Source organism: Nocardia sp. XZ_19_369 (assembly GCF_015355715.1).
GTDB lineage: Bacteria > Actinomycetota > Actinomycetes > Mycobacteriales > Mycobacteriaceae > Nocardia.
On the sequence record NZ_JACVED010000002.1, the window covers coordinates 288,358 to 344,340 of the forward strand.

The 55,983-nt window shown below is 67.9% G+C and carries 53 protein-coding genes (2 of these 53 cut by a window edge); 20 read left to right on the forward strand and 33 right to left on the reverse strand.

All coding sequences use genetic code 11. The features are described 5' to 3' along the window. From IBX18_RS43045 to IBX18_RS07560, 4 genes are all read left to right on the forward strand, one after another. On the forward strand, positions 1–165 hold the 3' portion of the coding sequence (locus IBX18_RS43045) for a LysR family transcriptional regulator (protein ID WP_194833691.1). 717 nt of this gene lie to the left of the window's left edge; 165 of the gene's 882 nt are visible here — the last part of the coding sequence; its start codon lies beyond the left edge, outside the window; the stop codon is at positions 163–165. Between the two features lie 30 nt (positions 166–195). Continuing rightward, entirely contained in the window at positions 196–1,098 is a 903-nt protein-coding gene (locus IBX18_RS07550) for a serine hydrolase (RefSeq protein WP_194833011.1), read from the forward strand. A 71-nt stretch (positions 1,099–1,169) separates the two neighbouring features. Continuing rightward, the gene (locus IBX18_RS07555) at positions 1,170–1,799 is read left to right on the forward strand and encodes a LysE family translocator (protein ID WP_194833012.1); all 630 of its coding nucleotides are present in this window, start codon (positions 1,170–1,172) and stop codon (positions 1,797–1,799) included. 122 nt (positions 1,800–1,921) lie between these two features. After that, entirely contained in the window at positions 1,922–3,139 is a 1,218-nt protein-coding gene (locus IBX18_RS07560) for a metallophosphoesterase (protein WP_194833013.1), read from the forward strand. Positions 3,140–3,147: 8 nt separating this feature from the next. On the opposite strand, the gene IBX18_RS07565 is transcribed toward IBX18_RS07560, so the two are convergent. From IBX18_RS07565 to IBX18_RS07590, 6 genes are all read right to left on the reverse strand, one after another. Beyond that, positions 3,148–4,761: an NAD(P)/FAD-dependent oxidoreductase gene (locus IBX18_RS07565; protein ID WP_306796185.1), complete on the reverse strand. Its 1,614-nt coding sequence runs from the start codon at positions 4,759–4,761 to the stop codon at positions 3,148–3,150. Next, entirely contained in the window at positions 4,758–5,807 is a 1,050-nt protein-coding gene (locus tag IBX18_RS07570) for a methyltransferase (RefSeq protein ID WP_194833014.1), read from the reverse strand. Before IBX18_RS07570 ends, IBX18_RS07565 begins: the two co-directional genes overlap by 4 nt. Next, complete coding sequence (locus tag IBX18_RS07575) at positions 5,804–6,934, reverse strand: aminotransferase class V-fold PLP-dependent enzyme (RefSeq protein ID WP_194833015.1); 1,131 nt, start codon at positions 6,932–6,934, stop codon at positions 5,804–5,806. Before IBX18_RS07575 ends, IBX18_RS07570 begins: the two co-directional genes overlap by 4 nt. Continuing rightward, positions 6,931–7,725: a tryptophan 2,3-dioxygenase family protein gene (locus IBX18_RS07580; protein ID WP_194833693.1), complete on the reverse strand. Its 795-nt coding sequence runs from the start codon at positions 7,723–7,725 to the stop codon at positions 6,931–6,933. Before IBX18_RS07580 ends, IBX18_RS07575 begins: the two co-directional genes overlap by 4 nt. Before the next feature lie 157 nt (positions 7,726–7,882). Beyond that, on the reverse strand, positions 7,883–8,311 hold the full coding sequence (locus IBX18_RS07585; RefSeq protein WP_194833016.1) for a thioesterase family protein: 429 nt from the start codon (positions 8,309–8,311) through the stop codon (positions 7,883–7,885). A gap of 44 nt (positions 8,312–8,355) precedes the next feature. Beyond that, on the reverse strand, positions 8,356–10,197 hold the full coding sequence (locus tag IBX18_RS07590; protein ID WP_194833017.1) for a long-chain fatty acid--CoA ligase: 1,842 nt from the start codon (positions 10,195–10,197) through the stop codon (positions 8,356–8,358). Positions 10,198–10,300: 103 nt separating this feature from the next. On the opposite strand from IBX18_RS07590, the gene IBX18_RS07595 reads away from it, so the two are divergent. Further along, positions 10,301–11,161: a helix-turn-helix transcriptional regulator gene (locus tag IBX18_RS07595; protein ID WP_306796186.1), complete on the forward strand. Its 861-nt coding sequence runs from the start codon at positions 10,301–10,303 to the stop codon at positions 11,159–11,161. Positions 11,162–11,457: 296 nt separating this feature from the next. Then, entirely contained in the window at positions 11,458–12,771 is a 1,314-nt protein-coding gene (locus tag IBX18_RS07600) for an APC family permease (RefSeq protein ID WP_194833019.1), read from the forward strand. 97 nt (positions 12,772–12,868) lie between these two features. On the opposite strand, the gene IBX18_RS07605 is transcribed toward IBX18_RS07600, so the two are convergent. Genes IBX18_RS07605 through IBX18_RS07615 form a run of 3 tightly spaced genes read right to left on the reverse strand, consistent with a single transcriptional unit; the run spans position 12,869 to position 14,742 of the window. Beyond that, the gene (locus IBX18_RS07605) at positions 12,869–13,078 is read right to left on the reverse strand and encodes a CDGSH iron-sulfur domain-containing protein (RefSeq protein ID WP_194833020.1); all 210 of its coding nucleotides are present in this window, start codon (positions 13,076–13,078) and stop codon (positions 12,869–12,871) included. Then, positions 13,056–13,709, reverse strand: a complete 654-nt coding sequence (locus tag IBX18_RS07610) for a HemK2/MTQ2 family protein methyltransferase (protein ID WP_194833021.1) — start codon at positions 13,707–13,709, stop codon at positions 13,056–13,058. Before IBX18_RS07610 ends, IBX18_RS07605 begins: the two co-directional genes overlap by 23 nt. A gap of 31 nt (positions 13,710–13,740) precedes the next feature. Continuing rightward, positions 13,741–14,742 carry an iron-containing redox enzyme family protein gene (locus tag IBX18_RS07615; protein WP_194833022.1) on the reverse strand — a complete coding sequence of 334 codons (1,002 nt, stop codon included), beginning with the start codon at positions 14,740–14,742 and terminating at the stop codon, positions 13,741–13,743. 266 nt (positions 14,743–15,008) lie between these two features. Here IBX18_RS07615 and IBX18_RS07620 point away from each other — a divergent pair, with 266 nt between their 5' ends. Then, positions 15,009–15,224, forward strand: coding sequence for a hypothetical protein (locus IBX18_RS07620; RefSeq protein ID WP_194833023.1), 216 nt, complete (start codon positions 15,009–15,011; stop codon positions 15,222–15,224). On the opposite strand, the gene IBX18_RS07625 is transcribed toward IBX18_RS07620, so the two are convergent. Continuing rightward, positions 15,190–15,744, reverse strand: coding sequence for a DUF4142 domain-containing protein (locus tag IBX18_RS07625; protein ID WP_194833024.1), 555 nt, complete (start codon positions 15,742–15,744; stop codon positions 15,190–15,192). The two genes, IBX18_RS07620 and IBX18_RS07625, sit on opposite strands and share 35 nt — an antisense overlap. A 353-nt stretch (positions 15,745–16,097) precedes the next feature. On the opposite strand from IBX18_RS07625, the gene IBX18_RS07630 reads away from it, so the two are divergent. The 3 genes from IBX18_RS07630 to IBX18_RS07640 are packed head-to-tail and all read left to right on the forward strand — an operon-like array spanning position 16,098 to position 18,267. Continuing rightward, positions 16,098–16,616 carry a hypothetical protein gene (locus IBX18_RS07630; RefSeq protein WP_107657033.1) on the forward strand — a complete coding sequence of 173 codons (519 nt, stop codon included), beginning with the start codon at positions 16,098–16,100 and terminating at the stop codon, positions 16,614–16,616. A 14-nt stretch (positions 16,617–16,630) separates the two neighbouring features. Beyond that, complete coding sequence (locus tag IBX18_RS07635; RefSeq protein ID WP_194833025.1) at positions 16,631–17,800, forward strand: zinc-dependent alcohol dehydrogenase; 1,170 nt, start codon at positions 16,631–16,633, stop codon at positions 17,798–17,800. Continuing rightward, on the forward strand, positions 17,797–18,267 hold the full coding sequence (locus IBX18_RS07640) for a DUF1360 domain-containing protein (RefSeq protein ID WP_194833026.1): 471 nt from the start codon (positions 17,797–17,799) through the stop codon (positions 18,265–18,267). The genes IBX18_RS07635 and IBX18_RS07640 overlap by 4 nt, the downstream gene beginning before the upstream one ends. Positions 18,268–18,407: 140 nt before the next feature. Here the strand turns inward: IBX18_RS07640 and IBX18_RS07645 are convergent, their stop codons facing one another. Both IBX18_RS07645 and IBX18_RS07650 read right to left on the reverse strand, forming a co-directional pair. Beyond that, positions 18,408–20,579 carry a catalase gene (locus IBX18_RS07645; protein WP_194833027.1) on the reverse strand — a complete coding sequence of 724 codons (2,172 nt, stop codon included), beginning with the start codon at positions 20,577–20,579 and terminating at the stop codon, positions 18,408–18,410. Positions 20,580–20,685: 106 nt separating this feature from the next. After that, entirely contained in the window at positions 20,686–21,666 is a 981-nt protein-coding gene (locus IBX18_RS07650; protein ID WP_194833028.1) for an alpha/beta hydrolase, read from the reverse strand. Positions 21,667–21,945: 279 nt separating this feature from the next. On the opposite strand from IBX18_RS07650, the gene IBX18_RS07655 reads away from it, so the two are divergent. Both IBX18_RS07655 and IBX18_RS07660 read left to right on the forward strand, forming a co-directional pair. Beyond that, complete coding sequence (locus IBX18_RS07655; protein ID WP_194833029.1) at positions 21,946–22,764, forward strand: CoA ester lyase; 819 nt, start codon at positions 21,946–21,948, stop codon at positions 22,762–22,764. 88 nt (positions 22,765–22,852) lie between these two features. Continuing rightward, a complete protein-coding gene (locus tag IBX18_RS07660) occupies positions 22,853–23,524 on the forward strand; it encodes a hypothetical protein (RefSeq protein ID WP_194833030.1) in 672 nt (223 codons plus the stop codon). Here the strand turns inward: IBX18_RS07660 and IBX18_RS07665 are convergent. From IBX18_RS07665 to IBX18_RS07700, 8 genes are read right to left on the reverse strand one after another with little or no spacing between them, the layout of a single operon-like run. Beyond that, a complete protein-coding gene (locus tag IBX18_RS07665; RefSeq protein WP_194833031.1) occupies positions 23,507–24,250 on the reverse strand; it encodes an arylmalonate decarboxylase in 744 nt (247 codons plus the stop codon). The two genes, IBX18_RS07660 and IBX18_RS07665, sit on opposite strands and share 18 nt — an antisense overlap. Positions 24,251–24,283: 33 nt before the next feature. Then, positions 24,284–25,069 carry an SDR family oxidoreductase gene (locus IBX18_RS07670; protein WP_194833032.1) on the reverse strand — a complete coding sequence of 262 codons (786 nt, stop codon included), beginning with the start codon at positions 25,067–25,069 and terminating at the stop codon, positions 24,284–24,286. After that, the gene (locus tag IBX18_RS07675) at positions 25,066–25,983 is read right to left on the reverse strand and encodes a hypothetical protein (protein ID WP_194833033.1); all 918 of its coding nucleotides are present in this window, start codon (positions 25,981–25,983) and stop codon (positions 25,066–25,068) included. Before IBX18_RS07675 ends, IBX18_RS07670 begins: the two co-directional genes overlap by 4 nt. Further along, positions 25,980–26,669: a hypothetical protein gene (locus IBX18_RS07680; RefSeq protein WP_194833034.1), complete on the reverse strand. Its 690-nt coding sequence runs from the start codon at positions 26,667–26,669 to the stop codon at positions 25,980–25,982. Before IBX18_RS07680 ends, IBX18_RS07675 begins: the two co-directional genes overlap by 4 nt. After that, entirely contained in the window at positions 26,666–27,787 is a 1,122-nt protein-coding gene (locus IBX18_RS07685) for an aromatic ring-hydroxylating dioxygenase subunit alpha (RefSeq protein ID WP_194833035.1), read from the reverse strand. Before IBX18_RS07685 ends, IBX18_RS07680 begins: the two co-directional genes overlap by 4 nt. Then, positions 27,781–28,746 carry an alpha/beta hydrolase gene (locus tag IBX18_RS07690; RefSeq protein ID WP_194833036.1) on the reverse strand — a complete coding sequence of 322 codons (966 nt, stop codon included), beginning with the start codon at positions 28,744–28,746 and terminating at the stop codon, positions 27,781–27,783. Before IBX18_RS07690 ends, IBX18_RS07685 begins: the two co-directional genes overlap by 7 nt. Further along, positions 28,743–29,585, reverse strand: a complete 843-nt coding sequence (locus IBX18_RS07695; protein ID WP_194833037.1) for an oxidoreductase — start codon at positions 29,583–29,585, stop codon at positions 28,743–28,745. The genes IBX18_RS07690 and IBX18_RS07695 overlap by 4 nt, the downstream gene beginning before the upstream one ends. 20 nt (positions 29,586–29,605) lie before the next feature. Then, positions 29,606–31,219, reverse strand: a complete 1,614-nt coding sequence (locus IBX18_RS07700) for a carbon-nitrogen hydrolase family protein (RefSeq protein WP_194833038.1) — start codon at positions 31,217–31,219, stop codon at positions 29,606–29,608. A 193-nt stretch (positions 31,220–31,412) separates the two neighbouring features. Here IBX18_RS07700 and IBX18_RS07705 point away from each other — a divergent pair, with 193 nt between their 5' ends. The 3 genes from IBX18_RS07705 to IBX18_RS07715 are packed head-to-tail and all read left to right on the forward strand — an operon-like array spanning position 31,413 to position 33,818. Then, the gene (locus IBX18_RS07705) at positions 31,413–32,600 is read left to right on the forward strand and encodes a hypothetical protein (protein ID WP_194833039.1); all 1,188 of its coding nucleotides are present in this window, start codon (positions 31,413–31,415) and stop codon (positions 32,598–32,600) included. Next, entirely contained in the window at positions 32,597–33,187 is a 591-nt protein-coding gene (locus IBX18_RS07710) for a GPS-CTERM domain-containing protein (RefSeq protein ID WP_194833040.1), read from the forward strand. Before IBX18_RS07705 ends, IBX18_RS07710 begins: the two co-directional genes overlap by 4 nt. A gap of 19 nt (positions 33,188–33,206) precedes the next feature. Beyond that, entirely contained in the window at positions 33,207–33,818 is a 612-nt protein-coding gene (locus IBX18_RS07715; protein WP_194833041.1) for a neocarzinostatin apoprotein domain-containing protein, read from the forward strand. Between the two features lie 261 nt (positions 33,819–34,079). On the opposite strand, the gene IBX18_RS07720 is transcribed toward IBX18_RS07715, so the two are convergent. Genes IBX18_RS07720 through IBX18_RS07735 form a run of 4 tightly spaced genes read right to left on the reverse strand, consistent with a single transcriptional unit; the run spans position 34,080 to position 39,308 of the window. After that, positions 34,080–35,510, reverse strand: coding sequence for an aldehyde dehydrogenase family protein (locus IBX18_RS07720; protein WP_194833042.1), 1,431 nt, complete (start codon positions 35,508–35,510; stop codon positions 34,080–34,082). Then, positions 35,507–36,652, reverse strand: coding sequence for an NAD(P)/FAD-dependent oxidoreductase (locus IBX18_RS07725; protein WP_194833043.1), 1,146 nt, complete (start codon positions 36,650–36,652; stop codon positions 35,507–35,509). Before IBX18_RS07725 ends, IBX18_RS07720 begins: the two co-directional genes overlap by 4 nt. After that, positions 36,649–38,037, reverse strand: a complete 1,389-nt coding sequence (locus IBX18_RS07730; protein WP_194833044.1) for an aldehyde dehydrogenase family protein — start codon at positions 38,035–38,037, stop codon at positions 36,649–36,651. Before IBX18_RS07730 ends, IBX18_RS07725 begins: the two co-directional genes overlap by 4 nt. Next, positions 38,034–39,308, reverse strand: a complete 1,275-nt coding sequence (locus tag IBX18_RS07735; RefSeq protein ID WP_228540591.1) for an acyl-CoA dehydrogenase family protein — start codon at positions 39,306–39,308, stop codon at positions 38,034–38,036. Before IBX18_RS07735 ends, IBX18_RS07730 begins: the two co-directional genes overlap by 4 nt. 142 nt (positions 39,309–39,450) lie before the next feature. On the opposite strand from IBX18_RS07735, the gene IBX18_RS07740 reads away from it, so the two are divergent. Next, the gene (locus IBX18_RS07740) at positions 39,451–40,236 is read left to right on the forward strand and encodes an IclR family transcriptional regulator (protein ID WP_306796187.1); all 786 of its coding nucleotides are present in this window, start codon (positions 39,451–39,453) and stop codon (positions 40,234–40,236) included. 7 nt (positions 40,237–40,243) lie between these two features. Here the strand turns inward: IBX18_RS07740 and IBX18_RS07745 are convergent, their stop codons facing one another. The 3 genes from IBX18_RS07745 to IBX18_RS07755 are packed head-to-tail and all read right to left on the reverse strand — an operon-like array spanning position 40,244 to position 42,865. Continuing rightward, a complete protein-coding gene (locus tag IBX18_RS07745; RefSeq protein WP_194833046.1) occupies positions 40,244–40,951 on the reverse strand; it encodes a hypothetical protein in 708 nt (235 codons plus the stop codon). Between the two features lie 17 nt (positions 40,952–40,968). Further along, entirely contained in the window at positions 40,969–41,640 is a 672-nt protein-coding gene (locus tag IBX18_RS07750) for an isochorismatase family protein (protein WP_306796188.1), read from the reverse strand. 10 nt (positions 41,641–41,650) lie between these two features. After that, positions 41,651–42,865: a CaiB/BaiF CoA-transferase family protein gene (locus IBX18_RS07755; RefSeq protein ID WP_194833048.1), complete on the reverse strand. Its 1,215-nt coding sequence runs from the start codon at positions 42,863–42,865 to the stop codon at positions 41,651–41,653. 94 nt (positions 42,866–42,959) lie between these two features. On the opposite strand from IBX18_RS07755, the gene IBX18_RS07760 reads away from it, so the two are divergent. After that, complete coding sequence (locus IBX18_RS07760) at positions 42,960–43,868, forward strand: hydroxymethylglutaryl-CoA lyase (protein WP_306796189.1); 909 nt, start codon at positions 42,960–42,962, stop codon at positions 43,866–43,868. On the opposite strand, the gene IBX18_RS07765 is transcribed toward IBX18_RS07760, so the two are convergent. Genes IBX18_RS07765 through IBX18_RS07775 form a run of 3 tightly spaced genes read right to left on the reverse strand, consistent with a single transcriptional unit; the run spans position 43,851 to position 47,283 of the window. Further along, positions 43,851–45,257: an MmgE/PrpD family protein gene (locus IBX18_RS07765; protein ID WP_194833050.1), complete on the reverse strand. Its 1,407-nt coding sequence runs from the start codon at positions 45,255–45,257 to the stop codon at positions 43,851–43,853. The genes IBX18_RS07760 and IBX18_RS07765 overlap by 18 nt on opposite strands. Next, positions 45,254–46,099 carry a cyclase family protein gene (locus IBX18_RS07770; RefSeq protein ID WP_194833051.1) on the reverse strand — a complete coding sequence of 282 codons (846 nt, stop codon included), beginning with the start codon at positions 46,097–46,099 and terminating at the stop codon, positions 45,254–45,256. The genes IBX18_RS07765 and IBX18_RS07770 overlap by 4 nt, the downstream gene beginning before the upstream one ends. Then, complete coding sequence (locus tag IBX18_RS07775; RefSeq protein ID WP_194833052.1) at positions 46,096–47,283, reverse strand: CaiB/BaiF CoA-transferase family protein; 1,188 nt, start codon at positions 47,281–47,283, stop codon at positions 46,096–46,098. Before IBX18_RS07775 ends, IBX18_RS07770 begins: the two co-directional genes overlap by 4 nt. Before the next feature lie 139 nt (positions 47,284–47,422). Here IBX18_RS07775 and IBX18_RS07780 point away from each other — a divergent pair, with 139 nt between their 5' ends. Then, a complete protein-coding gene (locus tag IBX18_RS07780) occupies positions 47,423–48,925 on the forward strand; it encodes a dihydroorotase family protein (protein ID WP_194833053.1) in 1,503 nt (500 codons plus the stop codon). A 1,411-nt stretch (positions 48,926–50,336) separates the two neighbouring features. Here IBX18_RS07780 and IBX18_RS07785 read toward each other — a convergent pair. Beyond that, the gene (locus tag IBX18_RS07785; protein WP_194833054.1) at positions 50,337–51,230 is read right to left on the reverse strand and encodes a DUF4437 domain-containing protein; all 894 of its coding nucleotides are present in this window, start codon (positions 51,228–51,230) and stop codon (positions 50,337–50,339) included. Between the two features lie 81 nt (positions 51,231–51,311). Between IBX18_RS07785 and IBX18_RS07790 the strand changes: the two genes are divergently transcribed. Together IBX18_RS07790 and IBX18_RS07795 are read left to right on the forward strand one after the other, a co-directional pair. Continuing rightward, positions 51,312–51,881 (forward strand): TetR/AcrR family transcriptional regulator C-terminal ligand-binding domain-containing protein, encoded by a 570-nt coding sequence (locus tag IBX18_RS07790; protein ID WP_194833055.1) that lies wholly within the window; start codon positions 51,312–51,314, stop codon positions 51,879–51,881. Between the two features lie 31 nt (positions 51,882–51,912). Next, positions 51,913–52,656, forward strand: a complete 744-nt coding sequence (locus tag IBX18_RS07795; RefSeq protein WP_194833056.1) for an arylmalonate decarboxylase — start codon at positions 51,913–51,915, stop codon at positions 52,654–52,656. Between the two features lie 260 nt (positions 52,657–52,916). Here the strand turns inward: IBX18_RS07795 and IBX18_RS07800 are convergent, their stop codons facing one another. Together IBX18_RS07800 and katG are read right to left on the reverse strand one after the other, a co-directional pair. Further along, entirely contained in the window at positions 52,917–53,642 is a 726-nt protein-coding gene (locus IBX18_RS07800; RefSeq protein WP_194833057.1) for a phosphoribosyltransferase, read from the reverse strand. A 384-nt stretch (positions 53,643–54,026) separates the two neighbouring features. Then, positions 54,027–55,983 carry the 3' portion of a catalase/peroxidase HPI gene (katG, locus tag IBX18_RS07805; RefSeq protein WP_194833058.1) on the reverse strand. It continues 266 nt past the right edge of the window, so the window shows 1,957 of its 2,223 coding nt (coding positions 267–2,223); the start codon falls outside the window, past its right edge — the gene reads right to left on this strand; the stop codon is at positions 54,027–54,029.

Consider the following 55,983-nt stretch of genomic DNA (forward strand, 5'->3'; position numbering starts at 1 on the left):
CAAGCCGGTGAGCTGGGCCTGCAGTGGCTGCCGATCGGCGAACTGGCACAGCTGGCTCGGGGCTACCGGCTCGTCACCGGGCTGAGCGAGGACACGCAGCGAACACAGTTGCTGCCCGCCGCCGAGATCGGTCACTGCCTCGGCCAACCGGACACCGATGGCTGATGCTGTTGATCCAACAGACAGGATGTGTACGTGGGAGTGGCTGAGATTCTGCGGGCGGCGCGCGACGACTTGCACAGCGCGGGGTTACGCGGTTCCTTCTTGGTGCGCGACCTCGACACCGGCGACGAACTCGGTATCGACCCGGACACGGAGTACCCGTCCGCATCCCTGGTCAAAGTGCCACTCGCGGTCGCCACACTCGAACGCGTCGCCCGCGGCGAACTCGATCCGACGACGCCGATCGTGGTGCAGCCGGGCCGCGTGACGGCGCCCGGCCCGGTCGGGATCACCAAATTTTGGCATCCCGCCACCATCGCACTGGCAGACCTGCTCTACCTCACCCTGTCGATCAGCGACAACGCCGCCGCCGACGCACTGTTCGGTCTCACGCCACCCGAGGCCGTGACCGCCGAGCTGGATCGGCTCGGCATCGAGGGCATCTCCGTGCGGCACCTACTGCACGAACTCACCCGCACGCCCACCGAAATGCTCGACCCCGCCCACGCCCACCTCGCCCACACCCTCGCGATCACCGCCACCACGGCCGGCCACGGACACCCGGTCCCGCAACTGGACATCAGCCGAGCCAACACCGGCTCAGCCCGCGCCTTCGTCGAACTGCTACAGAAGATCTGGCGCCCCAGCAGCATCCGTCCCGAGGCCGCAGCACAGATCCGCCGACTGATGGGCGAGAACATGCTGCGCAACCGACTGGCCCCCGACTTCGGCTCCGACGCGTCCCGATGGTCGTCCAAGACCGGCACCTTGATCAACCTCCGCCACGAGATCGGCGTCGTCGAACACGCCGACGGCCAAACCTTCGCCGTAGCCGCCCTCACCGAGTCCACCGTCCCCGCCACCACCCAACCGGGTGCAGAAGCGGTGATGGCCGCCGTCGCCAGGCTGCTCCGCGACGAGCTACGACGGATGTAGCCCTCGCTGAACGCTCGGTAGCGGCGGTGAGAAGTGGGACGTCCGTAAGAGTTTCGTGCGATGCTCGGATCATGACGTGGTCGGTTCTCGGTGGTTTCGTACTTGCGGTGGCACTTGCAGCGATGGTGCCCGGTCCCACTACCGCGCTGGTGATTCGGCGCAGCGCGCTGGGTGGCGCGCGGGCTGCGGTGCCGATCATCGGCGGCATGCAGGTCGGGTTGTATGCGTGGATCGCGGCTTCGGCGTTCGGGCTTTCCACGCTGGTGGCCGCCAGTGATGTGGCGTATGTGGTGATTCGGGTCGTCGGTGCGGCCGTGCTGATCTATCTCGGTGTGCAGGCTTGGCGGGCGGCGCGCAATCCGTCCGGCGAGGCGCTGGTCGACGAGGATGCGGTGGGGGCGAAACCCTGGCGGGCCGCCGGAATCGGCATGGTGACCAACCTGACCAACCCCAAGGTGGCCGTGTTCGCCTTCGCGTTCTACCCGCAATTCGTTGCGCCGGAGGCGAATATCCTCGCAACAACCCTGCTCCTCGGCCTGCTCCACCTCGTCATCGACGCCACCTGGTTCATCACGGTCGCCCTGTTCGTGGGCCGCGCCCGCGCGTTCTTCGCCGAAACCCGAGTGCGCCAGTGGCTGGAGCGCATCACCGGCACCGTGCTGGTCGCCCTCGGCGTCCGCCTCGCCGTCAGCGAGGTCTAGCCGTCGCTCAACTGCCGCACCTTCTCTCGGGATCCGCACCGACTTCGGTGGCCCGTAATGGGTGCGGATCCCGAGAGAAGGTGCGGGGATGTGGGGGTGGGGGCTCCGCATAGAGTAATGCGGTGGTTGTTGTTGTGGGAGTGGTCGTCGTGCTGGGGGTTTTCGGCGGGCTGCACTGGTATCTGTGGCGGCGGCTCGTGCGGGATACGACGGTGCGCGGATCGATCGCACGCCGGGTGGGCACCGGGCTGATCATCGCGGGGCCGGTGCTGCTGATCGGTGCGTTCGTGGCGGAATCGGCGGGGATTCCGTTCCTGCTCATCCAGATCATCGCCTGGCCCGGGTACATGTGGGGCGCGCTGTTCATCTATCTCGTGTTATGGCTGCTGGTGGGTGAACTGGCCCGGCCGTTGGTCCGGCGCTGGATCACCCGCTCGGACAAAGCGCCGGAGGATGTGCTGATCCCCGCGGCCGGGGGAGCGGACACCGCACCGCGCGATGAACCGGAAGCGCCGGTTTCGCGGCGGCTGTTCGTTTCTCGCGCAGTGGGCGGTGCGGCGGCGTTGGCGGCGGTGAGCACGGTCGGTTACGGCACGCACAGCGTGTTGTCCGGTCCGCAGGTGAAACGCCTGACGATCCCGCTCGCGAATCTGCCCCGCGCCGCGCACGGCTTCCGGATAGCGGTGGTCAGCGATATCCACCTCGGACCGATTCTCGGCCGCGGGTTCGCGGAGCGGGTGGTCGAGACGATCAACGGCACCCAGTCGGATCTCATTGCCATCGTGGGTGATCTGGTCGACGGCAGCGTCGAACATCTGCGCTCTGCGGTCGAACCCCTGGCCCGGTTACGTGCGCGGAACGGCGCCTATTTCGTCACCGGGAACCACGAATACTTCTCCGGCGCGGAGCAGTGGATGGAGCACGTGCAGGAACTCGGCCTGCATCTCTTGGCGAACAGTCGCACCGAGCTGCCGTACTTCGACCTCGCCGGTGTCAACGACATTCAGGGCAAGCGCATCGGGCAGGGCCCGGATTTCACTGCGGCACTGGGCAATCGCGATCTCGCGCGCACCGCGGTGCTGCTCGCGCATCAGCCGGTGCAGATCCACGACGCCGTCGAGTTCGGCGTCGATCTGCAACTGTCCGGCCACACCCACGGCGGGCAGGTCTGGCCGGGCAATTACCTTGCGGAACTGGCCAATCCGACGGTCGCCGGACTGGAGCGCTACGGCGACACGCAGCTCTACGTCACCCGTGGGGCGGGCGCGTGGGGACCGCCGGTCCGGGTGGGCGCACCCTCCGATATCACCGTCTTGGAGCTCGCCTCGAAACAGGCGTGACTCCGGCGTCAGGAGTCGAGCAGATACTGGGCGACGATGTAACCGGAGTTTCCGGAAACGCCCGCACCGGGCCAGGTCCCAGCGCCGAGCACGTACAGATTGGGCACGAAGGTGCGATGGCCCGGCGCCGCCGCGATGGGCCGCAGGGCGAAGCTCTGCGCGAGATCCTGGGCACCGCCGTAGGGGTCGCCGGGGCCGCTGTTCGGGTTGAACGCGGCCAGGGTGGCCGGGGTGACCACCGTCCGGGTGACGATCGTTGCGGTCAGTCCCGGGATGTGGCGTTCGACCACCTCCAGCACCCGGTCGGCGTAGCGGTTCACCACCTCGTCGTTCCAAGTGCCGTCGGTGGTGATCAGCCCCGCCGCGTCACCGCGCGGACGGGTCGGCACATCGGTCACCTGGATGCGCAGCACGCTGGTACCCGCGGGCGCCCGCGTCGCATCATGCGCGGTCGGCGAGTCGATGGTCATCGTCGGCCACGCCGGCAGCAGCCCGGCCCGCGCCTGGGCGACGTGCAACGACAGTCCGTCGAGGGAATCGGTGAGGAACGGCTGCCCGATACGCTCGAAACGCTTGTCCGCCCAGGGAATCGGCGCGGAGGTTGCCAGGTGCAGCTGGAAAAGGCCGGTGCCGTACCGGTATCGCCGGGCCTGCGCCAGAATGTGCTCGGGCACTTGGGTTTCCGCCAGCAGCCATTCGTAGAGCTGGTCCGGGTTCACCGAGGCGACGACGCTGTTCCTGGCCCGATACGCGCTGCCGTCGGACAATTGGACCCCCACCGCGCGCCCGTCGGCCACCCGGATCCGGGTGACGGTGGCGCCGGTCTGGATGACACCGCCGTGCTCGCTGACGATGCCGGCGAGCGCCTCGGCCAGTTTGCCGATGCCCCCCTGCGGAATCGGCATGCCGCCACCGGTGAAGCCGAGCGGGAAGATGGTGGTCCAGAACGCGCCGCCCGCATCGTCGGGACCGTGGCTCACGTGCGCGGGCCATGAGCCGAAAAGGCTGCGCATGGCAGGAGATTCGATCTCCGATACCGCCGAGCGCGCACTGTCCAGCGCCAGTTCGGCCACCTCGGACCAGCCTTTGCCGTCGCTCACCAACTGGGCCAGCGTGGCGCGGGCCGCGTCGGAGGTCAGATCCTGACCCATCAGACCGAATGCCGCACCCGTCGACGGTCCCAGGGCCGAGATGATTTCGGCGACCGCCGAACTGTCGCCCGGGTGCAGCCGGTCGGCCTCCTCGGCCAGCGCCACGGGATCGCGCGGGAAGACCGCGGTGGTGCCGTCCTCCAGCGAAACCCCGGTCGGAAACTCGGGTTGCAGGATCTCCAGACCTTGCTTCTGCAAGTCCGGGCCGAGGTCGCGCCACGCGGGACCACTCGTGAACAGGGGCACCGCGGACGAGAACGGGTCGTAGATCACGCCCGGTGCCAATTCGGCGCTGCGAACAAATCCACCGACCCGATCGTTGCGATCGATGACGAGGACCTCGTGTCCGGCTCGGCTCAGATAGGCCGCCGCGACCAGCGCGTTGTGGCCGCCGCCGACGAAAATGTGGTCGAAATTCTGCATGCGGTCAGTCGACCAGCCCACCGCGGCGGCGTCGATATCTCTTGTCACTGAACGGACCGGGACTTTCCGGTACCGACGGGTGGCTTGGTGGCGACCACGATCTCGAACGGTCCGGGCAGCACCTCGACGTCGCGGAAACCGATCTCGCCGAGCATGCTGCGGTAGTCGGCCACCTCGCGCAGCATGCTGGTGCAGCTGTCCACGCCGATCAGGAAGTAGGACCAGAAGAACTGCCGGGCAAGCCGCTCGGCATCGCGGAATTCCTCGCAGATGAGCACCCGCCCGCCCGGCGGGAGCGTTTGATACGCCTTCGCCAAGAGTGCACGCGCCTGCGGTCGCTGCCAGTCGTGTAGCACCCGGACGAAGGACAGGATGTCGTATCCGCTGGGCAGCGGTTCGGCGAGGAAGTCGCCGCCGACGAACCCGAGACGGTCGTCGCAGTCCGACTCCGCGCGCGTCCGGTCTACCAGGGTGCGCAGCGCAGGTAGGTTGTAGACATCTGCCCGCAGGGTCGGGTTGTCCCGCAGCAGGCACGCGGCCAGTGTGCCGTCACCGCCGCCGACATCCAGCAAACGCATTCCGTCACTCCACAATTCGGCATGCATTCGAAATGTCTCCGCGATGGGGCCGATCCCGGCCGCCATGCTGTGTTCGAAGCCCGCGATCTGCTCGGCGCTGCTGAGGGGCCAGCTGAAGGCGTCCGGCGGCACGCTGAGCTCACCGCGGAGCACGTCGGGGAGTTTGCCGTAGAGCGTGCGCCACGGGTAACTGTCCCGGTCCTGTTCGAGCGAGTCCGGGCCGAGCACATCGGATACCGCGTCGCGTGCACCTTCGACGGCGCGATACTCGGTGTCGCGCAGTACATCCGACGAAATCCGCGTGACGAGGCCGAGGCATTCGAGACAGTCGAGCAATTTGTACAGGCGCACCGGCACCAACCCGAATCGGTCGCTCAGGTCGCCCAAGCGGACAGGCCCGGCGTCCAGCGCGTCGAGGATGCCCATTTCCCACGCGGTCCGCACCGCATCGATGGCTTTGTCGCCGTTGAACAGCAGACTCATCAACGCGCGGGGCGAGAAGGCGATCTCGCTCATCCGCGCAAGGCCTTTCGTTCGGCGATGAGCGCATCCATGAACGCGTCCACCTCGTCGATGGTGTTGTAGATGTGCGGTGCCACCCGCAGGCCCTCGCGCCAGCTGCACACCATGCCGCGCTCGGCCAGCCGCTTCTTCACCGTCTCGTCGCCGGGAAAGGGCAGGCAGACAACTCCACCGCGCTGATCGGTCGGGTAGGGCGTGCGCACCGGGATACCCGCGTCCACCGCCCGCGCCATGATGCGATCGGTACACCGCAGCGAATGCGCGCGGATCGCCGACACACCCACCTCCGCCAGCAGATCGAGGCCGACCCGAGACATCATGGCGGTCAACGGGATCGGCGTACCGCCAGCGAGCCGCCGCGCGTCCGGAGCCCAGTCTTCGGCAGGCCGGAAGGTCAGCGGATCGCGACCGGCGAACCAACCGGTGGCCGCCGGACGCAGTGTCGGCAGCAGGTCCTCTCGCGCGTAGAGAAATGCCGTGTGCGCCCCGCACAGCCATTTGCCCGCACCACCGAGGACGAAATCTATCTCGAGCGCCCGCAGGTTCAGCGGAACCACCCCCACTGTCTGAAAGATGTCCGCGATGACGAGCGTGCCCATCCGACGTGCTTGCGCGACAACACGTTCGAGATCGAGGATAGCCCCGGTGGTGTAGCTGCCGTGCGCAACACAGACCAGCAAAGTCCGCTCGTCGATCGCCGACACGACCGCATCGGTGTCGAAATCGACCACCACCCGTTCGGCGCCGTACCGGGCGAAGCCCTGCCACAGGAACGGCACGGTGGGGAATTCCCGGTCGGTGGTGACCACCCGGTTGCGTTCGCCGCGGAAGTCGAAACAGGTGGCGAGCCTGCCGAGCAGTGTGGTCAGGTTCGTGTCGGTGACCACTGTTCCCGTTGGGGCGCCGAGGAATTCGGTCAGGGCGCGCAGATAGCCATCCAATTCGTCCAGCCAGCCACCCCATGCGTCGTCGCGCCAGGTGCGCATCGTCTCCCAGTAGCGGCCGAGCACCTGCTCCACGCCGCGTGGCTGCGCCCCGGTCGAGTTGCTGTTCAGGTAGACGCAGGTCTCGAGCACCGGGAACTCGGCACGCAGCGTGGCGATCCGCGATTCCTCGTTCATCGGGCCGTCGACCTCCGCGCCGCGCCCGGCGCGTAACCACCCTCGCGCCGCCAGTTTTCGGTCAGCTCACCCCTGACCTGCCACAGCGCGCGGAACAGCGGTTTGGTCATCCGGCCTGTCAGCACCCTGGTCGGCACGCCATCCAGGGCATTGACCCCTTGTCCGACGCCGATCGTCCGGCGCACCAGCATGAAGTGGGAGACGAGCCACAGCTGGAAACGCTCATCGAAGTCGACCAGCAACTCGCAGAGGCGTTTGAGATCGGGCTGCGACTCGGCGGCATACACCTCCGCGAGCTCGACGCCGCGACGACCCAGCAGCCGATCCAACACTGCCGCAACATGTTCGGCTGCAGTGAGCACCGCGTTGTAACCGGGTGACTCCTGGCCGCTGCCCTTACCGAGGCTGCGCCGGATGACCTGATAGGTATCGGGCGTCATTGTTTCGAGCACCCGTATCTCCCGCGCAAGGCATTCGGCGATTCGATTCGCTCGGTCCAGCCGCGCGGCCGCCGCCCACAGCGCGTCCCGGTCCACCTCGTCGACGACACCGGCGAGCTCGTGCGACAACAGCTTGAGCCAGACCTCTTGGGCCTGGTGCACGATCTGGAACATGAGCTCGTCGGAATCGGTGAGCTCGTCGACGGCCGTCTGCAACGACAACAACTCGGGCGTGCGGAGATAGACCTCGTAGTCGGTGGTGCCATCGCCGACCCAGGCCTTCAGGACCGTATTGAAGATCGGCTTGGACAGCGTTTCGCGCAGCTGGTCGGCCGCGGTGTTTCCCTGCATCGTGGACAAGGCGTTGCCTCCTGGCGACTAATCGCCGTTGATTGTTCGCAACGGTTGTCACCCCAACGCCGGTAGCCGGCGACCGCCAACCGAAATAGTCGGGGCCACCGTGGCATACCGGCGTCGGCGGAAGCATCGTTTCGGTCCGGCCAGCGGATCAGCTGAGACCGAGCAGTTCGGGCTTGCTGGCACGAGTGCGCAAGCTCGCGGCCGGGTCGTCGACCAGGCGCCGGGTGCGCAGGTCGAGCAGCGCGCTGACACTGCTGATCTCGGCGACGAGCGTCCCGTCCGGCTTGCGCAGGACATGCTCGACACGGTGCGTCTTGCCCGTGCCCCAGACAAACGCACACGACACGTCGACCTCGTCGTCGCCGCGCAGTTCGTGGTGATACCGCAGGGTGGTTTCGAGATTGATCGGGCCGAGCCCGTCGGCGAGCAGCTTGTCGGGGGAGAGCCCGGCCGCCTGCGCGCAGGCGAAGCGGGATTGATCCGCGTACTGCATGTAAACGGTGTGCGCGACATGGTGCTGAGTGTCGAGTTCGTAACTGCGGACAGCGAATCGGATGGTGAACGGTTCGGTGGTCATGGGTGCCTCCTCGGCATTGCGATGGGTAGGGACTGGTGCTGTGGTCAAGCGGCGTACATGGCGGCGATGAGCTCGGCCTGCTCGGCGTGCACGACCGGACGTTTGACCTTGCCGGTCGACGTCAGCTCTCCGCTCTGGTCGGTCCACGGCGTCGGCAGCACCCGCCACGCCTTGACCTGCTGGAATGCGGCGAGCCGGGCGTTGGCCGCCGCGACCGCCGACCGCACCTCCGCCAGCACCATCGGGTGCTCGGCCAGTTCGGCCGGGCCGCCGGCGAGGCCGCGCGCCGCCGCCCACGCCTGGACCACTTCGCTGGCCAGGGTGAGCACGGCGACCAGATGCGGTCGCCGATCGCCGAAGACCAAGGCCTGACCGATGAGCGGGTGCTCCTTGAGCAGGTTCTCCACCGCGGCGGGCGCGATGTTCTTGCCGTTGGTGGTGATGATGATTTCCTTCTTCCGGCCGACCAGCGACAGGAAGCCGTCGGCGTCCAGCACGCCGAGGTCGCCGGTGTGCAACCAGTCGTCGCTGTCCACCAGTTCGGCTGTCTCCGTGGGTAATCCGAAGTAGCCAGGGGTGCGCGCCGCGCCGCGGACCTGGATCTCGCCGTCGGGGGCGAGGCGCAGTTCGATCCCCGGCAACGCGCGACCGACCGTCCCCAGCTTGAAGGCGACCGGGTTGTTGCCGGCGACCGCGCCGGTCATTTCTGTCATGCCGTAGACGTCGAGGATGAGCAGCCCCAGCCCCGCGAAGAAGCGCGAAACCTCCACCGGCAGTGGAGCACCGGCGCTCATCGTGTACAGCACCCGGTCGAGCCCGAGCTGCTCGCGTAGCTGCGCGAGCACCGAAGCGTCTGCCGCCGCGAACTTCTCGGCCGTCGCCGTGGTCGGCGACCGTCCGTACTGGCGGCTTTCCACATAGGCGCGCCCGGCCCGCATCGCCTCGGCGACGGTCCCCGTCTCGCCCTCCCGCGCGAGCCGCGCCTGGACGACGGCCATCATCTGTTCCCAATCCCGGGGCACGCCACGGAAGATGTGCGGGCGAGCCGACCGCAACACGGCGGGCAACTGGGCGAGGTCGGCGCAGAAATGAGTGTGCGAACCGCGCACCACCGGCATGTACAGGTTGAACATCCGGGTGGACACGGCCGTGAACGGGATATGGGACACCTCGGTGCTGCGCGCCGCGGACGCGGCCGCCGACGAGACGGCTTCCTGGTAGAGCGCCATCCGATGGGTGATGATCACGCCCTTCGGATTACCGGTGGTGCCCGAGGTGTAGAGCAGGGTGAGCGTGCTTTCGGGAGTCAATGCCTGCCAACGCTTATCGATCGGTGCGGCCGCCAGCCGCTGCTGCCCGATGCGCAAAAGCTCAGTCCAGCTGAGGAATTGATCGCCCGGTGGACAGGCCGCCGCGTCGACCACGATCACCTTGCGCAGTTGCGGCAGGCCGGCCAGTACCGGCAGCCAGCGGTCGAGCTGCTCCTGACCGTCGAGGACGGCATATTTCGCGCCGCAGTCCTTTGTGACATAGGCGATCTGGTCGGCGGCGAGACCGTCGTGGACGGTGCTGGGGATCCCGCCCGCATGCACCGCGCCGAGGTCGGCGAGGACGTGCTCGGTGCGGTTGCCCATCGCCAGGACCACCACATCATCGGGTGCCATACCCAACTCGGCAAACCCCGCGGCAACCTCCAGCACTCGCTGCCGCGTCTCGCCCCACGTGATGGTCGAACCGTGCTGGGTGAACGCGGGCAACTCGGCATGGTGGCGTGCCGTGTCGGCGAGGGCGTCGCAGATCGTCCGGCCCGCGATGGCTCGCTCGAACTCCGTCCGTTCCGTCGCCGCCTGCGCGCCGCCGACCACCGGACTACTCAACAACTTCATGAGTGAGAACCCTGTGCAGCCCACGACAGGGATACCAAGAGTCTCGCGACACTGGTGTTGGCAACACCTGGCAACCGGTCGACCGATAATGGATCATGGGCCGGTGCCTGTGACCGCCCCTTCCGCCCGCCGTACCGAGCTCGCGGCCTTCCTGCGTAGCCGCAGGGACCGCGTCACGCCCGCCGATGTCGGCATGCCGCCCGGATTGCGGCGCCGGACACCGGGTTTGCGGCGGGAAGAGGTCGCGCTGCTCTCCGGGATCGGCGTCACCTGGTACACCTGGCTGGAACAGGGCAGGCCGATCAACGTCAGCGGCCGGGTGCTCGACGCCATCGCCGACACCCTCCAGCTCAGCGACCCCGAGCGCGACCACCTGTACCACCTGGCCGACGTGCCGATCGCCGCGGTCGCGACCAGCGCCGCCCGCATCACGCCCACCGTGCAGGCGATTCTCGACAGCATGTCCGGGTTCCCGGCCGCGGCGCTCAACAGCCGCTGGGATCTGCTCGGCTGGAACACCCCGTGTGCGGCGTTGTGGCCGCGGCTGACCGCGCCGGACAGCTCCCGCAACGTCCTGTGGGAGCTGTTCACCACCCCGGAGTGCTGCCGCCGCTTCGTGAACCGGGATACCGGCTTGCCGCACATGGTGGCCTCGTTCCGCGCCGCGTTCGGCCAGCACCTCGAAGACCCGTCATGGACCGAACTGATCCGCCGACTCGCGGCAGCCAGCCCCGAGTTCGCACGCCTGTGGGCCACCCACGACGTCGCCACTCCACCCAGCGCGATCATGACCTACCGGCACGCCGCAATCGGCGACCTCTCCTTCTCACTGACCCGCCTCGACCTCACCGCCACCCCCGAAACCCTCATCACCGTCTGGACCCCGGCCGACGAGGAGAGCAAGCACCGAATGGACTGGCTCCTCGCCCACCCCGACGCCCCCTCGGTCGACCACACCCACTGAACCCCAACGCCGCACCCTCTCTCGGGATCCGCACTGGTTGCGGGCCCCCGAAGTCGGTGCGAATCCCGAGAGAGGGTGCGGGATCCACGGGGAACCTCGGTGGTATCCGAGTGGCGGGCGCACTGCGGGCGTCCGGAGCGGTTAGGGTGGACGTGCCCATGCGGACGTGGCGGCGTCCCTGGGTGAACGGGGAAGTGGCCCGCCCGGCCGGAGCGCGAGTTCCAGCCGGGCGGGCCACACACCGGATCCGCGCACGGCCCGCGCGTCAACAGAGATCATCTGGGTATTGGACGAAGATGGCCCTCGCACTGAAACGGGCGGTGAGCACACCGCTGCTGTATTTCTTCATTCTCGGCGACATTCTCGGGGCCGGCGTCTACGTGCTGGTCGGTGCGGTGGCCGGCGAATCGGGCGGTGCGATCTGGCTGCCGCTGCTCACCGCGCTCGTGCTCGCGTCCCTCACCGCCGGTTCCTACGCCGAGCTGGTCACCAAGTTTCCGCGCGCGGGCGGTTCGGCGCACTACGTGACCACCGCTTTCGGGCCTGCCGCAGGATCGTTCGTCGGGTTCTGCATGCTCGCCGCCGGGCTGGTCTCGGTGGGCGCGCTGGCCAGAGCGTTCGCCGGGGACTATCTGCAAGCGCTGATCTCGCTGCCGTCGATGGCGGTGGTGGTGGTGTTCCTGGCCGCGCTCGCCGCACTCAACATTCGCGGGATCAAGGAGTCGTTGCGCGCCAACGTGGCGGCCACGCTGGTCGAGCTCGGCGGGCTCGTGCTGATCATCGGCCTCGGTGCCTGGATCATCGCGCGCGGTGACGCCGATCTGGATCGGCTCACCCAGGTCGGTACCGCCGACCACGGCGCGGTCGGGGCGGTACTGGCGGGCACCGTGCTGGCGTTCTACTCGTTCGTCGGATTCGAGACCTCGGTGAATCTGGCCGAAGAAGTCCAGAACCCGCGGAAGTCTTATCCCACAGCGCTATTCGCGGCGTTGCTCACCGCGGGCGTGGTGTACATATTGATCGGCATCGTCACCAGCGCGAGTGTGCCGACGGAGCAACTGACGCAGTCCAGCGGACCGCTGCTGGAGGTTGTCCGAGCGGCCGGTGACATACCGGACCGGGTGTTCAGCCTGATCGCGCTGGTCGCGGTCGCCAATGGTGCGCTGCTCACCGGCATCATGTCGTCCCGGTTGGCCTACGGCATGGCGCGTGACGGATTGCTGCCGCCGGTGCTGAGCCGGATCCTGGCAGGCCGCCGCACCCCATGGGTTGCGATTCTGGCGACGACCGCTGTGTCGCTGATCCTCGCCTTGACCGGTGAAGTGGACTCGCTGGCAGCGACATTGGTGCTGCTGCTCCTGATCGTCTTCTCCGCGGTCAACGCGGCGGTGCTGGTGCTACGGAAGACCGAGGGCGAGGCGGATCATTTCCGAATTCCGACCGTCGTCCCGTGGCTGGCGCTGGCGTCGTGCCTGTTCCTGTTCACCCGGATCGAGGGCGAGGTCTGGATACGCGGTCTGATCCTGGTCGGCGTCGGCGTACTGCTCGCCGCCGTCAACGCGGCCCGTGCGCGCCGGGGCGATCTGGTGCTGCAAGGTCAGGACAGCTAGGTCACCTAGGCCACGGCGCCGAATTCGATACGGGTAGTGCGCGATCCGAGATAGGCGCCGTGGCCGGGTAACGGGCGGGGGACTGCGAGCGAATGGCTCAACTCGCCCGACGACTGCGCTTGCGATGACTGGTATCGCACAGCGGATAGTTTTTCGACCGCTTGCAGAGGCACAACGCCACCTGGAAACGGTCACAGTCGATTCGAGTGCCGTCGGCGGTGACGATCTCCACCGGCCCTTCGATCAGCGCCGGACCGTCCTCGGTGAAAGTTACTCGCCGCCGGTCACTTTCGGGTCCTGTCGGCACGGATCACCACCAATTCCTCGTCCTGCTGCCCCGGTTGGATCAGTCCTTCGTCGACGAGGTGATCGCTACACTCTCGCATCACCGGTCCGAACGGGATCGTAGTGCGCGCGACGGCCGCGGCTTTCAATCCGCCGCGCCGCAGCTGCGTGATGGTCAGGCCCGGGTCGGCGACCATGGAGTGCACGATCAACGCGGTGCCGTTGGGGGCCAGCAGGTTCGGGGCCGCCGCGCAGAGTCGGTCGAGGAACGACCGGCCGTCCTGCCCGGCATTCCAGGCTCGCGCTCGGCCGCGCGGGGGCGGTCCCTGTCGAGCAGGCACATACGGGGGATTGGCGAGTAACACATCGAATTGCCGGTGCCGCAGCATCGCTTCGAAATCCCCGCGCAGCACCTCGACGTCGATGCCGCGCATCCGGCAGTTGAGCCAGGTGGACATGCTCGCCCTGCGGGAGATGTCGACCGCGGTGACCGAGGCGGCCCCCGCCAGGCCCGCGTGTACGGCCAGTGCGCCGGTTCCGCTGCAAATATCGACCACGCGCCCGCCGCGGGGGAGTGCGGCGTCGGCCAGGGCGGCGGCCAGCAACCATGTATCTGTCTGCGGTCGGTAGACACCCGGGGTGCGTATCAACATCACCTTCGGGCAATGCCCGCCCGCTACGAGATCAATCACGATCAGGTAGGGGTTCGTGGAGCGAGGTACGGTCCGCGCGCCAGCACCCGAGCACATGGTCGGCGAATCGGTCCTCCAGCATGTTGGTCACCTGGATGCCCAGCACCACGGACTCGAGCAAGTCGGGTTCGCGGTCCAGCAAATCGGTGATCACCTCGCGCATCACCTGCTCGTGTACCGCGTCGGCCTCGACGTGTTCGTTGTAGAACAGCGCGCAAGCCGGATCGGAATCCCAGCGCCCCAGCGCCTGCACCATCCGGTGCGAGCCGGGCGGGGAGGTGATCTCCACGGTCGCGAAGTGCCCGACGAGCGCGCCACGCCAGGCGCGATGCAGGCCGAACAGCGACATCATGTCGACCAGCGCGAGCATCGGCGCGGGCACGATGTCGAGGTAGTGCAGATAGTCCGGATTCAATCCGGCACCGGCCAGCAGGTCGGCGTAGAGCTTGGCGTGCACGCGTTCGGCGCGCCCGCCGCCGAACTCGTCGAACTCGACCGCGACCAGCGACGCTTTGGCCTGGCCGCGCAGCCGCGGAATCACCCACGCGTACGGATCGGCTTCCTTGTGGTGGTAGATCGAGCGGTGCACGAAGTACTCGCGCAACTGCCACGGTTCACCCTCGTCCCGCAGAAACGCGCTGACCCCCGACTCCTCCACCGGTGTCACCAGCAACTGCTCGAGTTCGGCATCCAGATCGGTCCCGCCGGGCACATCCGCCCGCAACGCTCGCAGATAGTGTTGCTCCATCGTCGCGCGCAGGGCGAGCAATCCCGGATCCCACTCCCAGCCGTCGTCGACCGCCTGGTAACCGTAGTAATGCAGTTCGTAGCAGGTATGCAGGGCGAGCTGGAAGTCCTCGCCGTACGGGTCGACCTCGGGCAACGTCGGGACAGCGCCACCGGGAGCGCCCGAGAGCACATCGATGATCCCGGCGGACAGCTCGCCGCGCGGCGCTGGCAAGGCGCCGACCTCGGTGTGGTGAGAGGTAGTCATGATCTCCAGATACCCCTGATCCAGCACTCGACGCGCAACTTCGCGCACCCGCGACATCGACCTCGTCACATATCTACCGTGAGGTCAGTTGAACAGCCGCGCCACTGCCGGTCAGGAGTGGTTTGTGGCGTCCCGGCGATGGGCACTCCGCTAGTGCTTGCAGGCTCGGGGTGGGTCGGAGGATCGGACCGCTGCAGATGGGCGGGCGGGTTGCGGGGACCGTATCGCGGGCGAAGTGGCTCCGCCGCCGGAATCGAGGTGCATTGATGACCGAGGGTTCCGCTGAAAATGTCGCCGACGAACTGTCGGCGGCTCATGCCCACGCGTCCGGACTGTTGTGGTCCGAGGAAGCCGTGTCCGGCGCGCTCAGGCGGATCACCTCGATCTCGGTCCGCGCGGCCGCCCGCGACGGCGGAAGCTTCGTCGATCCCGCCGCGGTGGCCGGGATCAGCAGGCGGTCATCGCGTCGCGGACCATCGTGAGGTGATGCTGAATGGTCGGCGCGGCGTCGCGAGCCAGCCTGGTCACCCGCTCGTGGGTGCCCAGCTCCAGCTGACGAGCTCCGGCTTGCAACGACTGGACATGGAAGCGCTCCTGCATGCGCAACCAGGACCGATCGAAGTCACGTCCGAACCGCATCCCGGTATCCCACATCTGCTGGGACTGTTCGGCGTTCGGCGTCAAGGGCAGTGGCACGCCGTTGGGTAGCGCGACCGCCGCGCCCATGGCGTCGAGGCGGGTGTGGTCGGCGACCAGCATGGCGCCGAGCGCGCGCACCGCCGGACACTCGCCCGCCAGGACGGCGCGGCTGCCGGAGATCATCTCCGACATGTGTGACTGATGCGAAACCACCAGGTAGGTGCTGTCCTGATAAGGCAGCGCGACCGGGTCGGCGGGTTGCGCGGAGCCGACCCCGGCGGTGCCGAATCCGACTGTCGCCGCACCGAGTCCGAGGACTGCGGCCACGGCGGTGGTTCGGAGCGCGCGGTGTAGAGATCTCATAGTTCTTCTCCTTGATCGACGAGCTTCTTGCGGCTCGGGTGCCCGCTCAGGACCCAGGTATGCGACGGCACCACCGCGCGTCGACCGGACCCGGGCCGGGCGAATCCCCAGCACCAGGGCCCGGAGACCGCACCCGACGCGGACACGCCGCGTGAATAGCCCGATGTGGTTTGCGGTCTCGGCCGCCGGGTAGGCGTTCGACGACGCGCACCGTCGCCGCTGACGGCCGGATGTCGTGGCGCCGGCCGCTCCCTCGCCACGGTGGCCGGTGCCGTCGAACACCTGCCGCCGCTGCGCCGCGGCGAATATCAAGCAGCCGAACCTGATTCACCGACGGACCACAAGGAGTCCAGATGAGTTACATCGATAAAGCCAAGGAACAGCTGACGGATCTGGTGGGCAAGGTCATCGACTCCGGCAGTAGCAGCGGCGGCACGCAGACGGTCACCATCAGCCGTCCGCGGGCCGAGGTCGAACAGTTCTGGCGCGATCCCGACAAGTTGTCGCGGGTCCTCGGTGACCTCGCCGAGGTCCGTGCGACGGGACCGACGAGCTACGAATGGATCCTGCACCGCCCGGACGAGGAGTCGATCACCTGGGATACCAGGCTGGAACCGGAGGAGGGCGGCCTGCGTTTCGTGCGTACCACCGGTAACGGCGACCCGTCCGAGGCCGCGGAGATCCGGGTGACGTTCCGGGACGCGCCGCGCGATCTCGGTACCGAGGTGACCCTGCGGGTGAAGTCGCCGATACCCGACTTGCTCACCGGCGCAGCAACATTCAAGGCGCTCTACCGGGCTCGTGCACTGATGCAGACCGGTGAGCTGCCCACCCTTGCCCACAATCCGAGCGCGCGTGCGGCCGCGCACTGACCTGGGAGACGACAATGCGTGCACTCTGTTGGAACGGCGTCAACGAACTGGCGGTGGAAACCGTCGACGACCCGTCATTACTCAATCCACACGACGTCATCGTGCGGGTCGTGCTGACCACGACCTGTGGTTCGGACCTGCATTTCATCGACGGCTATCTGCCCGGCATGCGCGAAGGCGACGTGTTCGGGCACGAGTTCATGGGCGAGATCGTCGAAGTGGGCAGCGAGGTCACCGCGCGCAAAGTCGGTGACCGCGTAGTGGTTCCGTCGTTCATCGGCTGCGGGTCGTGCTGGTTCTGCGAGCACGAACTGTGGTCGTCGTGCGACACGACGAACCCGAATGCCGAACTGCAACAGCCGATTCTGGGGTACCCGACCGGCGGGATCTACGGCTACACCCACCCGTTCGGCGGTTATCAGGGATCCCACGCGCAGTACGTGCGTGTGCCGTTCGGTGACGTCAACTGCTTCACCATCCCCGAAGGCATCACCGACGAGCAGGCGCTGTTCCTCTCCGACGCCGTGCCGACCGGACTGATGGGTGCGGATTTCTGCGACATCGCGCCCGGTGACACGGTCGCCGTGTGGGGCAGTGGTGGGGTCGGCCTGATGGCCGGGCACACCGCCCGCCTGCTCGGCGCGGGCCAGGTCGTCGTCGTCGATCGGTATCCGGAACGACTGGCGTTGGCGCGCAAGCAGTTCGGCGCCGAGACCATCGACTACACCACGGTGGACAGTGTGCCGGAGGCGATCCGGGAAATGACCGGCGGCCGCGGCCCGGACGCCTGCATCGAGGCCGTCGGGATGGAAGCGCACGGCACCGGATTGCAGCAGATCTACGACCGCGCAAAGCAATTGCTACGACTGGAGACCGACCGGGCGACCCCGTTGCGCGAGGCGATCATCGCCTGCCGCAAGGGCGGTGTCGTGTCGGTGCTCGGCGTCTACGGCGTGACCGACAAGTTCCCGATGGGTGTGGTGACCAACAAGGGTCTGACGATCCGGTCCTCGCAGCAGCACGGGCAGCGCTACGTGCCGCGGATGTTCGACTACATCCAGCAGGGCGACCTCGATCCGTCCTATCTCATCACCCACGACATGCCGCTGGAGGACGCGGTACGCGGCTACGACATCTTCAAGAACAAGCGGGAAGGTTGCATCCGGGCGGTCTTCCGCCCATGACCGAGAATCAGCGCCGCTTGGGCGGTTACGCGGCGACGATGACGCTCTACACGATCATCGTCGCCGCGGTCGCACTGTTGGGCAGGGTGACCGATCGGCAACTCCCGCGCGGCATGTCGGCGCGGGATCTGATCACCACCGCCGCTGCCGCACACAAACTTTCCCGCACGGTGACCAAGGCCGCCGTCACCAGACCCGTGCGCGCCCCGTTCACCGAGGAGACCGATACCGGTGGTCCCGGTGAGGTAATGGAACAACCGAAAGAGGACGCGGGCATTCGGCACAGTTTCGGTGAATTGCTCAACTGCCCTTTCTGTTTCGATGTCTGGGCCGTCACCGCCTTCACCATCGGGCACGTCTTCGCACCCAGGGCGACCCGCCTGGTGGCCGACGGGATGACGGCCTTGGCCGGCGCCGACTTCCTGCACCTCGCTTACGCCAAAGCGCAACAGCTGGCCGAAGGTTAGCGCTGGCTCTGGGCACGGTCGCAGGCGCCGGCACGTGCCGGTACCTGCGACCGTCTCAGTAAGGCAACACCGGTGCGGCCGGAGTGCCGCTCAACCTGGGTGCGGCACTCCGTGATGCGTTCCGCGGCATACCTTTCGGCTTACTTGCTGTACTCAGCACCCCTGGCCCACACGCGGTGTTCCGGCAGCAGCGCGGCGATCGCATCGAAGGCCGCGGCGACGGTCTTGGTCGCCGCGACGCCGGCCGAGCTGTCCGGGATACCGGCGGCGCGAAGGGCATCCGCGCCGTCGGGAGTGTAGGCGATCCCCTTGAGGTGACGATGCGCCTCCTGGAGGAGCAAGGTGAGTCGGACGTCGTCCGCGGTGCTCGCGATGACGAGTGCGTCGAGTTCGATGGAGCGGACGGTGTCGAGGGTGCGTGACACCGTCACTTGTGTTCCGCCCCTTTCGAGTTCGCCGCCGTGCGGTCCGATCACCAGCGGGGTCATCGACTGCTCCGCGATGGTGGCGATGGTGGTGGCCAGGTCCTTCAGGTCGGTCGACTCGTCGGCGAAGATGCCGATGATCCGGCCGTCGGTGGGCCACTTGCCGCCGAGTTGGGAGAGCGCGGGCGACACCGCGATCTTGACCTTCTTGCCCGCCTTGCCCGGCAGCGGCAAGCCGAGACCCGCGGCGACGGTCTGGGCGAGCTGCTCGTCGATCTGCCGCAGCACCGTCACGGCGCGCTGTTTGATCGCCTTCTCGTAGCACTTGCCCAGCTCGAAGGTGTACGCCTTGGCGACGTGCGCCTGCTCGACCGGCGAGAGGCTGGCGTAGAAGAGCCGGGCCGAGCTGAAGTGGTCATCGAAACTCTTCGGCGCCGCGCGCACCTTCTGCCCGGCGACCGCCTCCGGGTACTCGATCAGCGCGGCGTCCTTGTTCCCGGCCAGGAAGGGGCACCCGCCGTCGAGACTGTTCGGCCGGTAGGGCGCGACGCCGGAATGTACTGCGGTCTGGTGCATTCCGTCGCGGAACATGTCGTTGGTGCCGACGTGCGGCCGGTTGATCGGCAGCTGCGCGAAGTTGGGGCCGCCGAGGCGCGAGATCTGGGTGTCGAGGTACGAGAACAGGCGGCCCTGCAACAGCGGGTCGTCGGTGTGATCGATGCCGCGCACCAGATGACCCGGGTGGAACGCCACCTGCTCGGTCTGTGCGAAGTAGTTCGTCGGGTTGGCGTTGAGCGTCATCGTGCCGATCACCTGCACCGGTGCCAGCTCTTCCGGAACGAGCTTGGTGGGGTCGAGCAGGTCGATGCCTTCGAAGGTCTGGTCCTCGGTGTCGGGGAACACCTGGACGCCGAGATCCCACTGGGGGAAGGCGCCGGCTTCGATGGCGTCGGCCAGATCGCGACGGTGCATGTCCGGATCGACACCCGCGGCGATCTGTGCTTCCTCCCAGAGCAGCGAGTGCACACCGAGCTTCGGCTTCCAGTGGAACTTCACCAGGACCGTCTTGCCCCGGGCGTTGATCAGCCGGAAGGTGTGGACTCCGAAGCCCTCCATCATCCGATAGGAGCGCGGGATGCCACGGTCGGACATGTTCCACAGGGTGTGTGCGGTGGCCTCGGTGTGCAGCGTGACGAAATCCCAGAAGGTGTCGTGCGCGCTCTGGGCCTGGGGGATCTCCCGGTCCGGATGCGGCTTCGCCGCGTGGATGATGTCGGGGAATTTGACGCCGTCCTGGATGAAGAACACCGGGATGTTGTTGCCGACGAGGTCGAACACGCCCTGGTCGGTGTAGAACTTGGTGGCGAAGCCGCGGGTATCGCGCACCGTGTCGGCCGAACCGCGCGAACCGAGCACGGTGGAGAAGCGCACGAAAACCGGCGTCTCCTTGCCTTTTTCGAACAGCGACGCACAGCAGATCTTCTCCGCCGCGCCGTTGGCCGCGAACACCCCGTGCGCGGCCGCGCCGCGGGCGTGCACGACCCGCTCAGGGATGCGCTCGTGATCGAAGTGGGTGATCTTCTCGCGGAGGTGGTGGTCTTGCAGCAGCACCGGCCCGCGCGGACCCGCCTTCAGCGAGTGGTCGGTGTCGGTCAAGCGTGCGCCCTGCGCGGTCGTCAGGTAGGCGCCCTGCTGCGCCATCGCCTCGACGGGTGCCGCCACGGGCGCCCCGGTCGGGGTACTCGGCCTGGGGGCCGCCTGGTCCGGTTTGGGCGGCAGCGGTTCGTGCGGCTGCGTCGGCTCGGCCACCGCGGGGGCGGTGACGGCCGGCGCTCCGGGCACGACTGGCGGCGTTTTCGACTTCGGACGACGGCTGGATCCGGGCATTGACGCACCTCCTGGGGCGAGCGGGCACAAAGGTCTCTCGCGAGCGGCTATGCCCAGCTGTCCTCGAAGCAAACAGTCCTGGTCGGATGGGTCTGCGGTGCGGCGCTCAGTTGGCGGGCAGGATCGTCGCGGCCGGTGCCGCGGCGACGGCAGGCGCGGCGGTGACGGCTTCGGCGGTGGTCGCCGGGTAGTAGTCGGCCGTTTTGGTGCCTGCGATGAAGTCGTCGGACCAGCCGCGGGCGAGCACCTGCAGCACCGACGTGTTGGCCACGTCCGGGGTGCCGCACAGGACGTTCCCCATCGAATCCGAGCTGGTGCCCTCGGCGTCGGTGTGCAGACCGTTGCCGAGCCGGATGCCGAGGAACGGGCGGTTCAGGCGTTGCTGTACGGCGTCGGTGCCGCTGCCGAGGTTGTTGCACAGCGACGGTTGCGCGGCGATGGTGAGGATCGGCAGATCGGTGGGGTCGAGGTCGGCCAGCGCTCGGTCGGTGTTGTCGCCGAGGAAGGATTTCACCGGATCGAGCAGCACCAGCCCGCGCAGCCGATGCCACGTGTCCGGGTAGGCGACGTGCAGCCGGTGCGCGACGAACTCGACCGCTTCCGCGCCCGCGGAGTGCCCGACGAAGACGAAGTCGCGGGGCAGTGGCGGAGGTAGTCGGCCCGCGTCGGCGGCCGCGGCCGCGAGGCTGCGGGATAGTGCACCGTCCGGGTTTGCCGCGGTGCCGAACAGGTTCGCGACATTGTCGAGGAATCGGGTGTTGTCGCCGAGATTCTGCAATGTGCAGCCGGCGAGATCGATGAAGGGAAGCGCGGGGGCGAAGACGAGATAGCCGCCCGCGGCGAAGGTGGTGGCCAACTGCGCGACATTGCTGTGCGTGCGGGCGAACCCGTGCTGGATCCAGACCATTCCCTTCGGCACGCCGGTCGGCAGATACCAGTCGACGCCTTGATGCAAAGTGGTTGCGGCACACGGGATATCGACCACACCGGGCAGCCTGGACAGATCGGCCGCGGTGGCCGGGGTGGCGGTGGCGAGGCAGGTGACGATGGCGGCAGCGGCGGCGAGTGCCGGACCTCGAAAATTCATGGCGACTCCAACGGCGATGCCCAGGGTGTTTCCCTTGATGGAATGGCGTTTCTTGGCCGTTGGTGTTCATTAGCACCTACATCGGGATGCCTGTCAAGCGGTGGAATGGCTTTGGGTGGAAGGGGATCGACGCTGGAAGGCGTAGGTGTCCGTTGCGTTGTGTTTCCTTGTGAGAAACTATGTTTCGAACGATTGACCTGATGAGCGCCGCCTGGTTACTGTGATTCGGTGCTCGACTCTGGCCGCGGTCCTGGTGTTCGGCCTACCCGAGCCGCGCGGGTGCGATCCGCGTTGTACGTGCCCGGCAACCGGTCCGAACTGTTCGACAAGGCGCTGGCCGGTCCGGCGGACGTTATCCTGCTCGACCTGGAAGACGCTGTGCCGCTGGCCGGCAAGGACGCGGCGCGAGCGGCGGTGTCCGACTGGTTGCACGGCGTTTCCGTTGCTCGGCAACAGATTTGGGTCCGCGTCAATTCTGGTGCTGCCGGGCAGGATGATCTGGCGGCAATAGCGCTGCCCGCGGTGTCGGCGGTCTGCCTGGCGAAAACCGAATCGGTGGAACAGGTCCGGGCCGCGGCCGAGGTGCTGGAGGAGTACGAACCGCAGCGGGGCGCGATCCGAATCTGCCCGCTGCTGGAGAGCGCGGCGGCCGTACTCGACGCCCGCGCGATCGCCGCCGGTCCACGGGTGGCGCGACTCCAGCTCGGCGAGGCTGATCTGCGGGCGGAGCTCGGTATCGAACCGAGCGCCGACGACCGCGAGCTGCTGGCCGTGCGCACTCAGGTCGTACTGGCCAGTGCGGCAGCGGGTATCGCGGCGCCGCTGGGACCGGTCAGTACCGACTTCCGGGACTCGCAGCGGTTACGCGAATCCACGCGGGCGTTGGCGCGCATGGGCTTCCGTGGGCGCGCCTGCATCCATCCGGCGCAGGTCCCGGTGGTCAACGAGATATTCACGCCTGCCGAGGACGAGCTGGCCCGTGCGCGAGCGCTGGTGGATCGGTTCGACTCCGCGGCAGGCGGGGTCCTGCTCGACGAGGCGGGCAGAATGGTGGATCTGGCCGTGATTCGCCAGGCCCGTCGCCTGCTGGAAGGGTGAAGTACATGACATATGCACGCGAAGTCCCATCCGGCGCCTCCGGTGGCTGGACCCGGCCCGACTTCGTCACACGGCCTACGGATTCCGTGTGATCGTTTCAGGCCTCTTTCTGCTGCTCGCGGTCGGGCATCTCGCCCTCGCATCGGTCGGTGTGTCGCAGATCCGCGCCGGTGCTTCCCGGATGTTCTTGCTGCCCACGGTGTTGTGTACGACGCTGTGCTACGACAACGCCGTGCTCGCCTTGGGGAGCACGCTGGGTGAGGGGCGCCCACTCGAGCTGCTGAGCGTGCCGCGCTTCGTACTGCACGCCATCCTTACTCCTTTGCTCGTGCTCTGGGCGCGCGCCGCGATGGATAGGGCGGGCATCCCGGTGGCGCGGCGTCGTGGCGTTCAGGCCACCGCAGTCGCGCTCACCATCGCACTCATCGCGATCGGAAGTCTGCACGTCCTCCAGCTCGACCTGCGCCCCCGGTGGTGGGCGGGCGCACTGCGCTATACGGACGTCGACGGCTCCGCTGCAATGGCACTGCCCGCGATCATCGCCGGCTTGGTCGTGCTCGCGGCCGGCATAGCCCTGTGGCGCCGGCATCGCTACCGCCTGCTCTTCGTAACGGCGGCGGTCATGACGCTGGTCGCCGGCGCCGCACCCGTCATCCCGGTGCTCGGCAACGCAGGCGAGCTCATCCTCTCGGCGGGCCTGCTGGGCACCGCCGACTGGCTCCGGCGGCGCGACCAGGACCGCTCAATGGTCTCGCAGTAGCGATCCCGCACCCTCGATCCGGTCCTCAATACCATTGTCGCGCAGCGCCATCCACCAGGTCGCGGCATTGATGGCGATCACCGGTTTGCTCAGCCAGCGCTCGGCCTCGTCGGCGAGGCGCACCATGGACAGATTGGTGCCGCACTGGACGAGGGCGTCGATATCGTCGCTGTCCACTTCGAGCAGCGCGGCCCGCAGGTCGCTCTCCGGCACATGGGCGATGGATACCGCGGTGGGGCAACGCAATCCCTTGATCGCGGCCACCTCGAAGCCCAGCTCGCCGAAGAACCGGACTACATTGGCGTCACCGATCGGTTGATAGGGCGTCACCACGCCGATCCGCTTCGCGCCGTTCAGCGTCAGCGCGCGCCTGCACGCCTCGGCGCCGGTGGCGACCTGCAGCCCGGTCGCCTCCTCGATCTGCCGCACGAACTGCTGATTGCCTTCCACACCGCCCCAGAACGTCTCGGCCGACATGCCCATCACCATGTAATCCGGCTCGCAGGTCAGCACCCGCGCGCAGGTCGCGTCCATTTCGCCGCGGATCTGCTCGAGCAGCCGGTCCATGCCCGCATCGTCACCCATGTTCTGGTCATGGATGTGGATGCGGCCGAAATGCGCGGTTACCCCGGGCACCCCCATGCGCGCGAAATCCGGCTCCACCACGGTATTCGTCGACGGAGCGAGCACTCCGAACTTGCGCCGCCAGCCCAAAACGTCAGGCATAGAACATCTCCCAATCGCTGCGATTCTTCGTGCTCATTCGGCGAACAGATCGCGTTGCCGGAACGGGGCGGCGGCGAAGCGGCCGAGCACCTTCGGTGTGGTGAGCCAGCGGACATGCGCGCCGTTGCGCGGGTGCGCGACAGCGCGTTCGGCCAGCCACGGTGCCACGGTCTCGACCCGGTCGGCGAGAATGTTGAAAATCTTGCGTGCCTTGGCCAATTCGTCGGGATCGGCGTAGCCGTGCGTCAGCAGGTCGGTGACGACCATGCCCGGGCTCAGCAGCCCGACGGAGACACCGGCGGGCACCTCTTTGGCCAGCGCCTCGGTCAGATAGGTGAGTGCTCGCTTGCTCGCACCGTAGACCGACAGTCCCGGCACTATGCGGCCATCGCTGCCGAGACCTTCCATATTCCACAAGTGCCCGCCGCCCGCAGCCACCATGCCCGCGATCGCGACGGCGGACCCGTTGAGCGCGCCGATCAGGTTGGTGTCGACCACTTTCCGGACATCCTCGGCGGGCAGCTCCCACAGCGGCGTTCGGGTATGCGTGATACCCGCGTTGTTGATCCAGACATCGACCCGGCCGAAGCGGGCGACCGCGGCATCCCAGAGCGCTTGCAGCTGAGCGCGATCGGTGACGTCGGCGGCCAGCAGCAGTGCGGCATCCGACAGTTCGGCTTGCACCTTATCGATCCGCTCGGTATCGGTGCCGCACAACGCGACCCGATGCCCCCGGCCGAGCAGTGCTCTGGCAATGCCGAGCCCGAGGCCACGGGTGCCGCCGGTGACCACGACGGTCCTGCTCGCGGTCGCACTCATGAGCGCACCAGCACGCCGTGCAGCACAGCGCTCAGGCTGTTGTGTTCGAACAGCTCGTAGACCACGGCGAGCTCGGTGCCCGCGCCCATCCCCGGTTCGGCATCCATCATGAATTCGCGTCCGTTGAGTTTGCCGCCGTCGGACAGGTGCAGCACCGGATAGTTGGCCCGGCCGTACGCGGTCGCGTTACCCCACGCACCGGGCCCCTCGTGGAACGAGCGGACGCCGTCGCGGCGCACCGTCGCCTCGAAGGTGCGGTCGAGCGCGCCGCTCCAGCTGACGCGGTGCTCGGCGGTGAGCAAGCTCAGTGGCGTCACGTCGAGGACGATCCGCACCGTGCCGCGCGGTTGCTGGTCGGCGCCCCACAGCTCGCAGTCACCGGCGTAGCGGCAGTCGTCTTTGGTGGGCAGGACGAAAGGGGTGGCCCCACACCGCGTCTCGTGTTCGATGAGGTCGTCCTTCAGCGCGGGGTCGCGGGTGTAGACGCCATTGAACACGCCGATCATCGCCGGCCCCTGGTACAGCACCGAGGAGTACACCTGCGTATCACCGAGGGTCTGGTTCCAGGTATTCAAACCCACCTGCCAGCCGGGTCCGTAGTAGTGCGCGTCGACGAAGCCGCCGTAAGGTCTGCCGGCACCGTAGAAGTCGGGACCGGTGTAGAGCCGATCGTTGTCGGAGTCGACCACTCCGAAGGCGAACGGCGCACCGAGGGCGAACCGCCCGGCGAGCTCGCCGCCGCCGGTGAGCCCGCCGTCCATGTAGTAAGTCGTTGTGCCGTCGGCGAAGACCGACGAGCGGCGGATGTCCTCGAAACCACGCCAGACCCCGTCGGCGGCGAACAGCGATGGCCTGCCGACCCATTCACCGGCAATGCGCTGCTGCCACCGGCTCGGCGCTGCTGCGGCGGTCATCCGAGCAACTCCGCCCGTACCCGCTCGGCCTGCTCGTCGCCGAGCAATCCGGCCACCTGCGCCCACACCAGGTCCACCTCGGGGCTGAACAGGTTCGCGCGGTTGGCGCGGTCACGGGCGGCGGTATCGCCGGTGACCGCCGGAACTCCCTTGTCCACCAAGGTGAGCCAGTGCTGGAGATAGCCCTCGACGGTGGCATCCAGTGCGCGGAAAGCGGATTCGGTGGCTCGGCACACCACCATCCATGGCGACATCATCGCTCGCTGCCGCGGCCCGATCGCCGCCGCCGAGACCCCGTCGAGCTGCCATGCCGCCTCCAGCAGCGGGGTGAGCGGCAGGTAGGCGGCATCGAGGTAGGCGAGATGCACCGCGAGGTCGGCCCGGGGAATGAGATCGAGGTGCATGGCGTGGTAACGGGCGGACCGCACGGAGTCCAGCGTGAAGTGCGGGATCGCCGACTCCGCCGGGGTGAAGGCGAAGATCATGTGGCTGTCCAGGCCGATGGCGGGGACAACCAGATCGACGGTGACGACCTTGTCGATCGGGCCACCGCGCAACACCCGCAGCCTGCCGACCGGGTCGGGTGACATGGAACTGGTCAACGCGGTGTCGTCGGCGATGGTGAGATCGAGGGCGGTGCTCAGCGTCCGCAGCGTGCGTTCGCTGAGCTCGGTGGGCAGGCTCATCGCGGGGTTCCTCCGTTGCGGGCCTTGTGCACCCAGGCCTGGTCGAGTTCGGGATTGTCGCGCCGGGCAGGCGAGGCGATGACGGTGGCGGTGCGGCGCGGGCCGTCGCCGGTGATGATGTCGTCGGCGCCGAGCCACCAGCCGTCCTTGATCAGCTGGGCCCGTCTGCGCCGGTAAGCGATTTGCAGGGCGTCGCTGCGCACATGCAATTCGTCGGCGAGATCGAACGGCAGCAGTTCGGGGCGCTGCGACTCGACCACCGGTTTGTCTTGCAGCAGAATGTCTTTGATTCTTCTGCGGGTGTCGGCATCGGCCCACCGGCCGGTGAAGAAGTTCCGGTAGCCGAGGATCTTGATCAGCGTCCGGTCCTGCGAGAGCGGGATATTGAAGTCGTAGAGCAGCAGATCGCCGATGGGCAGCCGGATGTGCAGCTTCACCAGGTTGGGCAGGTACCAGCCGTTGGTGACCGTGACGAACTCCGGGCGCGGCTTGTTCCTGGACAGCAGACCCCAGAGTCCGCTCGGTGGTGGGGGACTGAGCTGGATGTCGGCCTCCGCGGACCAGTCGTCCTTGCGGACAGTGAAATTCGGGATCTCCGGCTTGTCCGGATTGCCGAACCTGGTGCCGTGCACGAACGGCGTGTGCGAGGCGTCCACGACGTTCTCGAAGGTGCGCTCGTAGTTCGCCTCGATCTCCATCTCGAACTGCACCATCCGGAAAGCCGGATCGTCGTGCACCGGGATGTCCGGGATCGGCGGGCGCTCGTGCTCGGGCAGATCGCCTAGGAACGCCCAGACCATGCCGTAACGTTCTTGCGTCGGGTAGGCGTCGACCCTGGCCTTCTTCGGAATGAGCCGATCCGCCGCATTCGCCGGTATCCGCACGCAGGCGCCCTCGGCGTCGTACTGCCAGCCGTGGTACGGACAGGCGATACAGTCGCCGGTGACGGTGCCCATCGACAGCGCGCCACCGCGGTGCACGCACAGATCCGACAGGCACACCGCCGTGCCCGCGGTGGTGCGATACAGCACGAAGTCCTGGCCGAGGCAGGTCACCTTTTTCGGTGTCCGGCCGACCTGGTCGGCGAATTCCAGGGCGTACCAGAAGTTTTTCAACATTGTTCGTGCTCCGCTAGGTGAGGCCGCAGCACCTGCGCCGCGACGTAGTCGGCGAGTTCGGTTCGGGCCGTTGCCGAATCGTGCAGGTGTGCGTGCAGGAAGGCGGACGTGAGCCGGGCGAACGGTGCCAGCGCGTCCACGTCGCCCGGTCCGTCGAGGAAGGCCCGTGCCGCGGTCGGATCGGCGTCGGCGATCCCGAAGTGGTTGGCCTCCGGGATGACCGCGAGCAGATGGTCGCCCGGCGGCAGTGCTTCGGCGAACGTTGTGGCCACCGGGTCGGGCCGGTTGTCGCCGTCCTCGCCGTACCGGTCGGCGCTGCCGTTGATGACACCGTCGTTGGTGCCGACGCCGAGTAACACGGGGCAATTGACCTGTGCGGGCAGCACGGTGCCCGCGGGCCAGCCGAGCATGGTCGCCACCATCGTGTGCGCGCCCCACGCGAAAACCGCACCGACCGACGGGAAGAAGCGTGCCGACTGGAGCACGACCGTTCCGCCCGCGGAATGCCCGCCGAGTGCGATGCAGTCCAGATCCAGTGCCCCGGCCAACGGGCCGTCGCTGTTCAACTCGGTGAGCGCATCGAGGATGGCGCCGATGGTCGGACAGGTCGGGCGGGTGCCATAGGCGTCGGGCCGGGCCGCGTCCAGGTCGACGCCGACCGTCAATCCGCGCAGCCCGCCGAACAATTCGGCGACTCGATCGAAAGTCACCACCACGAAACCGGTTTCGGCGAGGGCCGTGGCGAAGCGGCGATAGGAATCCTGACCGACATTGACCCCGGACAGGAAGACCACCACCGGATACGGTGCGGCCGCCGGATCGGGCGCGAAGACGCCGGTCAGCCGCTCGTGGTCGGAGCCGGTGGTGATCGCGGGGTAGTAGACCTTCAAATGCGCGGTATCGAAGGGAGCCTCACCCGCGGTGCGGGCCGACCACCAGAGCGAACGGACGATGCTCATGACCGTGCCTCGCGGACATTCAGCGCTGCTTCGCCCATCGGCCGTGGGAGTACGCGGTCGCCGCCCCAGAGGCCACGCACTAGGCGCTGGGTGAGCTCGGCCCCGAACATGCGCTCGCCCATCACATTCGCGGGATCGCGCTCGGCGATATTGCGGCGCACCGCCAGGTCACGGTCCGCCAGTGCCGCCTGCTCGTCGGCGGGCACCGGCGCGGCGGCGTCGACCCAGCCGAGCCACTGCTCGACCCGCGCGCCGAGCAGCGCGGCGACCGTTTCCCGATTGGCCCGATGAGGCGGGAAGGAGTAGCAGTACGCGGTAGGCGACAGGCTGCCGCGGATGAACCCCGTACGGCTGGTGAACCAGGTGAAATCGGGGTGCTCTTCCTTGAACGCCAACCACGGTGCGTCGTTGTCGGCGTAGTAGCTGTCGAAGTAGTCACCGTCGCCGACCAGATCGCCACGCGGTACCGCATCGACATAGAACCAGCCCTCCGGCCACAGCAGCAACGCGATGCCCAGATGCGGGACCCTGACCTGCGGACCGAGCCACACGGTGAGGTGCAGGTTGACGAAACCCGTTGCGGGGTCGCCGATCCAGGAATGCACCAACCAGTCGATCTCCGGTCCGGTGTAGGCGGCCAAGGTGCCGGACGGGCCGGTCGCCGGGCCGCCGTAGCTCTCCAGATCGTCGGTCGACGGATCTCTGGTGAGGTCGAACCGTCCGGCGATCCGAGACTTCAGCCCGCTCAACAGGTCTCGCCATTCCTGAAAGGTCTCGGTGACGTCCGTCCTGGCCGTCTCGTCGACCAACTGCTCGACATGTCGGACTGTTTCACTCATCGTGGCTCCGGGTTCTGTCGTCACTGTGCTTCTGTCGTCATGGCGTCGATCGGGTGCCGCGGACGCCCGTCCACCAGGTCGGTGCCCCGCGAAACGGCGCGGTTCACGGCCTGCGCGGGGCGCACGGTCGCGCGCACGCTCGGCGCACCGGGCGGGGCTTCGGTCACGATGGGGTGGCTGATCACGCCGGTGAACGGCCCGCTCCACGCAGTCCACAAGGTGAAATCGGGGCTCAGCGCGTAGATCGCGCCGACGAGCCCGCCGTGTTCGTCGCTGCCCGCGGCGACGATGTTCATCCTGTTCTCCGCGGCGCGCTCGGCCAGTCCGAGGGGCAATTCCCATGGCTCGGCAGGGGAATGCGGCACCGCGACGACGTCCACGTCCTGAATCGCGGCCAGTCGGAAGCTTTCCGGGAACAGCGCGTCGTCACCGACCACGAGTGCCAGTCGGCCCCAGGGCAATTGGAAAACGGCCAGCGCACTGCCCTGCCGGGTCAGCCAGGGATGACGGTTGGTCGGATGCAGCTGCGGCTGGCAGCCGACCACTCCGTCGGCGTCGACCAGCACGCCGTGATGCGCGCCGCCGGTTCGCACGCTGAGGACCGCGTGTGCGGTAGTACCGTGCAGTGCCCGTACGACTTCCGGGACCGGCACCGCCGCGAGTTCGGGTAGCACGATGAGGTCTACGCCGTCGGCCGCGAGCTCGGCGATTGCTCCGGTGTCGGCGATCGCGAGCGCGGCCGACAGCGTCGGCGACCCGGCCGGTGCACGTCGACCGAGCGGTGCGCTCGTCAGCGGGGCGTAGAGCTCTGGCCTGCGGGCGGCGAGGATGTCGGTGCCGTCGGGCCTGCGCTTGTCGTCGGCCAGCGGCACGTCGATATCGGCGACCACGATCGCCTCGCCGGTGACCGGGGCCATCGCGACCGGCCTGCCGTCCGGGCCGACGATCTGGCTTTCGCCCGCGCCGTGCAGGCGATCCGGCGGCACGCCGAGCCGGGCGGCGATCTGCGGCAGCTGCTCGGCGGGCAGCAGTGGGCCGACCTTGTTCGCGGCCACCACCCACACCTTGTTCTCGGCGGCGCGCACCGGTATGTGCAGGCTCGCCTCGTCGATGGCGAACGAGTTGAGGCTGTTGAGCAACAGCTGTGCGCCGCGCAGCGCCAGCGACCGGGTGACCTCGTTGATGACGCCCTCCATGCAGGCGTACATGCCGATGCGGCCCAAAGGCGTAGCTATCACCGGTGATTCGGCCGTGCCCGCGTCGAGATAGTCGTTCTCGGCGCCCATCAGGATCTGCTTGTCGGATTCGCCGAGCAGAGCACCGTCCGGCCCGAACAGCAGGCCGGTGCCGGTGGTGCGGCCGTCGGCCCGGGCCAGCGTGACGCCGATCTTCACGTAGCAGCGGTGCCTGCGCGCCCGCTCGGCGACGGCGGTGAGGAACGTGTCGCCGAGCGTGCAGGCCATTCGGCGCGCATGCGCCCGATCGTCGTACCAAGATAGATGGTTACAGAATTCCGGCAGCACAACGAGTTCCGCCGCCGCGTCGGCGGCCTGGTCGATCATGCGGAGGCAGGCGTCGAGGTTGACCGCGACGTCGGTGCCCGCAGCGAGTTGTGCGGCCGCGACTCGGGTCATGGACTCGGACCCTTTCGTTCATAGCGTTTCGTAGGACGAAACGCGGTTTCCATATCGTTCCGATTCTGTACCCCGGCAAAGGATCTGTCCAGGGGTGGCGCGACATTCGCCTTGACACTGCCCGAGGTCGCGGGCACGATATGGCAATCGTGAAACTGCGTTTCTCTCAGTGGAACGCGAGTGGAGGTTACGGATGACGAGGCATCGCCCATCCCTAGGTAATGCGGACAGCGGGCGCCCGTCACGGACTCCGATCGGTCACCACCCTGGCGATGGCGCGAGTGTCAGCGCGGCAGTGCTCTGCGCGGTCGCGGCGGGGCCGGTGGCGGGTGGCCAGTTGGTGTTGCTCGGCAAGCCTTTCGGTGGTGTGCTCGGGGTGCCCGGGGCGGTGGTCGGTTATCTGGCGCTCACCGCCGGGGCGCTCGGTCTACTCGCTGGGGCGCTGTGTCTGTGGCGATTGCGGCTGTCTCTCGGAATGGTCAGCGCGAGTGGGTGTCTCGCTGGCATCGCGGTGGTCGTGGCGGGTGTCGTCGATACCGTCGCGGTGTTCACGATCGCGGTGCTTGTCGCGGGCGCGGCGACGGGTCCGCTGCTCCTCGCCGGCCGGGCTCTCGCGGCCGAGTTCGGTCGCGGAAACTTTGTCCTTCTGCATGCGGCGGCCGCAGGGGGAGTGGCTGTTGCCGCATGGCTGAGTGGTCACTACTACGAGGAGCCAGGTACGGGCCTCCTCATCGCGGGCGCGCTGACCACCGCCCTCGGCGTGGCCGTCGGACTGGTCGGGCTTCGTGGCGCGGACGGGCCGTCTGCTGACCGGGTCGTCGAGAACTCCATCCCTCCTCGTCCGGCCCTATTCGGTTATGTCGCAATAGGACTCGCTGCCGGCGGTACGGTGCTGCCCGCGCTACACCTATTGCTGTTCCGGTGGAACGAATTCGGCGCTGAGCAACTCATCTGGCTCGCTGTCGCGGCCGCACCCGCTGCGGCCATCGTCGCGTTGCCGGGCCGTCGACCCGCCGCCGTCCCCGTGCTGTTGATTCTGGCGGCGGGCGGGGCGCTGCTCGTGGTGACCGCGCCGGGGTTGGTGCCATTGACGATCGGCCTGGCGGTGACGTTGGCAGCCGCTGCCCGCGCAATGACCGCGCTCGACGAGCTGGTCTGGGAGACCGCACCGCACGCCATCAGTGTTTGCGCACTCGTCGTGGCGACCGCGGGGTTGGCGGGCCTGGGTCTGGTCGACCTACTGGGTCGGCTCATCGGCACGGGGTCGGCGCTGACCATCCTCGGTATGGGCGTACTCATCGCGGCGTGGCTGTCCGGCCGACCTGACCGACGCCTGCTCCCCGGCACGCGCGGATCATCCAGCGAAAGAGGTGCGCCATGAGGAGTTTCGGTACGACGGCTCGGGTAGCGGTGACGCTGGCGCTCAGTGGCTTCCTACTCGGTGCTCCGGCGACGGCGTTCGCGGACGAACCCGCGGCGATCCAGGTCGACGCCACGTCCGAGCTGACCGAAGGACAGCGGGTCACACTGAGCGGCAGCGGCTTTCGGGCGGGACTTGCCGCCGTCGCCGTGGGCATGTGCAAAGCGGGCTTCAGCAACGGACTGAAGGACTGCGACTTGTCCGGGGGCGCGACGTTCGTCAATATCGGCGCGGACGGCACCTTCGGCCCGCTGACACTGACCGCGCACCCGCGATTCCGCGAGATCGACTGCACCCAGCAGCAATGCGTGATCGCGGCCGCGCCGCTGCCCGGCACCGAACCGCCTGCCGTCATCGCGGCGAATTCCGCTGCGGTGCCGGTAACTTTCGCGGGCGCGCTGCCGCCGACTGCCACGACATCCGTCCCCGCCGCGGCCGCGCGCTCGGACACCGACATCGAAGGGCCGTCCACCGTGCTGTGGGCGGCCACCGCCGGCCTGCTCGTGCTCGTCGCCGGTTTCGCCCTCGCCGATCGGCGGCGACTGTGAAATCCATCAGGAGGAAAATGTGAAGCTCATCGGAACCCGGCCCGGGACAAACGGCTTATACGGTAGACCACGTCTTGTGGCGCTGGCCGCGTTCACCACGGTCGGGCTGCTCGGCGGGATGCCGACCGCGCTGGCCGCCCCCGCTCTCCAGGTGAGCCAATCCACGGGACTCACTGTGGGGCAGACGGTCACGGTGACTCTGGACGGCCTGCCCGCGAATATGGCGGCGGTCGCGGTCGGGCAATGCAAACCGCGGATCGCGGGGCCGGGGGACTGCAATCTCACCGGCTCGATGATGGGTGCGGCTGATGGGCAGGGCAGTTGGCAACCCACCGGGGACAAACGGGCCATCACGCTCGTCGGTGCGGTCGGTGGCACCGACTGCACTTCGGCACCGGGTGCCTGCACGATCAGTGTCACCAGCCTGACCAACGCTACGGAAATCATCGCCTCGGTGCCGTTGACCTTCGGACCACCCGCGGAGACTCCCAAAGCCACTGCTGCCGCGAGTGATACAGCCGAGAGCGACGACTCCGACAGCAACACTCCCGTCATGGCGGGCATCGGTATCGCCGCAGCGGTACTCATCGCGGCCGCCGTGGTGCTCGTGGCGCGTCGCCGTCGCAACTGATCGCACGGATGGCCCGGGGCACCCGCAAGTCGTCCCGGGCCATCGGCTGCGATCATTGGGCCTGTGCGAGCGCGATCGCGTTGACCGCGTCGCCGCCACCGACATCCAGGATCCGGGTCGGGCCGGGACCAGTGGCGTGGGCTTGCCCAAGGGCGCATGCGCGGCGCACAGTGGCGACTGGACACTGCCAGTCTGTCGCGAAAGCTGTTATCGGCAGGGCTGATGCGCCGGGAAAGGCACCGGCCGGTTAGCGGAAAGCTGTTATCGGTGGGGCTCCGAGTACGCGCCCGGATAAGCACCGGCGGGTAGGCCGGTGCCGCCCGCACGGAAGGCGCTGGGTGCGTGCGTGACGGTCGGCTGGACGTACTCGCACAGACCTTCCTGCGCGTATTCCCGGCCGAAGCCGCTGTTCTTGGTCCCGCCGAACGGTGCGCGCAGCGACATGCCGGTGCGGTTGTGCGTGTTGATGAAGGTGAAGCCCGCTTCGACGCGAGCGGCGACGGCGAAGGCGCGGTCCTCGTCGGCCGACCAGACCGATGCGGCCAGGCCGAGCTCGGAATCGTTGGCGCGCGCGAGGACCTCGGCCTCGTCGCGATAGGTGAGAATCGGCACTGCCGGGCCGAACTGCTCCGTACGGACCAGATCCGCGTCGTCGGGCAGCCGGAGCGCGAGTATCGGATCGAGGAAATATCCCTCGCCGGTCGGCGCGCAGGCGAGCGGGACGATCAGCGCGCCCAGGTCCCTGGCGCCGGTGACCAGTCCGCGCACCCGCTCGGCGGCTGCCCGGGTAACTACCGGCCCCATGGTGACGGCTGCGTCGAGGGGATCGCCGACGAGCAGGATGCGTTGTGCGGCAGCGATATACGACTCGACGAATTCGGCGAGCCGAGTCTCGGGCACGTACAGCCGCTTCGCGGCCATGCACACCTGTCCGGCCGTAGCGAACGAGGCGAGGACGAGACGCTCGAAATCCACTGGGCTCAAGGCGAAGTCGTCCAGAAATATGGCCGGATCATTGCCGCCGAGCTCCAGCAGCACCGGCTTGATCGCCTCGCCTGCCGCCGCCGCGATCGCGCGACCGGCCTGCGCACCGCCGGTGAAGGCGACCTTGCGCACCAGCGGATGGGCGATCAGCGCGTGCACCGTATCCGGGCCGCCATGGATCACCGTGGTAGCGGGCAGCAATTCGGCGACAGCGGTGATGGCGAGCGGTGCCAGCGGCGAGGGTTTGAGCACGACCGCATTGCCTGCGGCGAGGGCGGGACCGAGCTTGAGCATCGACAGAATGATCGGCGCGTTCCACGGCGTGATCGCGGCGACCACGCCGAAAGCCCGTGGCGACACCATGACTCGACCTAGCGCGTCGTCGGTGGTTCGGGCACAGAGCACTTCCGCCGCGTGCGCCCGCACCCAGCGCAAATAGGTAGCGGCGAAACCGATCTCACCACGGCAATCGGTGACGGGTTTACCGGTCTCGCGCGCCAGTAAGGTCGCCAACTCGGTAGCGCGCGCATCGAGGGCGTCGGCGGCGCGGCCGACCGCAGCCAGGCGAGCTTCCAGCGGTTGTTGCGACCATTCGCGAAACGCGGAGTGCACCTGGTGCACAACGGCGTCGACTGCATCGGGTGGCGTCGCGGTCACCGCTCCCACGATCTCCTGCGGCCGCGCCGGGTTCTCGCGTTCGATCCTCACGGCCGGATCTCCAGCGAGTCGAGCAGACAGGCCCGACGCAGATAGGTGCGGGCCGCGACGGGGTCGGCGGCCAGTGCACGCAACTGCTCGCGGTGGCTCGCATCATCGCCGCGGAGCCGGTTCCAGTTGTCATGGCTGGTGCGTTGCACGTGGTCCCCGGCGACGCGATGACGGTGCGCCGCAACCTCGTCCAGCCGCGCGTCGGGACCGCCTTCGATGACATCTGCCAGCGCGGACGCGAGTTGGACGGCATCGTGGATGCCGCTGTTCATGCCCAGCCCGCCGAGCGGATTGTTGACGTGGGCGGCGTCGCCGATCAGCAGGACCCGGCCGTGCCGGAACCGGTCGGCGACGCGTTGATGTACCCGATACAGCGTGGCATGTGCGATCCGCCACGGCCTGCCGAGATCGGCGACGGCCGCCAAACGATCGGGTAGCCTGCGCAATTCGTCCTCGTCGTCGCTGTCGGCGGGTGTCGGCAGCAGCACTCGCCAATGCTCCGGCGTGCGCAGCAGCACCAGCCATTCGTCGGGATCGAAGACGTAGTTGATCGGTGCGATGCCGGGCAGCACGTCCGCCAGATCTTCCTCGACCGAGGCAACCAGAAAGCGTTCCGGATAGGTGCTGCCGCCGAATTCGACACCGAGGCCATGGCGGACGGCCGAATGCGCACCATCGGCACCGATCACCCAGTTCGCGCGCACCGGCCCCTTGGCCGTCCGCAGCACCACGGCGTCGTCGGTGCTCAGCAAGCCGTCCACGCGGTAGCCGAACCGCACGTCGGCAGCCCCGAGGGCATCGAGCAGCAGCGGAGTGAGTTTGCTCTGCTCGCATTGCACCCGGAATGGGAACGGGGTGTCCTCGGCCAGCACGGCGAGATCCAGGGTGGCGATCTCGCCGCCGCCACGCTCGCGGTACTGGAAGGTCGAGGCGACGATGCCCCGGTGCAGCAGCGCATCCAGGACACCGAGGTCGCGCAGCATCTCCAGGGTCGGCGGATGAAACGTCGACGCGCGCGACTCGGTGGCCAGCTCCGCACCCTGCTCCAGCACGGTCACCGGGATCCCGCGGCGGGCCAGTGTCAGTGCGGCGGTGAGACCGACCGGCCCGGCCCCGACCACGACGACCGACGGCGTGCTCATGACGTGTGCAGGGCGAAGCGCCCTTCGACGCCGACGACGCGCGCGCCGGTGAAGAAGCGCAGCGTCTCCGCCGTGCCCTCCTCGCCGAGGCCGGACAGTCCCCACGCGGGCCGCGGTGTCATCAGGTGCAGGCTCATGATCGAGGAACCGTTCACCTTCACCTCACCCGCCCGGATCTGCCGGGCGACGCCGAGCGCCTGTTGCTCGTCGGCGCCGCAGACGTAGCCCTCCAGGCCGTAGGGCACAGCGTTGGCCAGCGCTACCGCCTCCTCGATCCGGCGGTAGGTGGTGACACCGGCCACCGGTCCGAACACCTCGTCGCTCAGGTCGCCATCGAGAAGCGCTGGGGCGAAGTAGTTTCCGTCATCGGGCATGACACCGAAGCTCTGCGAGCCGCGTGCGTCGAGCGAAGCGCGCAGCTGCTGAACATGTTTCGAGTGCACGAGCGGGCCGAACTCGGTCAGGGGATCCATCGGCGGCCCGACCCGCAGTGCTGCGAGCCGTTTGCCGATGCCGTCGAGCAGCTCGTCGGCCCGGTCCGCCGGGAGGATCAATCTGCCCAGCGCCCGGCACCATTGGCCGTTCAACGTGGTCAGCAGTTCGGCGGCCATCCGGGTCGCGACATCGGGATCGGCGTCGGGCAACACCACGAGCGGATTGTTGCCGCCCAACTCGAGCTGGCACGGGCGGAACATCGCGGCCGATGCGGTGGCGACCGAACGCCCGCCGGCCAGCCCGCCGGTGAACGAGACGGCCTTGATCCGGGACGCGGCGACGAGTTGCGCACCGACTTTCGCGCCGCCCTGCACGAGCTGGAACATGCCCGCGGGCACGTGCTCGGCGATCACCTCGGCCAGCACCACCGAGCTGTAGGGGGCGAGCTCGCTGACCTTCAGGATCACCGGACAGCCCGCGGCGAGTGCGTTGGCCACCTTGTGCGCGGCCATGGGGGCAGGCGCGTTCCACGGGACCAGGCACAGCGCCGGTCCCAGCGGCAGCCGGAGCACCTCGACGCCGTCCTGCTCCCGGCGCAAGGCTCCGGACCGGATCTGCTCGGCCGCGAGCCGGAACGAACCCGACACGATCGGTCCCAGCAGGGTCGTCTGGGCGATCGGGACGCCGGTCGCTCGGGCATCCAGTTCGGCGATCCGGGGCAGCCGTGCGTCCAGGTCGGTGGCGACGGCGTCCAGCACGGCGGGTTCGATACGGCCGGAAGAGGTTTCGGCGACCGCGAGCGCGCGCTCTACCCGGTCGGTGGCGGTGGCGACGACCCTGGCGACCGGCGCTCCGGTGGCCGGATCCTCCAGCGCGACACCGAGATCCACCGACGGTGTGCCCCATTCGCCGTCGATCAGGTCGGTGACGGCGGGTAGTTCGGTGCTCACCGGTCCGCCCCAGCCGGTGCGGTGGCGAACAACTCGTTCGCCTTGGCATCGGTGACAATGCGGGCCACCTCGAGCATGCCGCGCTCGGCCGGGAAGGTCATCACCAAGCCCATCGCGAGATCGCGCAGCGCCCGCCCCGCCACCCCGCTCATCGCAGCGGCCGATGTGCCGCCCGCCTTGAAAGCGCCGAGTGCCACCTGGAAACAGGCCTCGGTCACCGCGCCCTTGCCGAGGCGCCACTGGGTGAACACCTCCTGCTTCGGTTTGAACGGCGGCTCGGCGGTCTCCACCGCGAGCTGATAGCGCAACCAGAGGTACGCGGTCTGCAACTGCCTGGTCATCTCGCCGATGAGCACCTGGTGCACCGGGGAGGACGCGATCGGATCGCCGGTGTCGGCGAAGGTCTTCGCGGTCGCGGTGGCGAGCATCTCGTCGTAGACGTTCTGCGCGCAGCCGGTGTACACCGCCGCGATGGCGAGCTGGTTGCCGACGAAACTGCCTCTGCTCATGCTCAGCATCTTCGTGAACGCGCCGGGCACGGCCAAGGCCTCGTCCTGCGGAATGAACACCTCGTCGAGCCGGATGCCGTTGTTGGCGGTCGCGCGCATGCCGAGGCCGTCCCAGGGGGCGCGCACGTGGACGCCTGGTGCGTCGCGGGGGACGAAGAAGGTCGCGAGTCCCTCGGCGGTGTCGTAGCCCTCGATTTTGGCGGAGGTGAGGTAGTAGTCGGCCACGCCGGTCGCGCAGCCGAAAGACTTCTCGCCCTGCAGGATCCAGCCACCGTCGACCTTGCGGGCGGTGGTGGCGATGGTGATGTTCGCGGCGGCGGTCTTGATCGCCTCGGAGGCGAAATTGGCCAGCCAGCAGCCGTCTGCCATCCGGGTGAGCAGCTTCTCGGCGAAGGCCCGCACGACGGGAATTTCGTCGTCGGCGAACAGTCCGGCGTCGATCGCCTCGAGCGGTAGCAGACCGCGGGAGGCGCTGGTGTTATGGAAGAAGTAGGCCAGCGCGGTGGATGGACACGCGGTGCCCATGGCGAAGGTGGCCGCGGCCAGATCGCGCAGCGTGCCGCCGAGCCCGCCGAACTTCTCCGGCACCACCAGTCCGAGCAATCCGGCGTCGCGGAGCAGGTCGACGTGGGTGGGTGGGAAGGCGCCGAGCCGGTCGGCCTCCTCGGCGGCGGCACGCAGCGCGGGCAGCACGGCGTCGACCCGTTGTGCGCGTTCGCGTTCGGCGTCGGTCATATCTTCGACGAGTCGTGCACCGATCATCGGACCATCCTCTAGCGGTCTGTATTGCTGTTTCGATAGTCGAAACATTGTTACGCACACGGTAACGCCGCGCCTCGGCGGCACGCAAGCCATGATGGGGATGGTGTTTCCCATCGGGAAATGCACCGCCTACACTCGAGGCGTGTCCGAAACCGAATCCGACAACCAGAGCCGGTCGATCGCGGCGGTCGAACGCGCCATGGATGTGCTGCTGCTGTTCGGCCGCAGCGGCAGGTCCGACCTCGGTGTCACCGAGATCGCCACCGAGCTCGGCATCACCAAGGCGGCGGTGCACCGCATCCTCACCGCGCTGCGCAATCGCGACCTCATCGCACTCGAACCCACCACGCGCCGTTACGCGCTCGGCCACGCCTCTATCGCGCTCGGCCGGGCCTACCTGGCGCGCACCGACCTTCGGGTGATGGCCGCGCCGGAGCTGCGCAGGCTGGCGTCGGTGACCGGTGAGACCGCGACGCTGTCGATCCGGCGCGGCGACACCCGGATGTACGTGGATCAGGTTGTGCCGGACCAGGAATTGCGCATGGAGGTCGCGCTCGGGGTGCCGTACCCGCTCTACGCGGGCAGCTCCTCCAAGGTGATCCTGGCGATGCTGCGCAAGGAGGAGATCGACGAGTACCTGGGCAGGCACGAGCTCACCGCCTTCACCGACGCGACGATCACCTCGGTCCGCAAGCTGCGCACCGAACTGAACGCCACCAAGAAGCGCGGCTACGCGATTTCCATGGGGGAGCGCCAGATCGGGGCCGCGTCCCTCGCCGCGCCGATCCTCGACCACGACGGTGGCGTGGTGGCCGCGATCAGTGTGTGCGGTCCGCTGTCGCGGTTCCAGCCGCGGATGGACGAGTACGTGCCGATGCTGCTGAAGGCGGCCGGCGCGGTATCCGCTCAGCTCGGCTACACGCCGTAACCACCGCTCACAGTGCGGCACCGGGCTTGAACACGCCCAGTGCCGCCGCGGCCAGCACACTGCCCCAGATCAGCCACACGTACGGCAGGCAACCGTCGACACTGCGCCGCAAGGTGCGCTCGACGGGCTCGCTGGAGCCCGTGGTCATCAGTGTGCCGAAGGCGGGACCGAAGGGGCGCAACGTCATTCGGATGCCCAGCCCGGCCGCGATGGCGAGGGTGTAGAGGAGGATCTTGCCGCCCAGCCAGCGTGGATTGGTGGTGACACCGAACGGCTCGTGTGCGAGCAGGGCATAGACGCCTGATCCGGTCATCGCCGTGATGACCGCGAATCGCAGGAAAAGGTCGGCTCGGCGGACTGCGGCGAGTTGTCCGTGTGTGCGGTGCGCGAGCACGGTGAGCGTCAACCATACGGCGGCGAAGATCCACACCGCCACGACGAACCACCAAGGGAACAAGGCGATTCCGAACGCGCTGGCGCCGTGCGGTTCCAGCGCCATCAGTGTGATGCCACTGGGGAGAAACAGCACCAGACAGATCTTCGGCGCGAGATCCAGGCCGCTCATGATGGTTAACGCGGTCGCGCGCGCGGGTGGGGTGAGTGCTGGGTTGATGACGAACCGGCTGGAATAGAAGACGCCGAGATCGCCGCCCAACCAGCAGACGAACAACACCAAGTGCAGCATGATCCACCAGCCGTGCGGGTGTGGGCCCATGGGAATCCTCTTGTCCGCTAGGCGAGTTCCGCGTCGGCGGCGGTCTCGGGAAGGTCTTGGTGACCGGGCGCTGAGCGCAAGACGGCCAGCGCCTCCGTGTGGCTCAGCACGTCGGCGTACTTGATGTCCAGGTCGAGCAGGTTGGCCTCGTGTAAGGCGGTGGTGCGATCTCCGCAGGCCTCGGCGACGACCAGCGGCCGGAAACCGTGCTGGAGCGCGTCGGTCGCGGAGGCGCGCACGCACCCGCTGGTGGTGAGGCCGACGATGACGAGGGTGTCGATACGGCGGGCGGTCAGGAGTGCGGCCAGTGGGGTGGCGTGGAACGCGCTGGCGTACTGCTTGGTGATCACCAAGTCGCCGGGGACTGGCGCGGGATCATCGAGAAAGTCGCCGAGCGGATTGCCCGCCTCGAATACCCGCAGCACCGGCACCTTTCGGCGGAACAGTCCACCGTCGGGACCGCCGGGTTCGAAGCGCACCCAGGTGAAGATCACCGGCAGGCCGGATTGCCTTGCCTGAGCCACGATTTCGGCGGCAGCACGCACCGCGTCGGCGACCGGCGCGTAGAGCGGCGAGCCCTCGGTGACGTAGGCGGCGCAGATATCGATCACCAGCACGGCGGGGGAGACGCCCGCCCCGAGGCGTGCGCTGTAGCCGGAGCGGCGGTACTCGCCGGATTGCTCGGTCACCGGGTGGTTTTCAGATGATGCCATCGGCGCTGAGCTGTCCGATCGTGTCCGGGTCGAGGCCGAGCAGGTCGCCGTAGACGTCGTGGTTGTGCTCGCCGAGCGCCGGGCCGGGATGGCGTACGGCGCCGGGTGTCTCGCTCAACTTCGGGAAGACGTTCTGCATCGGCAGCTCACCGAACTCCGGATGTGCCAGTCGCACAATGGCTTCGCGGGCGGCGAAGTGCGGGTCGGCGAACATGTCGCGCGCGGTGAAGATACGGCCCGCGGGGACGCCCGCCGTGTGCAGCCGGTCGAGCAGGTCGCCGGTCTCGATGGTCGCGGTCCAGCCGGCGATCAGTTCGTCCAGTTCGGCCATCCGCGCGCCGCGGGCGGTATGGGTGGCATACCTTTCGTCGGTAGCGAGTTCGGGACGGCCCATTGCCTTGGCCAGCCGGGCGAAAACGGTGTCCTGGTTGGCGGCGACGAGGATCATCTCGCCGCCGGCGGTGGGATAGACGTTGCTGGGGGCGACATTCGGCAGCACCGGACCGGTGCGTTCGCGCTGATAGCCGGTCACCGCCCACTCCGGCAGCAGGGACTCCATCATCGCCAGTACCGCCTCGTAGATGGCGGAATCGACCATTTGGCCGCGCCCGGTCTTCGTGCGGTGGTGGACCGCGGCGAGGGTGCCGATGGTGGCGAATACTGCGGCGAGCGAGTCACCGAGGGAGATACCGGTTCTGGCTGGGGCGTGCTCGGGATCGCCGGTGACATAACGAATGCCGCCCATGGCCTCGCCGATCGAGCCGTATCCGGCCCGCGGCGCGTAGGGGCCGGTCTGGCCGTACCCCGTGACCCGGGTCATGATCAGCTCCGGATGCTTCTCGCGCAACCGGTCGAACCCTAGGTTCCAGCGCTCCATGGTGCCGGGCCGGAAGTTCTCGATGACGATGTCCGCACGGTCGATGAGCTGGCACGCGAGCCGTTGCCCGGCCTCGTCGCGGAGGTTGCAGGTCACCGACTTCTTGTTTCTGGCGACCACCGGCCACCACAGTGATTTGCCCTGCGACTGTTCCCTGCCCCACTGCCGCATCGGGTCGCCGGTGCCGGGCGCTTCGAGCTTGATCACCTCGGCGCCGAGATCGCCGAGCAGCTGACCACAGAACGGCCCGGCGAGCAGTTGCCCCATCTCGACCACCCGCAGATCGGCAAGCGGCCCTGTCGATTTCGTCGCCTCGACTGCCATGTGGCGGGTCTCCATCCTGTTGCACCCCGGAGGTTCGAATTGGATACAATGTATCCCTCAGTGGAACGCGGCCGCAAGGCGAGTTGGAGGATCTGTGAACGTCACGCTGGTCGAGGTCGCCCCGAGGGACGGACTGCAGAACGAGCCGGAAATACTCGCCGTCGACGACAAGGTCGAGCTGATTCGGCGCAGCGTCGATGCGGGAGTGCGGCGGATCGAGGCGGTGAGTTTCGTGAACCCGCGCCGGGTGCCGCAGATGGCGGATGCGGAGGCGGTCATGGCCGGGGTGCCGCGTGTCGACGGAGTGTCCTATGCCGGGCTGGTATTCAACGATCGTGGTCTGGATCGCGCGCTGGCGGCGGGTGTCGATGAGATCAATGTTGTTGTCGTGGCGACGGATTCGTTCAGTCAGCGCAATCAAGGGTGTTCGTCCGTGGAGGGTGTCGAGCGGTGGGCGAAGTTGGCGGCCAGGGCGCGGGAGGCCGGGTTGCTGCGCACGGTGACCATCGCGGCCGCGTTCGGTTGCCCGTTCGAGGGTGAATTGCCGGAATCGATTGTGCTGGAACTGATTCGCCGTGTCGCCGAGGCGGGACCGGATGAGATCGCGCTGGCCGACACCATTGGTGTGGGAACGCCGGATCGGGTACGTGCGCTGGTGGCCGGTGCGGCGGCGATCGCGCCGGAGGTCGCCCTGCGTTGTCATTTCCACAACACCCGAAACACCGGCTACGCCAATGCCGTCGCGGCGTGGGAGGCGGGTGTCCGAGTGCTGGATGCCAGCACCGGTGGCATCGGCGGATGCCCGTTCGCGCCGGCCGCGACCGGCAATATCGCCACCGAGGACCTGCTGTACACCTTGGATCGGATGGGGATCGAGACCGGCGTGCGGATCGAGCCGGTCATCGAAACCGGCTCGTGGCTCGGCGAATTGCTCGGTAAGCCGGTGCCTGCCTTGCTCGGCCGGGCCGGCCTGTTCCCGGCGCCGTCACATCCGCAGCAGTGACATCAGCTCGCCAAGGTCTCGTTGTTCGGCGAGGCCGAACACCACTTTGCTGATTCGGTCCGCGCTATCCGCCGACAGGGTGTGCTCGGTATTCAGGCGGAACTTGGTGGCGAGCTCGTCCTCGGACAGCGGATTGCCGGGGCCGCCCCGGTTGCTCTCGACCCGCTCGGTACGGACGCTGCCGTCTCGCAGCCACGCGGTGAGCACGGCCGGAAACTGGTGCGGGAAGATGGCATCGCAGCGTGCGTCCGCGACACAGGTGACGCGGGCGGCGAGGGCGAGCCTTTCCGCGTCGGCGGCCGCGGTGTCGGTGAAGTCTTCGTGGAAGACACCGAGACCGCCACCGCCGAGCAGTGCGGCGGCGACGGTGTAGGGGCCGGAGAAGGCGGCGTGGTAGCCGGACTGCGGGCGGATCTTCTGCGCGTGCGGTTCACCGATGGTGCGCAACACCGCCGTTGGTGCGCCGAGCTCGAGGCGAACGATATCGGCGGCGGTGATGCCCGCGGCGCGCAGCCGCAGTGCCGCATCGATCCCGGCGTGGGTGAAATGGTTGCAGGGATAGGGCTTGAAGACCACCTTCGGCAACTCCCAGTTCTCGCCCAGGCCGTCGAGAATCGCGGCCGGATTGCATTGATCGCCGCAGAACGCCTGGAGTAGACCGAATCTGCCCTCGAAGACGGTCGGCGGACCGGTCAGTCCGGCGCGGGCGAGCCCGGCCGCGGTGACGGCGGCGTGCGCGGCCCAGCCGCAGTGCACCCGCTTCACGGTGCCGCCGGTGCGGTTGGCTTCCAGTAGTCCCGAGCCCATGCTCGCCGCGATAGCGATGGCGTGCGCGATGGTGTCGGCGTCGGCTCCGGTGAGCATGGCGGCGGCTGCGGCACCACCGAGGGCGCCACAGATGGCGGTCGCGTGTAGGCCACGCTCGAAGAAGACCGAATTGCCGAGCGCCGCATCGTAACCGGCCATGCCGACGCGGACCGACAGTTCGATCCCTACCGCGACGGCGTCGAGTAGCGCGGCACCGTCGGCGGTCTGCGCTTCGGCGGCGGCGAGGGCGGCCGGGACCACCGTCGCCGAGGGATGCAAGACCGATGGTAGGTGGGTGTCGTCGAAATCCAAAGCGTGCGCGAGGGTTCCGCCGAGTAGTGCCGCACTGGCGGCAGGCCACCGGCCCGGCAGCCCGGGGGCCGTGGCTTGCGGCGTGCCGCCCCATTCCTCGACCACGGTGCGTACCGCCTGGACGGCAGGCGCTTCGAGTGCGGCGAGGCTGTTGCCGAGCGCGTCGAGCACTCGTTGGGCGGCGTTCGCGCGCAAGGCGGGACCGACGCCGTCGTCGCGGGCGGACACGGCGAAGGCGGCCAGCCGCTGCACGATGGTTGCCTCGTTCATCGGCCGACCGCCGCGAGCGGGCGGATGGGGGAGCCGGTGCCGCCCACGATGCGTAAGGGTGCGAGCAGGAAAGTGAACTCGCCGAGCCCGGTCAGCGCGAGGTCTTCCAGTGCGAGGTGCTCCATGATGTAGATGCCGGATTCGACGAGCAGCACCCGGTGCACGGGGAGCACGCTGTGCCCGGCGCCGGGCGGAATGCATTCGTACGCGGTGGTATCCGAGCCGGTCGCCACGATTCCGCGCGCGGCGAGCCACCGTGCCGCGGCGACACCGACCCCTGGGACGCCCGTTTCCTTGCCCAGATAGGCGTCGGGTTCGCCGAACAGTAGCGACCATCCGGTGCGGATCAGCACGACGTCACCTGCCGCCACCTCGATCCGTGCTTGCCGGGCTGCTGTCTCCAGGTCGGTCACGGTGATCTCGTAAGCGCCAAGGAGCGTGTCGGTTTCGCGTGCGGCGGCGATGTCCAGCAGTACGCCGCGGCACAGCAATCCGGGGAGGTGCTCCGCGCCGTGGGCGGTGAACCGGCCGCCGCGTTGGGCCTCGTGTGCGTCGACGCCGCCGTGCAGTGCGCCGTGCTGGCTGACGTGGCTGAGCGCGTCGATGTGTGTGCCGACATGTCCACCGGTCACGATGATCTCGTTGGCGGCCGAGCCGCCGTCCGGCCGCATCAGGTCACCGTGCCTGCGCGCCAGCGTCATCCGGAAGCCTGGGTGGTTCGGCGAGCACGGCATGCCGGTGAAGAACGGCTGGCCCAATTCGATCAGGCGGATTCCGCCACGCACCGCCGCGAGCAGCGGATCGGTGGTTGTCGGCCGGTGGGTGGCCCGTGGGTGCGTCATCGGATCACCCCGGCGGTGCGGAGTTCGGCCCGCTCGTTCGCGTCGACGCCGTAGCGCGCCAGCACTTCGTCGGTGTGTGCGCCCAAAGGTGGTCCGGTCCACCGTATTTCGCCGGGTGTCTCGGAAAGTCGGAACAGGATGTTCTGCATGCGCACGGTGCCGAGCTCCGCGTCCGGTAGTGCGATGATCGAGCCGAGCGCCCGGTACTGGGGATCCTCGAGCACGTCGGCGGCCGTGTAGATCGGGGCCACCGCGGCCTCGGCCTTCTCGAAGGCGCGCACCACCTCCTCGGTGCTGTGCCGGCCAATCCAGCCGCCCACCGCCGCATCGAGTTCGTCGGCGTGCCTTGCTCGTTCGGTGCCGGAGGCGAACCACGGCCGACCGATGAGATCGGGGCGGCCGACCAGCCACAGCACCCGCTCGGCGACCGACTGTGCGCTGGTGGAGACCGCGACCCAGCCGCCGTCGGCGGTGCGATAGGTGTTGCGCGGTGCGTTGTTCGAGGATCGGTTGCCCATGCGCGGCTGCAACTCGCCAAGCTGGTCGTAGGCGATGATCTGCGGTCCGAGCAGCGTGAGGATCGGTTCGATGATCGCCAGGTCGACCTCTTGGCCGGTGCCGTCGCGATCTCTGGCGCGCAGCGCTGTCATGATCGCGAAAGCCGTTGTCAGTGCGGCTATTCCGTCGGCGAGTCCGAAGGGAGGCAGGGTAGGCGGGCCGTCCGCTTCGCCTGTTACGGCGGCGAATCCGCTCATCGCCTCGGCCAGTGTGCCGAAGCCGGGACGCCGCGCGTACGGCCCGATCTGGCCGAAACCGGTGACTCTGGCCAGCACCAATCGTGGGTTGAGCGCACGGAGTTCGGGGTAGCCGAGGCCCCAGCGTTCCAGGGTGCCCGGGCGGAAGTTCTCGATCACCACGTCCGCCTCGGCGACCATCCGCCGGAAGATCTCTTGGCCTTGCGGCGCACCGAGATACAGCGTCACCGACTTCTTGCCGCGCCCCAGCATCTTCCACCACAGGCCGACGCCGTCGCGCTGGGCGCCGTGGCTGCGCACCGGATCACCCTTCGGATGCTCGACTTTGATGACGTCGGCGCCGAAGTCGGCGAGCAGCGTGCCTGCCAGGGGGCCGGCGAACAGTGTCGCCACGTCGAGCACTCGGATTCCGGCCAGCGGTTGCGTCATCGCCAACTCCTTAGTGCCGCGACATGTTTCGCTCAGCGAAACACTGAGGCGGGACCGCGGCATTGACTACCAGCGCATGCTACTGCGATGATCGCCGAAATGGTAACTTCGTTTCGCGTAGAGAAACTGGAGGGCTGCCGTGCCCGCGACCGAACTGCTGATCCGCAACGCCCGCGTGGTCCGTCCCGACGAGCCCGCGTCGGACGATCCCGCACTCGCCGACATCGCCATTTCGGACGGCCGGATCGTTGCGATCGGGCCCGGCCTGCCAGTTGACGACCAGACGCGCATCGTCGACGCGGGCGGGCTGCTCGCATTCCCCGGTGTGGTCGACGCGCATCAGCACTGGGGCATCTACCGCGATCTCGCCGACGACACTGCGAGCGAAAGCCGCGCTTGCGCACAGGGCGGGGTGACCACCTCGCTCACCTACATGCGCACCGGCCGCTACTACCTCAACCGCGGTGGGCCGTATCGGGAGTTCGTGCCCGAGGTCCTCGACCGGATGGCCGGACGATCCCACGTGGACTACGGCCTGCACCTAGCGCCGATGACCGCCGAGCACATCGACGAAATCCCATACCTGGTCGAAGAATTCGGCGTCACGTCGTTCAAGATCTTCATGTTCTACGGCGGCCACGGCCTGCACGGCCGGTCCTCGGATCAGTCCTCGTTCCTGATGATCCCGCCGGACGAACGCTACGACCTCGCCCATTTCGAGTTCGTGATGCGCGGTATCGAGCGGGCCCGTGCGCAATCGGGCCAGCCACTCTCCCTGTCGCTGCACTGCGAAACCGCCGAGATCATGGCGGCGTACACCGCGCTGGTCGAGCAGGACGGCACCCAAACCGGGCTCCGCGCCTACAGCGCCTCGCGCCCTGCGCATTCCGAAGGTCTGGCCATCACCATGGCGTCCTACCTCGCGCACGAAACCGGCCTGGCCGACATCAACCTGCTACACCTGTCCTCCGCGAAGGCGGTCGAGGCCGCACTGACAATGGCGCAGGCTTTCCCGCACGTGAACTTCCGCCGCGAGGTCACCATCGGCCACCTGCTCGCCGACGTCGACACCGCCCACGGCATCGGCGGCAAGGTCAACCCGCCCTTGCGCGAACGCGCCGACGTCGAAGCACTGTGGCAGCACCTCCTGGCCGGCGAAATCGACTGGGTAGTCAGCGATCACGCATGCTGCCGCGACGAAGCCAAATTCGGCGCCGACCGCGACGACGTCTTCCTCGCCAAATCCGGCTTCGGCGGCGCCGAATACCTCCTCCCCGGCTTGATCGGCGAAGGCCGAAAACGCGGCCTCTCCTTACACCGCATCGCCGAACTGACCGCCACCAACCCCGCCCGCCGCTACGGCCTGACCCGCAAGGGCTCCCTCGCCGAAGGCTACGACGCCGACATCGTCCTGGTCGACCCCGCCGCCCACTGGACGGTCCACGCCGCAGACTCCGAATCCGCCCAGGAATACACCCCCTTCGAAGGCTTCGCCATGACCGCCAAGGTCACCGACGTCTTCCTCCGCGGTACCCAAATCGTCCACAACGGCAAGGTCCAAAACACCCCCCAGGGCCACTACCTCCACCGCACCACCCCCGCACCCTCTCTCGGGATCCGCACTGACTACGGGCGCCCCTAATGGGTGCAAATCCCGAGAGAGAGTGCGGGGGGTTGCGTGGGCGACGCATTCCCCGCCACCCGCCACCCCGCCTGGCAGCCGCACACCCTTTCCCAAGCCGCACACCCTTTTCGTAAGCCGCACACCGTCTATACCGGGTGTGCGGCTTGGGAAAAAGGTGTGCAGCTCAGCGTTACAACCGTCTCTACCTCCACCGCGCCCCTTTCCCCACCCACCACAGCAAGCCCACACCCCTTCTCCGGATCCGCCCCCACGGGCTCCAGAGCGAGTGCAGATCCCGAGAATGGGTGCCCTTGCTGCATAACCCGATCGTCTCCCTCCCGAAGATCCCGAAAACAGCACCACAGCCAGTCCCCACGCCGGAACCTGCACCTTGCCCATCCCAGGTTGCGGAAGAGAAAGCCGGGAACACCACCTGACGCGCCCAGCACTATCCGGGCATCCCATCGACTGTCATCAACCCTGAGGTCAGCTCACCCCGGAAGGTCTTTGAGCGCACTGTCCTGGACGGGTACACCCCAAGACACCCCGCCAAGGTTCACCTCCCCGATAGGAGCAATCAAGGACTCCCGGGTGAACAATCCAGTGAGCTGAAGACCTATCCCAGGTTTTCCCGTGAGTAGTGCTGGGCGCGTCGTGTGCCGTACCCGGCTTACCTCCGCGGTCGGTCACGCGGCGCTCGGTTCCAGCGTGGTCATCTGGCTGTGGTTGCGTTTCGAGAGCTCCGAATGGGTGGAACACGTTGAGGGGTATGGAGACTCCCAAGTCGTGCACATCATTCGCAGACGGTCAGCGCCCTGCGAGGGGTGTACACGGTCTGCGAGATTACCCAATGCTGGCGCGGCGGGGTGGTTGCCAGCAAGATCCGCACTGGCTCTCGGGATCTGCACCCACTACGGGGGTCCCTAGTGGGTGCGGATCCCGAGAGAGGGTGCGGATTTCGCTGGCAGCGGCCCGCTTTCATGATTGACGGGCACGGAGGGCGGAAAAACGCGAGTAAGCCCGCCATGACGTCCCACTCGAAGCCGAGCCGATCATCCATCGGGACATAAGGGTGGGAAAACGCGAGTGAGTCCGCCGTGATGTCCCACTCGGCGTGCAGTTGCTCACCCAGCGGGACATAGCGGCGGCGAGCCGTGCGCTTTGGTGCCACTGGGGTTCGGTTGATCATGAACGGAGCTCCAGAGGGTATGCGAAATCGCTCCGACGCTGGCGGGCGCGGTGGTTGCCAGCAAGATCCGCACTGGCTCTCGGGATCCGCACTGATTACGGGGGTCCCGAGTGGGTGCGGATTCCGAGAGAGAGTGCGGCTGTTGGGTGGGCGGGGGCGTTCGTGCGCAACGGGGCATAGGGGCGGACGTGCTCGCACTTTGCTGTGTCCATGCCGCCGTTGATCTTGAAACCGGTCGGGCTACTGGTAGGTGGGGGTGGGCCATTGGCCGATGGAGCGGGAGCGGACGGGTTCTACGGGGCGGGGGGAGAGGGTGTGGGGGATGTCTGGGCCCCAGTTGGTGGGGTCGCCGGTGATGTCGATTTTGGCGTTGTCGGTGTACCAGTCGACCAGGTCGGCGTCGGAGCGGACGACCCAGGTGCAGCCTTGCTCTGCGTCGGCGGTGAAGTCGCCGTGGCGGATGAGGGGCGGGCGCCAGAAGTAGGTTCCGGGCCACATCTTTCCGAAGTTGTAGTCGAATCCGCCTGCGAGGCAGTAGGCCTCTTCGCTGCACGGGTGATGGGCCAGGGGTTCCTCGCGCCAGCCGGGCTTGGCCTTGATCAGGCGGGTGTAGAAGCCGGTTTCCGCGTCGCGGTGCAGGAGCTTGATGTAGAGCCCTGGGACGGGTGTGCCGCCCAGATCGAAACGCATTGGGCTGCCGTCTTTTACATCGATCCACGGCATCGCCGCAGTGTCGAGCACCACCACTTTCTGGTCTGCGCGGACGAAGTCGCGATCGGTGTCGGCCGGTTCGAAGCCCCAGTCGCCGCCTTCGCGGAACAGCAGGATCTCGGTGCCCGCGGCGACGGACAGTGGCGGCGTCCGAACACCTTTGGGCGCCGACCAGAAGCCTTCGGCCCCGAGCTCGGTCTCGCCGATGGTGACCTGACCGGACAGGACGAACCACTCGGTATCGGCGCTGTGCACCCCGGCGGGACGCGACCAGTCGCTGAGGAAACGGACTTTCAGTGAGGCGGAACCATCCTCCTCGTCGTAGCTGAGGTTGCGCTGTTCGGCGCTGCCGGTGGCGTGCTGGAACTCGGCGATGTGCGGGATCAGATCGCGGTCGTCGATGAGTTCGACATGTGGACGCATGGGTCCTCCTGGGGCGAGCAGTAATTCCGCTACAGAATGTACTGCTTATAAATAAGCAAGACAAGATGTATCGTTTATTGCGTGAGCAAGCCAGGACGTCCTGCGGGCCCCGCCGCCGACACCGAAGAGATCGTGCTGACGGCCGCCTTGGATCTGCTGCTGACCGAGGGCGGGACCGCGTTGACGCCGCAGCGGCTGCACGCCGTCACCGGCGTGGCCCGCACCACGATCTACCGGCACTGGCCGACCCCGAGGGACTTCCTCGCCGCCCTCATCTCCGTCGCCCCGCATCCGGCGGCGCAGCCGACCGGCGACCCGGTGGCGGACCTGCACGCGGAAGTGGATCTGCTCTGTGATCGCCTGCGCGACAAGCCCGTTGCGGCCTTCCTGCGCGCGCTGGTCACCGCCTCGTCCACCGATCCGGAATGCGTTCCTTTGCGCCAGCGCTATGTGCTGGACCTGTTCGCCCCCGTGTACCGGTCGATCCGCGCGCTCGGCGTCGCTGCCGCAGCCGACATCGAGGAGGCGGCCACGGCGATCGTCTCGCCGCTGCTCGTGGACGCACTACTGCTGGATCGAACCGCCGATCGGCAGCGCGCCCACCGCGCCGTCGACGATGTGCTGACCCGTATCGCCGACCCGATTCGCTGACAAATCCGCTGCACGCCAAGGAAGTACGCAGATGACCAATGCCGTCGGCCCCCGCGCCGTCTTCGGGGTGATCGTGCCGAGCACGAACACCGTTGTCGAACACGACTATTGGCGCGCCGCGCTACCCGGCATCGCCTACCGCGCCGGATCGATGTACATCCCGAACCCGGTGATGGGCAATGACGAGGACTTCCAAGCTCTGCTCGGACAGATCCGCGCTTCCATCGATACCGCGGTACGCGATGTCCTCACCGCCGAACCGGACCGAATGGTCATGGGCATGTCCGCCGAGACCTTCTGGGGTGGCGTCGCGGGCAACGCGGCGTTCGAGCAGCGCCTGCGCGACCGCACCGGATTACCCGTGACCACCGGCGCGAGCTCGTGCCGGGCCGCGCTCCATGCACTGGGCTGCCATCGGATCGCGGTCTTCTCGCCGTACCAGCCGATCGCCGACATCGAGGTCGGCCGGTTCTTCACCGAGGCCGGTTTCGACGTCGCCGCGATCACCGGCCTGCGTTGTCCCACGGCACCGGACATCGCTCGCGTCGGCCGGGATCGCCTGACCGAGACCGTGGCGGCCCTCGACGGACCGGACGTGGAAGCCATCGTTCAGGTGGGCACCAACCTGTCCTTCGTCGCCCAGGCCGATCAGCTGGAGCGTGAACTGGGCAAGCCGGTCATCGCCATCAACGCCGCCACCCTGTGGCACGCGCTGCGCGAGCACGGCTTCGACGACCGCGTCGAAGGTGCGGGACAGCTGCTGCGCGAGCACTGAGTGCGAGCAACGGACGGGCTCACAGCATCCCCGCTGAGAACTGTTGCCACGCCCCGACGCTACCTGGGTAGCGGCGGGGCGTGGCCCCTTCGTCGACGTCCTGTCCCGATCGCGGTGCGCGAAATCGGCGGTTCCCCCGCCGCTTTCATGAGCTACTTACGGTGCGTCGTGCTGGGTTTCCTCGTTGTCGGCCGCCCCGTCGGGTCCCGGCCGCAGTAATGCCTGCATGTCTTCACCTCCTCACCTCGTCGGAGTGTGGATCAGGTAGTCGGCTCGCCGCCTGCCGGCGATAGCCCGGCGGACACGGATTCGCTACGCGCACTTCCGTTTTCCGCGCGAACAGGCAGGAAACCCGCGTGCCGTTGAATCAGCAGGGCCATGACCTCCGCATCGGCGACCTCGGGCAACTCGCGGTACCACGGCCGGATCGACCCGGACAGCGGCGGCGTTTCCAGGCAGACGACGTCGTCGGCGACACCGCGCAGTGCACGCACCGCGCGCGGGGCACCGAGCGGCGTGGCCACCACTACCCGCCGCGCACCGCGGGCCCGCGCGATCTCGACGCCTGCCCGGGCGGCGGCCGCACAGGTCACACCGTCGGTGACAGTGACTGTGGTGGCACCGTCGAGAGCAAGGGCGCCACCTTCGCCGCGGTAGCGAGTGACGGTGCGACGTAACTGTTCTCGCGCCTCACGTTGCACCGCGAGTTGTTCGGGATGGGAAACGAGCGCGCGGGCGATGACGTCCGCATCCAGCACGCACACGTCGTGTTCGCCGAGGGCGCCGAACACCAGCCACGGCTGGTACGGGACGGCCAGTTCGCACACGACCGCGATATCCAGTCGTGTCCGCAGCGCGTCGGCCACCTCGTGGGCGACCACGACACCGCCGCTGCCGACGCCGAGCAGTACCGCATCCTGGCCGCGTAAATGCCGCAGCTGCTGCGCGAGTCGGCGGCCTGCCTCTCGACAATCGAGCAAAGACATAGTGCTCCCAAGTCCGGCGTTACAAGGGGGTAAGCCACTCTTCGGGACTCGGAAACAGCACCGAACTCTACGCCGTGCAACCGGATGGACAAACATGTTTCACAACATTTGCCAGGGGCGGCGCAAAGTTGTGCCTGATATCCCGATATCGGGGCGCGCCTGCGCATTCGGGCAGGTGACAGTGACCCGTCGCCGACTGTCCGGTATGCCCTGTCGGTCCGTGCCGGTCGGCTGATCGGTTGCCGACCGGCACGTCGCGCCGATCGATGTCGACGGCACCGGTCACGCGGCAACCGCTACGTCGGAGGTGGTCGACCAATGCTTCAGGCGCGCAAACAAATCCAGGCCGACCCCCGGAAGGGCCGGCCTGGATAGGTCGATAGATCAGGCGAGATCGAAGCGATCGTTGTCGACCACCTTGACCCACGCGGCGACGAAGTCGTTCACGAACTTTGCCTCGGCGTCCTGCTGGGCGTACACCTCGGCGACCGCGCGCAGCACCGAATGTGACCCGAGGACAAGGTCATTGGCGGTGGCGGTCCACTTGGTCTGACCGGAGGACCGGTCGACGCCCACGTAGACGTTCTCCGCCGAATCGGCGGCCTTCCACTCGGTGTTCTGGTCGAGCAGGTTGACGAAGAAGTCGGTCGTCAGCACGCCCGGCCGCTCGGTGAACACGCCGTGCTCGGTGCCGCCGTAGTTGGCACCCAGCGCGCGCAGGCCGCCGATCAGCACCGTCAGTTCCGGTGCGGTCACGTCGAGCATGTACGCGCGATCGAGCAGCAGACGCTCCAGTGGCGCCTTCTCGCCGGCCCGCACGTAGTTGCGGAAACCGTCGGCGCGCGGTTCGAGCACCGCGAACGACTCCACATCGGTGCTCTCCTGCGACGCGTCCGTCCGGCCCGGCGCGAACGGCACCGTGACGTCGTGACCCGCGTCCTTGGCGGCCTTCTCGACCGCCGCGGAACCGGCGAGCACGATCAGGTCGGCCAGCGAGACCTTCTTGCCGCCGGTCGCCGAACCGTTGAAGTCCTGCTGGATCTGCTCGAGCACCGGCAGCACCTTGGCCAGCTCGGCAGGCTCGTTGACCTCCCAGTTCTTCTGCGGCTCCAGTCGGATCCGGGCACCGTTGGCGCCGCCGCGCTTGTCGGTGCTGCGGAAGCTCGCCGCCGACGCCCACGCGGTCTTCACCAGCTGCGCGACCGAGAGCCCGGACTCGAGGACCTTGTTCTTGAGCGCCGCGATGTCCTGCTCATCGATCAGCGCATGATCGACGTCGGGCACCGGGTCCTGCCAGATCTGCGGCTCGGGCACCCACGGTCCGAGGTAGCGGCTGACCGGTCCCATGTCGCGGTGCAGCAGCTTGTACCAGGCCTTGGCGAACGCCTCGGCCAGCTCCTCGGGGTGGTCCAGCCAGCGGCTGGTGATCTCCCGGTAGATCGGATCCTCGCGCAGGGCCAGGTCCGAGGTCAGCATGGTGGGCTTGCGGGCGGGTCCGTCGAACGGATCCGGGATGCTGGCCTCGGCGTCCTTCGCCGTCCACTGCCACGCACCGGCGGGGCTCTTGGTCAGCTCCCACTCGTGGCCGTACAGGTTCTGCAGGAAGCCGTTGCTCCACCTGGTCGGGGTCGAGGTCCAGACGACCTCCAGCCCGCTGGTGATGGCGTCGCCGGCCTTACCGCTGCCGTGCGCGCTCTTCCAGCCGAGGCCCTGCTGCTCGAGCGGGGCAGCCTCGGGCTCGGGGCCGACCAGGTCGGCGTTGCCCGCGCCGTGCGTCTTGCCGAAGCTGTGCCCGCCGACGATCAGCGCGGCGGTCTCCTCGTCGTTCATTGCCATGCGGCCGAACGTCTCTCGGATGTCGCGCGCCGAGGCCACCGGATCCGGCTGGCCGTTGGGGCCCTCCGGGTTCACGTAGATCAGGCCCATCTGCACGGCGCCGAGCGGACCCGACAGCTCGCGTTCACCGCTGTAGCGCTCGTCGCCGAGCCAGGTGTCTTCCGAGCCCCAGAACACCTCTTCGGGCTCCCAGATGTCGGGGCGGCCGAAGCCGAAGCCGAAGGTCTGGAACCCCATCGACTCCAGGGCCACGTTGCCCGCGAACACCAGCAGGTCGGCCCAGGAGATCTTGTTGCCGTACTTCTGCTTGACCGGCCACAGCAGGCGACGCGCCTTGTCCAGGTTCGCGTTGTCCGGCCAGCTGTTGAGCGGCGCGAAGCGCTGGGCGCCCTGCCCACCGCCGCCGCGGCCGTCGGCGATGCGGTAGGTGCCGGCCGCGTGCCAGCTCATCCGGATGAACAGGCCGCCGTAGTGGCCGAAGTCGGCCGGCCACCAGTCCTGCGAA

Bases quoted from the DNA above. Each gene is read 5' to 3' on its own strand.
- IBX18_RS07725 (WP_194833043.1), bottom strand. From the start codon at position 36,652: ATGAGCACGCCGTCGGTCGTCGTGGTCGGGGCCGGGCCGGTCGGTCTC.
- IBX18_RS07800 (WP_194833057.1), bottom strand. From the start codon at position 53,642: ATGTCTTTGCTCGATTGTCGAGAGGCAGGCCGCCGACTCGCGCAGCAG.
- IBX18_RS07610 (WP_194833021.1), bottom strand. From the start codon at position 13,709: ATGTTGATACGCACCCCGGGTGTCTACCGACCGCAGACAGATACATGG.
- IBX18_RS07755 (WP_194833048.1), bottom strand. From the start codon at position 42,865: ATGGCAGTCGAGGCGACGAAATCGACAGGGCCGCTTGCCGATCTGCGG.
- IBX18_RS07795 (WP_194833056.1), top strand. From the start codon at position 51,913: ATGACCAATGCCGTCGGCCCCCGCGCCGTCTTCGGGGTGATCGTGCCG.
- IBX18_RS07710 (WP_194833040.1), top strand. From the start codon at position 32,597: ATGAGGAGTTTCGGTACGACGGCTCGGGTAGCGGTGACGCTGGCGCTC.
- IBX18_RS07620 (WP_194833023.1), top strand. From the start codon at position 15,009: ATGACCGAGGGTTCCGCTGAAAATGTCGCCGACGAACTGTCGGCGGCT.
- IBX18_RS07775 (WP_194833052.1), bottom strand. From the start codon at position 47,283: ATGACGCAACCGCTGGCCGGAATCCGAGTGCTCGACGTGGCGACACTG.
- IBX18_RS07640 (WP_194833026.1), top strand. From the start codon at position 17,797: ATGACCGAGAATCAGCGCCGCTTGGGCGGTTACGCGGCGACGATGACG.
- IBX18_RS07600 (WP_194833019.1), top strand. From the start codon at position 11,458: ATGGCCCTCGCACTGAAACGGGCGGTGAGCACACCGCTGCTGTATTTC.
- IBX18_RS07675 (WP_194833033.1), bottom strand. From the start codon at position 25,983: ATGACCGCCGCAGCAGCGCCGAGCCGGTGGCAGCAGCGCATTGCCGGT.
- IBX18_RS07590 (WP_194833017.1), bottom strand. From the start codon at position 10,197: ATGAAGTTGTTGAGTAGTCCGGTGGTCGGCGGCGCGCAGGCGGCGACG.
- IBX18_RS07700 (WP_194833038.1), bottom strand. From the start codon at position 31,219: ATGACCCGAGTCGCGGCCGCACAACTCGCTGCGGGCACCGACGTCGCG.
- IBX18_RS07690 (WP_194833036.1), bottom strand. From the start codon at position 28,746: ATGAGCATCGTCCGTTCGCTCTGGTGGTCGGCCCGCACCGCGGGTGAG.
- IBX18_RS07665 (WP_194833031.1), bottom strand. From the start codon at position 24,250: ATGCCTGACGTTTTGGGCTGGCGGCGCAAGTTCGGAGTGCTCGCTCCG.
- IBX18_RS07695 (WP_194833037.1), bottom strand. From the start codon at position 29,585: ATGAGTGAAACAGTCCGACATGTCGAGCAGTTGGTCGACGAGACGGCC.
- IBX18_RS07765 (WP_194833050.1), bottom strand. From the start codon at position 45,257: ATGAACGAGGCAACCATCGTGCAGCGGCTGGCCGCCTTCGCCGTGTCC.
- IBX18_RS07785 (WP_194833054.1), bottom strand. From the start codon at position 51,230: ATGCGTCCACATGTCGAACTCATCGACGACCGCGATCTGATCCCGCAC.
- IBX18_RS07685 (WP_194833035.1), bottom strand. From the start codon at position 27,787: ATGTTGAAAAACTTCTGGTACGCCCTGGAATTCGCCGACCAGGTCGGC.
- IBX18_RS07625 (WP_194833024.1), bottom strand. From the start codon at position 15,744: ATGAGATCTCTACACCGCGCGCTCCGAACCACCGCCGTGGCCGCAGTC.
- IBX18_RS07580 (WP_194833693.1), bottom strand. From the start codon at position 7,725: ATGCAGGGAAACACCGCGGCCGACCAGCTGCGCGAAACGCTGTCCAAG.
- IBX18_RS07745 (WP_194833046.1), bottom strand. From the start codon at position 40,951: ATGGGCCCACACCCGCACGGCTGGTGGATCATGCTGCACTTGGTGTTG.
- IBX18_RS07770 (WP_194833051.1), bottom strand. From the start codon at position 46,099: ATGACGCACCCACGGGCCACCCACCGGCCGACAACCACCGATCCGCTG.
- IBX18_RS07680 (WP_194833034.1), bottom strand. From the start codon at position 26,669: ATGAGCCTGCCCACCGAGCTCAGCGAACGCACGCTGCGGACGCTGAGC.
- IBX18_RS07635 (WP_194833025.1), top strand. From the start codon at position 16,631: ATGCGTGCACTCTGTTGGAACGGCGTCAACGAACTGGCGGTGGAAACC.
- IBX18_RS07650 (WP_194833028.1), bottom strand. From the start codon at position 21,666: ATGAATTTTCGAGGTCCGGCACTCGCCGCCGCTGCCGCCATCGTCACC.
- IBX18_RS07615 (WP_194833022.1), bottom strand. From the start codon at position 14,742: ATGACTACCTCTCACCACACCGAGGTCGGCGCCTTGCCAGCGCCGCGC.
- IBX18_RS07705 (WP_194833039.1), top strand. From the start codon at position 31,413: ATGACGAGGCATCGCCCATCCCTAGGTAATGCGGACAGCGGGCGCCCG.
- IBX18_RS07645 (WP_194833027.1), bottom strand. From the start codon at position 20,579: ATGCCCGGATCCAGCCGTCGTCCGAAGTCGAAAACGCCGCCAGTCGTG.
- IBX18_RS07585 (WP_194833016.1), bottom strand. From the start codon at position 8,311: ATGACCACCGAACCGTTCACCATCCGATTCGCTGTCCGCAGTTACGAA.
- IBX18_RS07735 (WP_228540591.1), bottom strand. From the start codon at position 39,308: ATGATCGGTGCACGACTCGTCGAAGATATGACCGACGCCGAACGCGAA.
- IBX18_RS07630 (WP_107657033.1), top strand. From the start codon at position 16,098: ATGAGTTACATCGATAAAGCCAAGGAACAGCTGACGGATCTGGTGGGC.
- IBX18_RS07670 (WP_194833032.1), bottom strand. From the start codon at position 25,069: ATGAGTGCGACCGCGAGCAGGACCGTCGTGGTCACCGGCGGCACCCGT.
- IBX18_RS07570 (WP_194833014.1), bottom strand. From the start codon at position 5,807: ATGAGCGAGATCGCCTTCTCGCCCCGCGCGTTGATGAGTCTGCTGTTC.
- IBX18_RS07555 (WP_194833012.1), top strand. From the start codon at position 1,170: ATGACGTGGTCGGTTCTCGGTGGTTTCGTACTTGCGGTGGCACTTGCA.
- IBX18_RS07575 (WP_194833015.1), bottom strand. From the start codon at position 6,934: ATGAACGAGGAATCGCGGATCGCCACGCTGCGTGCCGAGTTCCCGGTG.